Below are 57,671 nucleotides of genomic sequence, written 5' to 3' on the forward strand. Positions count from 1 at the left end.
GTAAAAATTGATTAATTGCCGGATTAAGAATTTCATCAACAATTCCTGAAGGCCATTTAACTACGACTTTATCAACTTGAGTGCTGACTCCAATTCCGAAATGTTGTGTAAACGAATTTACCAAACCATAGCCTTCTCCAGAGCGAATATCTCTTATTTGTATGCCCCAAGTACCATGTAATTCCACTCGGGCACCAATACCGTTTATATTACTTACTGTTCCTTCACATTGAATATTAAGGAAGTTGTTTGCGTTTCCATCATTAAGCCAAATTCTATCTTTTGTTGTACTTGGTGAATTTAATCCGTTAGCATAACCAGCATAAATATCTAAGAAGCCATCATGATTGATATCTCCTACAGAAAAAGACTGAATTTGATCGGAGTTAAACGGATTTATGGCATTCTGAAAAGTACCATCTCCATTATTATATAAAATGAAGTGACTATCGGTTCCCGATACCATTAAATCTATAAATCCATCATTATTGAAATCTTTAAAGAATCCTTGAATCCCATAAAAATTTGCTGGATCTAAAGTTGGCAATAAGCCACTACCAGCAGTAATTTCAGTAAACGATCCGTCACCATTGTTACGCATTAAATTAGGTCCAGATCCGTGATTAATAATGATAGCATCTAAATCACCATCATTATCAATATCACCAAAATCAGATAACCAGGTTTGATTTCCATTTTTAAGATTTGCTTGCTCAGCAACTTCAGTAAAATTGTTATTGCCATCATTTTGCCATAACATGTTAATACGACGCGGATCAGTACTACTTGTGACACCACCTCTACATTTAGAAATATAAAGATCAAGATCACCATCATTATCATAATCCATCCACATGCTCGCATAATTTCCGGAATTATCACTCGTTGGTGTTGTAAACGTTCGTATTAAATCTAGATTGTAAGAGAGTGTTCCATCCTGATTATTTTGAAATGCTTTTGATTCTGCATCATCATGACAAGCAAAAATGTCAGCCCAACCATCGTTATTTATATCAGCAAAATTTGCGCCCTGTAAGAATAGGTTTGATTGTGGTTGCGTAGACTGCGAGTAGGAGTCAAGACCATTGTTATTCCTGATAATTTTCAAGTTATCATAAGCACCACCTGACATCACATCATTATATCCATTATGATCAAAGTCAGCAATTGCAGTTCCCCATTGGTTGTTGCCACTTACGCTACCATGATAGTGGCTAGTAAACGGTTGACCAGCTCCATTTTGATATTGAATACGAAGTTCTTTCGCATTATTAAACTGTACAATATCATCTTTTCCATCACCATTCATATCGATGACTCCCATTGGTAATCCACTAAAGTTATCTTGACCTAGAAGAGAAGTACCATCGGTGAAAGACACTGTGTTTCCACCAGGATTACTATTGTTCACTGCAATTATTGTACTTGTTTGGTCAGATTGTAAACCATCACTGACTATTAAAGTTACTGTAAATTCAGCCGAACTTGTAAATACATGACTAATTGTTTGCCCTGTACCTGTATTGCCATCTCCAAAATCCCATGAATAGGTTATTGGGTCATTATCATCATCAAAGGAAGCCGAAGCATCGAAATCAACACTTAAAGGTGCAGGTCCATTTACGGTAGAAGCTGCAAACAAGGCTACTGGTGGAGAAGACGTCGTTGGTGTAAGACTATTAATCCAGTCTTCAATTAATTGAACACCTGCTGCATCGACAACATCTTTTGCTATAGGTGGCATTTCAATACCAGTTTGTGTAGAATTCATTCTAAAATGTGCCATTGAATTTGAAACATCTTGGGGAATAATAACCTTCGGATTATTCAAACCTTCATCATAAACAACATCACCATAAACAATATTTTGATTGCCTAATGGCGTTGTATAACGTGCATCAAACATCGCTATATTATCTACTGTTGGGTTGTGACAACTTGAGCAGTTGACATCAATATAAGATCTAGCTCTATCTTCAAGTGAAGCGCTTAAATCGTCTTTTGCAGCTACGGCAGAATAACTACCAACATTGCCTGTGGTAATCGTTTCAGTTATAAGTCCGAGACCACTTAAATACACGAGTTGGTTCTCCGTTTGACCTGTACTAGGATATAGGATAGCCTTATTAAGGTTTCTTGTTTTTGGTCCTAGAACACTACCATTTTGAGGAAAGTGACAAGACACACACTCATTTCTACTTGGGTAATGCCACGACTGGGTAACGCCGTTCACAACGACATCTTCATCAACAGCAGCATTTAATAAGTCTGCATCTGTTTGAGCGCTATTCCACTTATATGTTAAATAGTAATACACATCATCGTCACCTTTAACTTCAAATCGTGTTTCAAGACGTTGTCCATCAATCTCAAAATGTTTAATTAGGACTGAGCCTCTTGGGAAGTCCCAAGCGTCATCATTTGAAAATGTAATTTGCTCGTCGGCAGTGTCATATGTGCCATCATTTGGTACGGCCATCCATCTTTTTTTGTCAGCGCCATCAGACCAAAACGGTTCAATCATATCATAAGGGATGAGTCCTGGGCTAGGCGTCAAGGTCAACAAATTAGCAAACGCTCCAGTTTGTGACAATAAGGCTGGAATCCCGTTATTTCCAACAGGTGTTGTTGTTGGCAAATTTCCATTTAGAAATTTTGTAATCGCGGCAGCGCTAGCAGCTGACTCGGCTAATAATTCTTCAACCTCGTAGGATGCTAAAGCTAGCAATTCATTATCTGCAACCTCTATATCTTCATATTCAGAATAACTTGAAGAATTAATTCGGGATTCAGTAACGAATAGAACTGAAAGTACTGCAATTGCAGCTACAATTAAAAAAGTAATAAGTTTCTTGTTAGCCATATTTTTGGTGGAATTAACAAAAACATACAAGCAAAAACATCATGTGCTATGGATACATAAACAGAAAAGAAGATGTATCGTTAAAACGAAAGCATTAATGAAGTATCCAGCGTGTAGTTTTGGTCATATTGTATTGATTTTAGTTGTATTGTATAGGCTTGAATTCATTTCAAACCTAACCTATCTTACAAGATGACTAATAATTTAGCCAAATGGTAATATTTTCGTTTATCGTATTGGTTTATAGGTTGTAGAACTTTTTAGCAGTTCTTAAAGCAATGATAGAAAAAGTATTAATTCTTGCTTTATGACATGAATTCTAGGTTCGCGAGCAGCTATTTTTTTAGAATAGAGTGTGCGAGAAACCAATATTGTTGGTTCATGACTTCCAAAATTTAAAATTAAAGATTAGGAGTAAAACACTCATTTTACGAAATCGAGGCACGACGATTCATGAATTCTTATTTAATGAAATAGGAGATAATGAATAAACGACGATAGGAGAGAAGTGGTATGTGTGTGGAATTACTTAGAAAGTAAAAGATTTGATATTTAATGAAATATAACTAGGTAGTTATTTACATATTTTTTAATTTACAAGATTCTAAATAAGGAATAAATAAATTTGGAACTAACCATCATAGAAAAGTCTACTCAATACAATAATATTATCAATGAATTTATTGATAATTATGCTGTATCTGGCGAACCAATAGAAGTTAGTTTTCGAAAATTAGTAACTGAAGTTAAAACAGATAGAGCTACACATCTTATTCATAGTTATCCTGCAAAATTACTAATGAATATTCCATATTTTTTTCTAAATAATACTGTTTTATCAAATATAGGAGATAATGTTTTAGATCCATTTTGTGGAACAGGAACGGTTTTGCTTGAGTCTGTTTTGGCTAAACGAAATGCATATGGAGCTGATGCTAATCCTTTAGCTAGATTGATAACTAATGTTAAAACTACTAACTATAGTATAAAAAAATTAGAATTTTATTTTGAGTTTATAAAAGAAAAAATTGTTAAGGAAGAAATTGGTAGTTATCCTGATGTTATAAATATCGATTATTGGTTTTTACCGAATGTCAAAGAGCAATTAAATCAGATACTCTACTCAATTAAATTGATAGATAACCCAAAGTGTTTAGATTTTTTTATGATTTGCTTTTCAAATTGTGTTAAGAAAGTAAGTCTAGCTGACAATAGAGTTTCTGTTCCTGTCAGACTTCGTTATGACCAATATCCAATTGGGCATCCTCTGAGAGAAAAAAATAAAGAAAAACTTAAAAGCTTAAAAACTATAGATGTACTAGCTAAGTTCAATACAATAGTTAGAGATAATATAAATAGATTTAAAAAAGAAGAAACAAACTTTAGCTCAAAATACAAAGCAAATATTATCTCTACTAATGCTAAAAGGTTGGTTAAGCCTAATAAAGATTTATTAAAAGGCATTAAATCTGAATCTATAGATTTAATCATAACATCGCCACCATATGCTGGAGCACAAAAATACATCAGGTCATCTAGTTTAAATTTAGGTTGGACTGAACTAGCTAAAAAAGATGAATTAAAACAGCTTGATAGTTTATCAATCGGAAGGGAAAATTATTTAAAAAAAGAGTATAATGAATTATTAAAAACTGGTGTTGAAGAAGCAGATTTACTACTTAATGAAATATATACTTCTAATGCATTAAGAGCACATATTGCTGCAAATTATTTAATTGAAATGCGAACTGCCTTGAATGAGTCTTTTAAAGCTCTAAAAAAAGGAGGATATTTTGTTCTAGTGATTGCAAATAATCAAGTTTGTAAAAGAGAGTTTCGAACCAAAGATTATTTAGTACAAATAGCTGTAGAATTGGGCTTAAAAATAAAATTTCAATTGATTGATGATATTAAATCTTATGGATTAATGACTAAAAGGAATAAGACTGCAAATATTATAACACGTGAATGGGTAATACTTTTTGAAAAATAATGAAAGAATTTGAAGATGATCTTAGGCGCAAATTAAAAATACTAAGTGATATTATTTGGGATGGCAAAGGAAGGAAATCTACTTTAGATCAGTGGTTAGATAATTTTACTGAAGATGATTTTAAAGTTAATATATTATATCTACTTACACATTTCATTTACTTTAATAAAATACAAGTCACTGAAATGTTAAAAAGCCTTTATAGAGATTTGTATCGTTATCCTATATTGAGTAAAATTCGTATTGAGAATGGGAATTCATTTGATTCAAAAATAATAGAACCATTATTTAATGTTGAATTAAGTAAAACTAGATTTGTTGGACTTGGAGGAGCAGGAGAAAGTGCTACTCATCTATTGTATCCATTTGGTCACATAAATGATATTCATCCAGATTATTTAATAAACTATAAGGAAATAAAGGATATACTAAAAGAAGATAAAAAGGTAGATAATTTTATTTTTATAGATGATTTAGCTGGTTCAGGAACTCAAGCAAAAAAATATCTGAAAGATTTATTAACTGAACTTAAGATTGAGTATCCAAATATTAGTTTCACATATATGGTTTTAATATGTACTACTAAAGCATTGAATACTTTAGAAGAATTAGGTATTTTTAAAGAAGTTAAAGCCGTATATTTATTGGATGATTCATTTAAAGCTTTTGATGATAAATCAAGATTCTATGCAAATGAAAATAATCCAAGTTTCATCGATTTAGAAGCTACAAAGAAATATTCTGGAGAATACGGTAAACCTTTGTATAATTTTATTTGGGAAGTAAAGGAAGGATTGGACACTGTAAAAGCAAATTCAATGGCAGATAGAGATAAATTAGGCTTTAAAAGAGGAGAACTTTTACTTGGCTTTCATCATAATACTCCAAGTAATACTCTTCCAATAATTTGGTTTAATGAAAAAGAATTACCTTGGATTCCAATTTTCCCAAGATTTAACAAAGTTTATAAAAAACCTGCAGTATGAACGAGAATCCCTTTGATATAACTAAAGCAGTACATTATACAAACCAGCAACTTTTAGATTATTGGGTTAATTTACCTGGAGATAGTGGGTTTGAAGAAATGATTAATCCTAAATCTCAGATGCCGATGATGATTGTAGGTGGAAAGGGAAGTGGAAAGACTCATGTTTTAAAATACTATTCTTTTAGTCTTCAAAAATTAAGATACCTTGAAAATAACACTCAATCTGTAAGTAATCAAATATCTGAAAAAGGATATTTAGGATTATATATGAGAGCTGGCAATTTAAATGCAAAAAAATTTAAAGGTAAAATTCATACAGAAGAAGCTTGGCAAGCGATATTTGAGTATCATCTAGACTTGTTTATCAGTCAGATATCGTTGAAAGTTTTTGTTGACTTAATTAAAGGGGAACCTCATTTATTAAAAGATCAATCTTCAATTTGTGAAAAAATTATTTCCCTATTTGACAAATGGCCAGAAGACAAAATACCAAAAACATTAGAGGAATTATTAAATTGTTTTATCTCATTTCAAAAACAAATTGATTACAAAGTAAACAATTCGTCTTTATTAGGTTTGCCAATTGAAGGTTTAGATATATTAGTAACAGGAGCTAAATTGATTCTTGGTATTCCAAAAATATTAAAGGAGGAGTTTGTTTTTTTAAAAAATGTTCAATTTACTTATCTGATTGATGAATTTGAAAATTTCACTGAAACACAGCAAAAATTCATTAACACTCTGATTAGAGAAATAGAAGCTCCAGTTTCAATAAAAATTGGTACACGTCCTTACGGAATAAAGACTTTAGAGACTTTTAGTGGTGGTGAATCTATCAGAAAGGGTGCAGAATATGAAGAAGTTGATATAGATGGAATCTTTAGAAATAGACCTTCAGATTATTCTAATTTTATTAAACAAATTTGTTTAAAGAGGGTTTCAGAATCGGGATTTTTGATCAAAAGCAATGAAGCCCTAAGAAATTCACTAGAAATTTTTGATTATGATAATTTGCAAAAAAAATTATTGACTTTAAAGCGAATAGGTCACCGTTCTGAATTAGAAAGAAAACTGCCAATTGAAGAATTGAAAGAAATCCAAATTATTTTTGACAATTTAAATTATAATTCGAATTTTTTATATGAAAAAGCTAGTTACTTAATTTTTTATAGAAGCTGGAAAAAAGCTAAATCAGAATTTGAATTCAAAAAAGAGTCAGAATTAATTTCTAAAAGTTTGCATAATTTTATTCAAGGAAGAGAACTTAAAAAAAATAAGCATCGCAAAATTTTAGAAAAGTTTAAATATGATTTTATTGATCAATTATCGGTTGAGAATAATTTACCGCCTGTTTATTGGGGATTGGATAATTTTATTAGAATGTCGGCAGGAATTCCAAGGTTAGTGCTACAAATAATGAAATATACATTTAGTTGGGCTAATTACAATGAGGAAAGACCTTTCGCAATGACTTCTAAAATTTCAATTAATAGTCAAAGAGAAGGTTTGTTACAAGCAAGTGATTGGTTTATTAAAGATGCACAAATACCAGGTAAATTTGGAGTTACTGTTAATCAGTCAATACACAGAATTGGTCAATATTTGCAGACTTTAAGATACTCTAATACTCCACCGGAATGTTCAATTTCTTCTTTTCGAATTGATAAAACGATTCTTTCTCCTCAGAATCAAAAAACTTTGAAGTTTTTAACAGAATATTCATACCTGATAAAAACAAGTGATAGACAAGATAAAAATTTAGAGAGAAATGACAATACTTATCAAATAATTGGAATTTTAGCTTCTATTTGGGGACTATCTTTAAGTCAAAGAGGCGTTCCAAATTTAAATATTGATTTAGCAAAACTTATTTTTGATGATGATGACGAGACTGGTAAACAATTTAAGTTGTTTATTAATGAAATTGATTCTAAGTATAATGCACCATTTTTAAAAAAGAAAAGCAAACCAAATAAAGGTAAAACTACCGAGACTCCTTCTAATCAAACAAAACTTTTGTAAATAATATGAATTACGAATATTATTTAAAAAGAAGCTTTTCTTCAGTTGCGGATATAGATTATACTGAAGATTATGACTTTTTTCTATCATCATATAATGAAAGTGATCGGGTTATCGGTTTATTTAATGGTATTTTTAGTAAAGAAAAAATTTGGATAATTCTGAGTGAATATAATTACACTAAGAATGAATATCCAAAAAACAAAAATCTATTCATACCTGAAATTAATACGAATGAGGGTGAAATTATAAGACAATTATTCAATGATTATAATATAACAAGCAATCATAGATTATGTATTGACATAACTGGTTTTTTAAGGCCACATATCGCTTTTCTGGTTAGATACCTCAAAGCCTTAAACTTTAAGAAAGTAGATTTTGTTTATACTGATCCAGTTAGATATAGGAAAAAAGAAAAAACTCCGTTCTCAAGTATTTTGTCTAGTGTTGAACAAGTAGAAGGTTATAAAGGAACTTCTGTAACTGATACATCAAATGATTTACTAATTATATGTACTGGTTATGATAGTAAGAGAACAAGAGCTGTAGCAGATTATAAAAAGAAAGCTTCGAAAACTCTATTATTTGGATTACCAGCTTTACAAGCAGATATGTTTCAAGAAAATATATTGATGGCTTATGATGCAGAAGATGATACAGGAAAAGGTAATCTTCAATATCTAGACTCATCATTTAGTTTGTTTGCACCTGCAAATGACCCATTTATTACCGCTCAAGTTATTAGTGAGTTTGTTACTAACAAAAATAATCTTAAACCCATTACCAACTTATATTTGAGTCCTGTATCCACAAAGGCTCAAACTTTAGGTATGTGTTTGTATTATGTGAATGAATGCATTGATAAACCTGTTAGCTTGATTTTTCCTTACTGTGAAACTTACGAAAGAATTACAACTGAAGGATTATCTAAAATATGGATTTATACTTTAGAATTTTAGATTTTAAGCCGACCTCATAAAATTTTGGCTAAAACAATAGGCTATACAAGATCAAATTATCCAGTGGATGATTTGTCTTGGATACAACTTCAAAATTGTATTTAGCTAATTAAACTTATTTAGCAAGTTGACGAGACATGCGAAACATTCTTAAGGACAAACAGTAAAATAAATATATCCTGAAAAATCGCGTAGAAAAAAAATTTGATGCACAAATACCCAAATACGCTAAAATTTCAATAACAATCAAAAGCTAGCTTTTTAAATGCGGCTGATTTTTATTGTTTTTATAAAGAGCTCATGAATGCTAATCGCTGACAATCGCTTAAAAATTTATTTCTAGAGGATTGTTTGAGTTATGAGAATTATATATAGATAAATAAATCGCTTTTACATAATTGATTACGATATAAGTCTATAGACGTTATATCTATAATTATGTAAAGTATAACGTAAAAACGTTTTACACCTGATTTATGCAGGTTTTGGTTAAAATGCCTATTATATATAAATGTACTATAATTTATATTATGTAAAATAGAATTACATTGTTTCAAATGACCACAGCACTCCATTTGCGTATCCTCAATAAATCATCCACAGGATAATTCATTTTCGTATAGTATGTAAAATAGAAATGTACTGTTTCAAATGACCACAGTACTCCATTTCAGTATCCTCAATAAATCATCCACAGGATAATTCATTTTCGTATAGTATGTAAAATAGATAGACTATTCAACTACCAAATAATTCTCCTCTTTGTGTATATCAAAACTAAAATGTCGTTTGGATGATTTATGTCAAACAAAAAAAGCAATCATCCCTTAGACGATTGCTTTTTATATTTTGTTTCAGATAAAACTGAAATCTAATGCTTCGGTTTAATATTCTGATTGACCCTAAATAAGTTTTCAGAATCATACCTTGCTTTAATACGAGCCAATCTATCATAATTATGTTTGTAGCTTGTTTTGATGCGTTCTTGACCTTCGTCCATCATAAAATTAGAATATGCACCACCAGCAGAATATGGATGTAATGCTTCTTGGTAGGCTTTACACCATTCGGTAATTTTATCTACATTTTTGGCATCTGGGTCTACACCTATAAATACACCTGCATATTTGGCATCACGATATGCCCAAGGTGTATCTTCTAAACCAACTCTGCTCGCTGCTCCTGTTATTGGATATAAATGCATTTGTGATAATACAGTTGGAATTGTTGATCCATATTTTAAATGTTCTGCTCGTATTTCTGAAGTCAAGTCGTTAAAGAAATCTGCTCGCCAATACCACTGAAGTCCTGGTGGTAAGAGTCCGTCAAATAAGGTTTGTAACGCTGGAAAAGGCATTTCACCAACATGTGCAAACACAGGATTTAAATCTAATACGTCTTTAAAAAGTGCATCAAATTTATCTGGATCTCCTACATAACACCATACAATACCGCAGAACTTTTTATTGTGCAACTCTTCTGGAAATGGCGATTCCGGAATGACCATTGTGGCTATAAATCCGTTTAAATCTTCGGTAGTTTGTTGTATAAATGTATCATACCACGCCATGATTTCTTCTACCCGTTCTATTGGCCATAATGTTGGTCCACCCATCACCATTTTAACAGGATGTGCTTGAAATTTAAAAGAGGTTACGACTCCAAAATTTCCGCCACCACCACGAATTGCCCAGAATAAATCTGTGTTTTCATTCGCATTTACGGTAACAAAAGAACCATCTGCTAAAACCATCTCTGCTTCCAATAGATTATCAATCGTAAGTCCGTATTTTCGAGTTAAATACCCAACGCCTCCACCAAGTGTTAAACCACCTACTCCAGTTGTAGAAATCATTCCCGAAGGAATTGCCAAGCCATAAGGATGTAATGCAGCATCAACTTCGTTCCAAATGTTTCCACCTCCAACGTTTACCGTATTATTTGAGGTATCAACATCGACATGTTTAATTCCAGATAAATCAATAACTAAACCGTCATTACATAAGCCTAAACCTGCACCATTATGACCACCACCTCTAATGGCCACTAACAGATTGTTATCTCTTCCAAAATTTACGGAAGCTATAACATCGTCGACAGTTTCACACATGGCAAAAACGCCTGGATGTTTGTCAATCATGCCATTATAGACTTTTCGCGTGTCGTTATATGCGGAATCTGACGGCAAGATGAGCTTGCCTTTTAATTGGGATTCAAAAGCAGTTATACTGTTTTGAGCTATGTGTTTTACTGATATTTTCATCTTTTATATGTTTGGTTGATTAGTTTGAAATTACTTGATTCGATTACGCTGCTACTCTATTAACTTTTTACTTTGGCTAAAGGCGAATGATGCTCGTGAACCATTTTCCAACCGTCTTCAGTATTAACGAATAACAAAGTGATTTGATCATTAACAACAACTAAGTCTTCTCCAAATTTTAGATGAAAATCGGAATGAAAAGTTAGGTTTGCGACTTCACCATAGACAGCAATGTGCACATCTTTTGCATCGAATTTTACGACTTCGGTTACCGAACCAAAAACACCGCGTTCATGAGCTTCATTAGCTTCACTCCCATTTCTTGGTTCTCCATTTTTGAATTCTGTAAACTTTGGACCATATGCATGAAATGAAATGAGTTGATCTAAATCGCCATCTTTAATACTTTGTGCAATTGCTCCAAAGGTTTCCATAACCTCTTGTTTTGCTTCTGGAAACTCAGTATGGATCAAGTCCGTTTTAACGGCTTTTACGTTTTGTTTCTGAGGTCTAAATCCAGTGATCATAATTGTTATACATAGAACCACTGCTAATGTCAATTTTGTCTTCATAATGTTTTGTTTAATTGGTTTTCATCAAAAGTAGAATGGAAAACAATTCTATAATTCTACATTTAGACCAAATAAATACATTTTTAGACCAGAAGAAAAATTAATCGTAAGATGCTGTAAAACAGTATTTTATTTATTAGTTATGAAATTTGAAGGCAGAATTCCATATTTTTTATGGAAACATTTTGAAAAATAAGCAGGACTACTAAATCCTGTTTGATAAGCAACTTCTGAAATATTACAGTTTTTCTTTTCTAATACGTCTAAGGCTTTTTCTAAGCGATAATCTCTTAGAAACATATTGGGAGATTTACCGATTAAATTCATCATTGTTCTATATAATTTTGATTTACTGTAGCCTAAATTTTCTTCAAAATCACTAACGTTGATTGTTGTTTTTGACCAAATACGCTCTGTATAAGACATGAGTTGAATCATAAACGCTTCGTCTGAAGCGTTTAAAACACTAATAGACTCATGAGTTAAGGGCTTATTTTGATTTTCACCTTCGTAAAGATCTTTTATAACTGAAGTAATAGAAAAACCACCTTTAGCGATATCACTTAAATAATCAGCGGTTTTTATAGTATCTTCAAAAATGCCATCTTTCTCTGTAACAGGAATACCAGCACTAATGCCAATATTAAATACTAAGTCTGGTGTAATAACCTTATGATAGGTGTCTTGGATTTTTATGCCGCAATGCACAGCATCAGTCACAGATGCAAAGGACATCAAAAAGCTATTTGCATCTTGCTTTACAATGCGACCATTATAATGAGACGTAAAGCTTTTTATGGATGATGTATAGCCTCTAACTGCTGCTTTTAAGGTGTTTATGTCTTTAGTTCTTAAGGTTTCGGTTTTTAGTTTCACAACCATTAAGGTTCTAAAAGCAGGATCGTTAATAATATTTAATGTAACATTTTTTGATTTTTCAGGATCTTCAATTCGTCCTAAAAACGATTCGACTATGGTATCATTAACTTCAATAATACGAGTTGGAATGGCACCATGAGCATTTTCATGTAAGTCGATAAGTGCTTGTTTATTTGGTGCATCAATTAAACAAAAGGCAGTTTTTCTTTTTTCATCACACCAATAGGTAAGTCCACGACAATTGTATTTGTGTTCAATATCTAAATCGGCTTGATGCATTTCTGCAACATGAGCAGCTGTAATGCCTTCAGGAAGGTCATGTAAGTCTAAAAATAAAGGCATAAGGTTGGTTTTGAATGTAATTTACAGTTTTTTTTTCTATTCTATTTATAGAAAACAGTAGCATTATTGTCTTATTCCCTTATTTAATAAGGTTCTATTTAAGCATGACTGCACTATTTAGCATAAAAAAGCCCATCACATGGTGATGGGCTTTCGAATTTCGGTTAAGCGTATATTTAAATAACTTTTACGTTTATTGCGTTTAATCCTTTTTTGCCTTCTGTCAAATCAAATTCAACGTGATCGCCTTCGCGAATCTCATCTACTAATCCTGAAATGTGTACAAAATGGTCTTCGTTTGAACCTTCTTCAGTGATAAAACCAAAACCTTTGGCGTCGTTGAAGAATTTTACTGTTCCTTTACTCATAATATAATATAATTTTTAATATTACTTTATACTAGTCAAAGATGATGCCAAATAATAGTTGTGCCTTTAACCATTCACAAAATACATTTTCATAGTGCCTCTATTTTTAACAGCCAATTCACCACGATACTCACAATCAAATTCTTCTTTAACTAATTGAAAGGTGTTTTCTGAAATGTTGATGCGTCCAGGTTCTGAATTACTTTCCATTCGAGAAGCCACATTTACAGCATCTCCCCAAATATCATAAGCAAACTTTTTTGTTCCTACTACTCCAGCTACTACTGAGCCTGTATTAATACCAATTCTAATATCAAATGTAGCCGTCGTGGCATCGTCATGTTTGGTTTGATTTACAAAATCGTTCATTTCTTTTGCAGCTAATACCATGTCTTTAGCTTGGTCATTATTATCAAAACTTAAACCTCCAACTGCCATATAAGCATCTCCAATGGTTTTAATTTTTTCTAAACCATGTTTTTCCATTATTAAGTCGAACTTAGAAAAGTAATGATCTATGGTTTCTACTAGTTTCTCTGGTGAAAGATTTTCTGCATAGCTTGTAAATCCTTTAAAATCTGAAAACAATACTGTTACAGAAGGATATTTTTTTGCTACTACTCGCCCATTATCCTTGAGTTCTTGAGCAGTGTCTTCCGGTAAAATATTTAGTAGTAAGGTATCTGAACGTTCTTTTTCTATAGCTATTACCTTGTTGGCTTTCTTAACAAATTTGATTTGCTTAAATAAACTATAGGCGAATAAGAGAATAAGTGCTAAAACGCCAATTGTGGACCAAAGTACAATGCGTTGACTTTTTTGTTTTTCTTTAAAAATGATTTCCTGAGATTCCTTTTGAGCAATTTCATAACTGTTCATTTTTTCAAAACGTTCTAAATTTATAATACTGTCTCTATAAATAATATGTGCTTTATAGCGATCAAATGCTTTTTCCACATTTCCTGTACGCTCAAAAAGTTGAGACAATTGCATATTTGCGCTACTAATTTGATCTTTAAGGTTGTAGCGTGTGGCTAAACCTAGACTTCGCTCTGCATACTCTAAAGCAAGGTCGTAGTTGTTTTGCTCGACATACAACTCAGACATGTATTGTAAAAACACAGATATTGGATAGTAATCTTCATTCTCTTCAAGTAAGGCAATGGCTTCATTCATGTTTGTTTTAGCCAGGTCATGCTTCCCTTGTTTGGCATAAACCATTCCAATATTTCCTACATTATACGCTTTACCAACGAGATAATCTTCTTGCTCAAATAGTTTACCAGATTCTTCAAAATTAGATAATGCTTTATCGTATTGCTCGGTATTATAGTATTCGTCACCTGCATTTAATAATGCAGTTGCTAACATTATGGGATTATTAAGTTGCCTGAGTAGAGTAATTGACTTATCGTAGTAGAGTTCGGCACTTTCAGAATTCCCCATCATTGAATACGTATCAGCAATAGATACAAGTAAACCAGCTAATAATTCTTCATCCTCATCTTTTTTGGCCCATTTTGTACTTTCAATATACGCTTCTAAAGCTTCATGAAAATCGCCTAAGAGTAGTAAAGCATTGCCTCTGTCTAAATAACCAGCTGAAAGATAATAAGATGTAGAATCACTTTCACTTTCTTTAGTGGCCTTAATCAGAATATCTGAAAAATGTAGTTTCTCACTAGGATCGGTTTCATTGCTAACAATTTCAAAAAGTATCCTTAAGTTATTAGAAATGTCAGGATCGTCATTGTAGACTTGTTTTAAACTATCTACTGAAAACTGATTTAGTTCTTGTGCGTTTAAATTTGATGCTAAAACGCCCATAAAAAGGCATAGCACTTTTATTAAATAATGCTTTATATCATTAAAAAATGGTACATCATTCATAAAGAATAATTCTACTAATAGGTAAAATTAAATGTTAGGTTTCTTTTTTATAAGAAGTTTTGGATCAATCGTCATTGAGTCTTTAAATAAGTCCCCTTTTGTGATATGAAAGCGTAAGATATATCTTTCGTGATCTCCATCTTTTACACTATCGTCAGTTAAAACATGACCAACGATTTGATTTTTACCGTTTACATCAATTTTAAGACCTTCCTTAAAAAAGCCTTTACTCTCCTCTGGATTTACCTCTTGAACCATTGATTCAAGAAACGATAAATAGTTACCTACGCCATCTATATCTTTCTCATCAGGCTTCAATGTTGTTATCGACCAAGTCATTTCACTACCTTCATAAATGACCGTTTCTTGATCTTTATTGGGAGCACCAAAGGGACTGCCTGTTCCATTTGGATCAATCAATTCTACATATTTATTAATCAATTCTTCCTGATTTTCTTGTGTAATTTCTTTTTCGAAAAGTTGAGCAGCATCTACTACAATTTGAAGTTCACTCTTTTTTTCAGTTTCAGTTTTCATGTTGGTTGGTTTTTAAATTTTAGTAATAGCTATAGGATTAATTACAATCAGATAACATTTAAGCTAAATCTGATAGGATCTTTTAAAATTGAATTTGGGAAAGCAAAAGTTGTGTAGGCTGAAACACGAGATAGTTGAGATAAATTAAAAATACTATATTTTACGTTAGAATCCTAATTAGAACAGATATAACACTTATTCTGAAACTACGGCTTCCAATGCTGTTTTAGCCATTTCTAAATCGTCAAGAAAATCACCTATTAAACTTCCATAACCACTAACGTATAAAAAACGTAAAGATGCAATTCGTGCTTTGTGACCTTCATCTTTAAGTAGGTAATTAATGCATTCATTCCTGCATGTAAAATCGGTAATCAATTCTAAATACCAAGTTTGTGTTTTTTCAATTTCAGCTAAATTGTTTTTCATTTTTTCAAAAATGATAGACTCAATATCATCGCACTTTTTCAAATGTAATTTGTAGGTGCTATTCAAATCAATCAATTGTTGCGAGGCTTCACTATCATCTAGTTCTGCATTATCTATTAAATTATTTAAATGTTTGTCTAATGATAAGGTATTCACTTCAAATAACACAGTACTTAACATGCTTTCATCTTTCACCTTATCGCTGTCATAATCACGTCCTAAAACTTTTAAATACGTTTGATGTAAGCTGTCTATGACTTTTTGAAAATTTCCAACGGCATTAATGTCTTTGTCTAGTTGAATGAGCACCTTTTTTTGAAGGTCTTTATTCGCGTTTTCTAACTGTTTTTCTTGATTCCAATTGCTGATGCCTAATGCAATTAGAATGCCGATGATGACTAAGATAATTTCACCAAGAGCATAGGTCAAGTACTTTTGAAATGGTCTTCCTTTTAAAAGTTGAAATCGTTGTTTGTTAAATATTTTCATACACTATTACTTCTTATCTAAACGTTCGCTCAATTTGCTAATTGATATCTTATTAAAATCTTGAAGCGCTTTTAATTGCGGTTCTAAATTTCCATATATTAAGGTATTATGAACGGCTAATCGCGCTCTGTAATTTTGACTTAAATAATAGGGTAACATATCAGGATGACTTAAGTCTCCTAAAAGTAAATTGGCAATCCATGGCTGATTTTCTTTTAAATAGCTCATATTATTATCAATATCTTCTCCAATACGATTTAGTGATTCAAGTAATAAATTTTCAAAAATTCTATGATTGGCTAAAATACCTGAAATTAATGTGTCTTGTTCAATTTCAGTATCGTTGACGTAATTCTCTAATAGCCCAATTCCTTTTTGCTGAAGTTTAAAAGGCGAATATGATAATGTTAGTCCGTAACCTTGAGGATCTTCTTCATAAGTTTTAGCTGTTACAGTTGGACTTAAAAAGCGTTGAAAATGCTTTTTTCTATCGTCTACGTATTTCAAAACTTGACCAACAACCAATGTGTCTATTTCCAAATCTTGTTTATACACTTTCAAGTAGGTTTTTAAACGATTTTCTGAAGCTTTTTTTTCATTGAAATTGTTAATGTTTACGGCGATTAAAATCCCAATAACGACAAGAATGACCTCTCCTATGCCATACAATAGGTATTTTGAAATACTTTTTTTGGAAATCAATGTTTTTCTGTTTTTATTAAAAATACTCATTTGTTTTCAAGGTCATTGTAGATGTTATAAATATAACTTAATGCTATGACAATAAAAAACACCTTAATGAATTACTCAAAAAGGTGTTTCAACACTTAAAATTAGTGATTGGTTAGTTTATTTTGGATCTAAAATATTCTCTATACGTTTTACACAATCTCTATAATGGTATTTAGTCACAGTGTTTACTTGTCTTGCTGCTGCAGAAGCTATTTGACGTTTTAAGGTGTTTAATTCACCACGAACTAAAGCACGAACATCCGATTGAGACACATCATAAAATTGATTAGTACGCGCTCTGTCAAGCTTTTCAGTCATTAAATATCCCATTCTATCAAGATAAGCTCGTTGTAAATTACGACGATAAACATCAACATTTTTTGTCACAGCAGCTTCACTCCAAATGCCTTTTCTCAAATCTTGAAGCATTGCTAATGCGCTGTAATTTATAGGATTTATGGCTTCATGATCTATTAAACGTCCTAAGCGCTCAAAGCTCAATAAACTACTCAAATATCTACTTTGATAACGTCTTAAACTTTCGGTATAGCCAGCATAATTTATATTCTGAAGCATGGTTTTATCGACCAACCAATTTTGAGTTTCAAATGCGTTTTTATGAACCCATTGCATTGATTGTTGCTGTAATAATTTCGGAACAGCTTCATAACCAATTCCGCCTTGACTAGGAGTAATTAGGTTTTCTTTTACACCTCCAACATTACTTAACACATGTCCAATATAACGGTTATAACAACTTAATAATTCACCATGTAATTCGGCTAAATCATCATAATTGTTGGTCTGACTGCTTGTCCAAGCAGGTAAATTTTGAGCGACATACTTTAAGTTTTTCAAGGCATAATTTGAAGCTTTAATGGCATCATTTCCAATATCTTCTGTTTGAGAGGTTGGATCAAAACGACTTCTCTGTCTTCCAAATACAAATTTAGGATCGCCAGCTTTAGCTATAATCCAAGCATCTAAAGTGCTTTTCTCAGCCTCTGGCGTTGTTGCTTTTGGAATCATTCTGTAACCCCAATTTATAGCATAATCGTCATAAGGTCCCATTTTGCGAACAAATCGAATGTTTTGATCTCCAGGTTGTGCAATGTAATTATAGCGCGCATAATCCATAATTGTCGATGCAATTCCATATTCTTGTGTAAACGCTCCATTTCTGTAACTCTCTACATCATAGGCTTTACTAGCACTCATATTATGAGGCAATCCTAAGGCATGACCAACTTCGTGAGCAATTACCATTTTCATCATCTCTCCTATTTCTTCAGCTGGTGTGTCTAAGGTTCTTGCTGAAGGGTTTGCTGCTCCAGTTTCTAATAAATAGCGATTTCTATAGGAGCGTAAATGATTGTGATACCAAATGATATCACTCTCTATAATTTCACCACTTCTAGGGTCTGAAACACTTGGACCAACGGCATTTCGAGTTTCACTAGCAACATATCTCACTACGGAATATCGAATGTCTTCTGGACTAAAATCAGGATCTTCTTCTTTTGTTGGTGGATATTTAGCAATAATAGCATTTTTAAAACCTGCTTTTTCAAATGGACCTTGCCATAATTCGATACCTTCTTTGATATATTTTCGTAAACTTTCAGGAGTTGCTGGATCTAAATAATAAATGATGGGCTTAATCGGTTCTACCAACTCGCCTCTTGCGTAAGCTTCAGGATCTTTTGGTTCTAATCGCCAACGTCTGATATATGTTTTTCGATCTGCTTTTAATTTTTCACTACCATAATCGACTTGACTATAGGTAAACCAACCAACACGATCATCTGCAAAACGAGATTGCATTGGTTCTTCAGGTAGTAAAATCATAGATTGATTCATTTGCAAACTTATAGTCTGTGCCGAACGCGTTGAAGGTGGTTGTGTCGCATTATAAGTCATATCTTGAACCACTTCAATATTTTGCGCAAAGCTTTTCATACCATTAATAAAACTTCGTGTAGCATCTAAATTACGTACCTTATAGGAGGTTCGTAATCGACTTGATAAGCCACTAATCGCTTTTACATCAGTGCTATAAAATTTAGTTACGTCAACAACTACTGCTGAAGAATCTTTTGAGAATGCAGCAATATCAAATGCAAATAAGGTTGGTGCATAATTGTTAGATTCTACCGAAATACTAATTGGTAATTCTTCATCGGCCACTGCACTATACGATTTCTCCTTAATGAGGATTTTTTTATCGAAACGTTCCCAAACAATTAAACGTTGACCAGTTTTTGTTCCTGCATTATAAAAGCCACCACCTAAATTTGAAGGTAACTTTGCAATTCGGCTAACCAAAAGCATATCTTTTCCTAAATGGTCGTTTGGGATTTCAAAAAAGTACTTCTCTCCTACTTTATGCACTTTAAACAAACCATCGTCTGTAATAGCATTTTTAGTGATTACTTGGTCGTAGGCTTTTATACCATTGGTTGGCTTTTTAGGCTTTTGGGCTGGAACTTCGGTTTTTTGATTTTTCTTATTTTTTCTTTTGGATTGTGCTTCAATTGACCATGGAACCGAACACAATAATAGTGTTAAAGTAAATAATACTACTTTTTTCATAAGTGGAGAGATTTATTTATAAGGTTTAAAATTAATTAAATGCCTTCAGAATACATGGCTTTTCACAAAAAATTAAGGAGTTTAGTTATTAGTCTGTAATAAAAACTTTTTAATAAAATATATCTGAATAAAAAGTCCATAATTGATTTACTTCCGTAGATATGTATATAAACTAAAACTCTAAAAGAAACATTATGAAAAGAATTTCAGTAATTGTATTATCAACTTTATTTTTAACTGCCTGTGTATCAAAGAAAAAGTATGCTGCTTTAGAGCAAGATAACGGAGAGCTTAAAAGCGAACTCACAAAAACTAAAGTTGCAAAAGATGAACTTGAAGGTAAATTTGAAGCCATTCAAGCTCGTGTAGATAGTTATAATTCTAAAATTAATTCACTTACCGAGGACAACAATGCAAAACTTGTAAATGTTGATGGTGTTGTAATTTCTGAAAACCAGAAAGTAGCATTAAGAGAATCACTTAAAAAAGTACCTCCAGCGTATTTAGCGACTGCAAAAACACTAAAAGATTCTATGAATCTTGCTGTGCAATTCAACTTAAAAGAATCCATGGATAATATTGAAGAAGATGACGATATTTCTATCAAAATAGAAGAAACAGTTGTAATGATTTCTATTTCAGATAAAATGTTATTTGATTCTGGTAGTTATAGAATTAGTAACAAAGCGAATGAGATTTTACAAAAAATCGCTAATGTGGTTAACTCTGAAGAAAGCTTAGATATTATGGTTGAAGGTCACACAGATGATAAAGCTTTAAAAAGTACATCATCAGTAAAAGACAACTGGGATTTAAGTGTGTTGCGTGCAACTTCTGTAGTTAAAAAATTACAAAAAGATCACGGTGTAGCTCCTGAAAAACTAATTGCAGCTGGACGTAGTTTTTATCAGCCTTTAGTAGCAAATGATACAAAAGAAAATAGAGCAACAAATAGAAGAACACGTATTGTAATTTTACCAAATATTGACAAATTCTTTGCCTTGATGTCTTCAAATGAATAAAACTTAACCATATATATGTTTAGTTAATCCAAAAAAGACTACTGTTTTTCAGTAGTCTTTTTTTTATAATAGCAATCTAATCATCAACTTATATGATCAGTTGGTCGAAATTTGACAAGCATTCCATTGTCAATTCGAAATCTTTTATACTTTTATATTATAAATGTTAACCTACTGATCTTTATGAAAAAAATTACACTATTACTTTTCGTTTGCTTTTCTATTAGTTTTTCATCGAATGCTCAGCAATCTATTGCTCGTGAGTGGAATGACGTTTTATTAGATGCAGTGCGTTCCGACTTTGCTAGACCTACCGTTCACGCTAGAAACTTATTTCACAGTTCCGTGTTAATGTATGATGCTTGGGCAATTTTTGATTCACAAGCTAAAACGGTGTTTTTAGGACAAAATTTCCAAGGCTATGATTGTGTTTTTAACGGAATTACATTTCCTACAGATCCTGACGCTGCGACTCATGAAATTATTAGTTATGCTATGTACAGACTTCTTAATTATAGATTTCAAAATTCTCCTGGATTAACCGAAATTACACAAGAAATTGAAGATTTGTTCGTGGGTTATGGTTATGATATTAATTTTGCATCTACAGATTATAGTACAGGTTCTTATGCAGCATTAGGTAATTATATAGCAAGAGAAATGATTTCTTTTGGTTTGGATGATTTTTCTTATGAGCAATTTGATTATCCAAATGTGTTTTATACACCTGATAATCCAGCATTAATTTTAGAGCTCTATCAAGACAATACAGGTATTGACCCGAATAAATGGCAACCTTTAGCGTTTTCAACTTTTGAAGATCAAAGTGGTAATATTTTTCCAGATGAAACGCCAGCTTTTTTAAGTCCGGAATGGGGAAATGTGAAACCATTTTGTTTAATTCCTGACGATTTGGATATTTTGAATGATGGATTTGATTGTTATGTGTATAACGATCCAGGACCTCCAGTATATATTCAAAATTCTAATGAAGATGGAATTGATGATCCTTATAAATGGCATTTTGCTTTGGTAGCATCTTGGTCATCGCATTTGGATCCAAATGATCCAACCATGATTGACATCTCTCCTGGTTCTATTGGAAATTTTGACTTAGCAAATTATCCAGAAACCTTTGAAGAATATAAAACATTTTACGATTTTACTAATGGTGGTGATGCTAGTACTGGTCATACATTAAATCCTTCAACAGGATTAGCTTATGCACCCAATATGGTAAAACGTTCAGATTATGCAAGAGTACTTGCTGAATTTTGGGCTGATGGTCCAGATTCTGAAACACCTCCAGGACATTGGTTCACGTTAATGAATTATGTGAGTGACCATCCTGATGTGGTTAAAAAAATTGGTGGTGTTGGTCCAACAGTAAGTGACTTAGAATGGGATGTGAAATCCTATTTGGCTCTTGGTGGAGCCATGCATGATGCCGCAATTAATACTTGGGGAATAAAAGGTTATTACGATTATATTAGGCCAATTTCGGCAATACGATATATGGCTGGAAAAGGACAAAGTAGCGACGCAACCTTACCTAATTATGATCCGCATGGTATGCCATTAATACCTGGTTTAATTGAACAAGTTCAATCTGGCGAAGAATTGGCAGGAGCTGGAGATGAAAATGTAGGTAAAATAAAAATATATGCTTGGAGAGGTCCAGACTTTATTAATAATCCAGAAACCGATGTTGCTGGTGTAGATTGGATTTTAGGCGATCATTGGTGGCCTTACCAACGAGGTACATTTGTAACTCCTCCTTTTGCTGGATATTTATCTGGTCATTCGACCTTTTCAAGAGCAGCAGCTGAAGTTTTAACAAGATTAACAGGTGATCCGTTTTTTCCAGGTGGCATGGGAACCTTTGATTTAGTACAAAATGATTTTCTTGTCTTTGAAGTTGGTCCAACAGAAAACATGACGTTGCAATGGGCAACCTATCGTGATGCCTCAGACCAAACTAGTTTGTCAAGAATTTGGGGAGGAATTCATCCTCCTATTGATGATATTAGAGGACGAATTATTGGTGACAAAGTAGGAAATGAAGCCTTTAATTTGGCATTAACGTATTTTGAAGGCACACTAAGTGATTCAACTGCAGCAGTAGAAGAATCGATAAGCCTCTATCCTATTCCATTCACAAATGAGCTAACAATTTCAAATCCAAATGGTGATAAACTGCGCGTTGAATTATATAGTCTAGATGGAAAACGAGTATACCAATCTGATATATTTGGAAACAGTACTCAGCTGCAATTATCGTCGTTGGGCACAGGCTTATATTTTGCAAAATTCTTCGATACAAATAACGCAACTGTATTCGTTAAAAAAGTTGTAAAAAACTAGATAAAATCAGACATATAAGGTACTTTTGTCCTTAAATTATGTCCTTATGTTTTCGTTATTTAATAGCTTTAAAATCATAGCTTTATTAGAAGGTGTTTCTTATATTTTATTGCTTTTCGTGGCTGTACCTATAAAGTATCTGGCAGATGATCCGCAGTATGTGAAACTTTTAGGAATGCCTCATGGTCTTTTATTCATGGCTTATATTGTTTTAGCAATTATGCTTGGTTCTCAACTTAAATGGAATGGGAAAACTTTACTGATTATACTTGCTGCATCAATAATTCCTTTTGGGACATTTTATGTGGATAGAACCTACTTAAAAAAAGCAAAATAAATGAATCGCATTCGTCATTATTTTTATGATTACTTCATAGCTTTTGATTTTACTGAAACATCAGCCAAGTATCTCAATATGATGTGTTTATTCGTTATATTGGCTATTCTACTTTTTGTTGCTGATCGTATTACAAGAAAGTTAATTATTAGTTTCTCTAATCGTTTTTCAGAGCAAACCAAAACAAACTTTGATGACTTATTAGTCAGCAATCGTGCACCAAGACGAGTTGCGCATTTAGTACCGTTAATTCTAACCATCCAATTATTTCCAGTTGTATTTCATGATTTCCCTCAGTTTGAAACGTATATCGTTATGCTAATTAAGGTCTATGGAATTGTACTTACGATCTGGATTATTAGAAGTATTCTTAAAACTTTTGAGTCCTATTTTAAAACCTTACCACGATTAAAAGACAAGCCAATTGATAGTTATATACAAGTTGCCATGTTATTTATTTGGATAATTGGTATTGCCTCTATGCTAGCAATTATAATTGACCTGTCGTTCATTAAATTCTTTACAACACTAGGAGCAGCTTCTGCGGTTTTATTATTGATATTTAAGGATACGATTCTTGGTTTTGTAGCGAGTATTCAAGTGGCTATAAACGATAGTGTTCGAATTGGTGATTGGATTACTATGGAAAAGTATGGCGCTGATGGTGAAGTTATAGAAATTAATTTATCTACCGTTCAGGTTCAGAATTTTGATATGACGATTACCAATATTCCAACCTATGCTTTAATTTCAGATTCTTATAAGAATTGGAGAGGTATGCAGTCTTCAGGTGGTAGACGTATAAAGCGTTCAATTATTCTGAAGGCAAAAAGTATTGCCTATTTAACTGATGATGAAATTAATAAACTAAAAGCCATAGAATTAATTTCTAATTACCTAAAAACTCGTCAAAAAGATATTTCCAATTTCAATTTAGAAAAAGGTGTTGATAAATCAGTTCTTATTAACGGTCGTAATATGACTAATCTGGGTGTCTTTAGAAAATACATGCAAACGTATATAGAAAATCATTCGGCTGTAAATAAGGATATGACCATTATGGTTAGACAATTAGAGCCAACTCCACATGGATTGCCTTTAGAAATATATTGTTTTAGTAGTGATAAACGTTGGGAAAACTACGAATATATTATTGCAGATATTTTTGATCATGCACTAGCAGCTGTTCCATATTTTAATTTAGAAGTGTTTGAATATCCAACTAAGTTTGTGGATACTAACTAGGTATTAATTAAACGTCATCATTTTCGTCTAATCTATTTTTTACATACTCTATTTCTGTTTTTCCATGAGGTTTTGGTTTACCATCTTCACCAAGGTTTACCATAATGATATTGTCAACCGTTAAAATGGTTTCTCTAGTCATTTTATTTCTGGCTTCACATTTTAATATGAGTGAAGATTTTCCAAATTTAACCACTTCGATACCAATTTCAACGATATCACCTTGTTTTGCCGAAGCCATAAAATTAATTTCAGAAATATATTTCGTTACAATTTTAGAGTTCTCTAATTGAATGATTGTATATAATGCTGCTTCTTCATCAATCCAAGCTAATAATTGTCCGCCAAATAAAGTTTGATTAGGATTTAAGTCTTCTGGTTTTACCCATTTTCGTGTATGGAATCTCATTTTTTATGTAAAGATTAGTAATTCTTGCTTAATCACATAATCTCAGGTTAATCTTTTTTTAAACTTTTCTTAAATAGTATATAATCAAAATATTCAATAGTATCTTTAATTCACTTAAATCAATTAGAATGAAATATTTAGCCACTGTTTTAGTTAGCTTAGTTTTAATAATGTCTTCTTGCGCACAATCTAATAATGCAAAAGTTGGTGGACCTTGTGAAGGTTGTGAAGCTGTAAATGAGTTTGGAACTAAAAACCTTAAATGGTCGGATACTATTTTTGGTTTTGAGACTGCCACGAATAAAATTAAGATTAGTGGTAAGGTATATATGAGTGATGGAAAAACACCAGCAAAAGATGTGTTACTTTATATTTATCATACAGATAATACAGGAAGATATCCAAAAAAATCAACATCAAATGGTTGGGAAAAAAGACATGGGTTTTTGCGAACATGGTTAAAAACAGATTCTAGAGGTAACTATGAATTTTTCACTTCACGACCTGCATCATATCCTAATTCGACGGTTCCGCAACATATTCATATTACAGTCAAAGAACCGCATTTAAATGAATATTATATTGAAGATTTTTATTTTGCGGACGATCCAAATTTGACACCAAATATTGTAAATAGGACTCACCCTAGAGGAGGTTCTGGAGTAATTACTTTAAAAAGGAGTGGAACGCTGAAAACGGCAACAAGAGACATCATTTTGGGATTGAATATTCCAAATTATTAGAATAGAAATCTATAATCTCCATGTATTATAATCTACATAATTAGAATTTGTTGATAACACCGTTAACAATATATAAGAAGTAGAACATTTTAGGTAATCTTAATCTCTATTTTTAATTAAAATTAAAGCCATGAATGATCGATCTACAAATTTGAAATCTATAAGACCTATTATTGCTTCTGCTCAAGTGAATGACACTATGACTGCTGATGAATGCTTTCAGAACGCAACCTTACGTCCAATTATAAAAATGCAAAGCCATCTACTTGTTGTGGTATTTCGAAATTATATCGCAAAGCGGAAAAATGTATTTTTCGATTTATCGCTTCCGAAACAATTGGCATATATAGAAAATGCAATTCATAAGGATATGAAGTTTAGAAATTCCGTAAAAGGAATGATTATTGGTCAATTTACTGTGGAAGAATATGAATTGTATATTCAAAATTCTTCAGCTTTAAACAAGCGAATGATGAACATTGTTAAAGATCGTTTGGTAAATCATATTCAGGTGTTTATTCAGCCTCTTGCAGAAGCTATATGAGTTCTATAAAATCGAAATTATTTGATATTTGCATAACGCATGTCAATAAGCGTATTTCTAGTTATAAAGATGAAATTGAAACCATTAAGGAATCTGTAGAAAGTAATGATAAAAGCACTGATGAAGATGATGATTCTGGTAACGGTAAACTACTTAACGATTTAGAAAAAAACGCTCAATATTTGAGTGATGCATCAAAAATGTTAGATGTTATTAAACTGATTAACCCAAAAACAATTCATCAAAATATTGTGTTAGGTAGCTTAATAAAAACAGACACTACGAACTTTTATATTGCGACTAGTATTGGTAAAGTAGATGTTGACAATGAAGCCTACTATATTATTTCTAAATCCTCTCCTATTGGTCAATTGCTATTAAATAAAACGGTTGGCGATTCTATTGCTTTTAATGAGAATCGATATAAAATTTTAGAGGTTAAATAAGGGACTCTCCATTCAGATTCGTTGTCAATACATCACTCATATAGTCAAAAAACGGACGAATAGCTTTAAATGATGAATCGACATTATCAATAAAGTCACTACTTAGAACCTCTTTATCAGAATATTTCTTAGTGAAGATATATTGCTTTTTTCGAATTAAATCTATGGCAGGATGTTCTTTATCAAAATCTCTAGGCGCAGTTTTTAATTCATCTCCAACGAAATCTCCCCAAACTGATTTAAAAGCTTTTTTATTAATAATCGTTCTTATGTCTTGATCGTCTTGCTCAAACTCACGTCTAATTCTTAACAAATCTTCTTTATTAGGTTCCCAAAATCCAGTTGCAATAAACGATTCATTATTAGGTTGAATATGAACATAATAACCACCTCTCAATTCTGGTTTTTTTCTACCAAATGAACCACCAAAATGGGTTTTGTAAGGCAATTTGTTTTTTGAAAAACGCACATCACGATAAATTCTGAACATCTTAAATGTATCGACCTGATCATGTTTGTTTAGCTTTTCAAATAATTGATTATAAACTTGTTTTACTTCAGTTTCAATCTCTTTAAACTCTTTTTTATGCTCAGTAAACCAATCCCTGTTATTATTCTTTTCTAAATTTTTAAAAAAAGTAAAAGTTTCTTTTGGTATCGTTTCGTTCATTTCAGATGTATTTAAGCATAAAATTACAAAAAAAAGTCTCGACATAATATCGAGACTTTTTAATTACATATGAAGCGTTTTAAAACTTTGTGTCTGTTTTAAATTCTTTATGAACTAAGAGGTCTAAGTCAGAATTATAATACTCAACTACAAAATTTCCTTTGGTGTTAAAATATCCCACTCCAGAATAAGTATCCATGTTTAGAATATAGTATTCATTATTAGATGATCGTGCAGCAAATCCAATATCAATGCTTTCAGGATTAGTTATTGTAAATCCTTTTTTATTGGAGGTGAATATATATTTTCCACGGTCATCTGTATAGTATATGATTTTATCTTCTGTATCATAAAAAGGATCATTATCGTTGTCGATACTTACCGTTTTTGTGACTTTTACTTTAGGAAAAATTCTTTCGTTATTAATAGTACTACTGCCTTTAGGAGTAGTCATTACGTCCTGTTTTTTTGTAGTAGTTACTTTAACTTTATTTTCTATGATTTTTCCGTTTTTTTCTACTTTTACTGTTTTTGTTTTAGTCTCCTCTACTTTGTCAACTGGTTTATTTTGAGCATAAGCTCCAGTTACCATTAGTAAAGAAAATATATATAATAAATATTTCATTTTGTTTGTTTTTAATGGTTCTACTTCAACTAATTTGATGGTCTAATTATTAGGCATCATCAACTGCATCTTCTACTTCATCACCAATATCTTCGGCTGCATCTTCGATAGCATCACCTGTATCTTCAACAGCTTCTTCTATTTTATCTCCTGTAGTTTTTTCTTCTCTGCAACTTGTAGTCATTATACTAAGAATAAATAGTGCGATAAATAAATATGTTAATTTTTTCATTTTAAATGGTTTTATAAGTTAATATTCGTTTTAAAAGTGTTCTTCCTATTTTTTTATCACTCCTTTTAATAGAGATAATACGAAGAGCACTATAAATATGTAAAAGCATATTTTAGCTATTCCAGCTGATGCTCCAGCAATTCCGCCAAATCCTAAGATTCCAGCAATTAGTGCGATAATAATAAATGTGATTGTCCAACGTAACATAATTTCAATTTTTTAAATGATTAGTATTGCGAGTGTCTGATTTTCAGAACTCTTAAAATAATATAAGTGTGTGTGTTCTCGATCAATGATAGAACTGAATAGCCCTATTGATAAGTTTAGTTATTTAAGAAAGCCTCTTGCAAATCTGGTGCATTGACATTGAGTTTGTTGTCAAACTGAAGTGTTCTAATAGGGAAAGGAATGTTAATGCCTTCAGTATCGTATGCTTTTTTAATAGCGATAATGGCTTTAGTTTTAGCTCTTAATTTTTCTAGCATGCTTTCAGCATCTATCCAAAAACGACATAAATAATTTATAGAACTATCTCCAAATTCTGTATAGTAAAACTCTACATTTTCTTGTTGTTCAATTTGATTGAATGTATTGGCGATTGTTTTTTTGGTTAACGCTTCTACGAATTCTAAATCAGAATCGTATCCCACTCCACACTCTATAGATACTCTCATATTGGTAGTAAGAGAATAGTTTTTAAGTGGGTTTTCCAAAATCATTTTATTTGGAATGACAACCATGTTGTTATCTGCCTCTTTTAGTGTAAAGTCTTTCAGATTAATATCTATAATTTCACCTGAATACCCATTAGTTTCAACCCAATTGCCAATTTGAATTTTCTTTCTAAATGAAATAACTATTCCAGCAATTGTATTTGATAATGTACCTTGTAAAGCCAGACCAATTACTAAACCAGCAACTCCTGCTCCAGTTAATAGCGAGGTGAGCGTTTTGCTCAAATCTAATATTCCAAGAGCTAAAAATAATCCTACAAGAACCACTGATACTGCACTAATTCTTGAAACAATACTACTTATAGATTCTTGCTGTACTTTTTTTGAAACTAGCTTGTAAGTTAGTCTGTTTACATGTTTTGCAATGAAATAAGCACTTACTAAAACAATAATTGCTAAGGCTAGATTAGGTAAATTTTGTATGATGGCATCTAACCAACCGAGTAATTTATCTATTAGGTTATTAAATGCTTGACTAATTTGATTTTTCATGATATTTAATTTTTAATGGTTAGTATTTCCTTTATAAATTAAATGTGCATCATGAATTTACAGTACTGTTTTTTAAGTTTTCATTTGTTTCTTTGGTCCAGGCATTTAACATCCAGCTTGATTTTTCCATTTGCCTAATATATGCTCCAATTAAATCAACAGTTCCTTCATCTGACGCGTTTTCAGCTTTATCAATTACAATACTCATTTGATTTAATAGTATTCTATGATCATTTAAAATTTCTAGTACCATATCTCTATCAGATTGTAGTGGAGATTTCTCTTGTATTTCTGAAATCTCTAAGTAATCACATAATTTGCTTAAGGGATGATGTTTTAAGGTAAGAACACGCTCTGCAATTTCATCAATTTTTATTCGAGCGTCGGTGTATAATTCTTCAAACTTATTGTGTAAATCGAAAAAGTTCTGTCCTAAGATATTCCAATGACAACTTCTTAATTTTTGGTAATACACATGATAATTTGCTAATAATGTATTTAATTCTACAACTACAGGAATTAACTGTTCATCTTTCATTTTCAAATAATTCATTTCGTTTATTTATTTAGTGTTAATAATTAATTACACTATATAAACTAAGGGATATTTGAGATTTATCAAGTCATTTAACAGCCTTTAACAATATTAAGATGTGTTTAACATAAATTATGTTAAAGCCATTTTTTTCTTCTAAAATAAATTAACATAAATATGAATAAAATAAACATTACACCCAGTAAAATGAAGTATCCGTTTTCAACTTGAAGCTCTGGGATGTTCGTGAAATTCATACCATAAATACCAGCGATAAAGGTTAAGGGAATAAAAATAGTAGCAATAATGGTAAGGACTTTCATGACTTCATTCATTTTATTGCTAATGATTGTCATATACATATCCATTAAACTCCAAACCATTTCACGATATAAATCAATAGATTCATTGACTTGTATAATATGATCATATAAATCTCTAATATAACTCAATGATTTTTCGTTGATAATTGTATTATCCAACTTTTCGAGTCTATTAATCACTTCTCGTAAAGGAAAGATCGAACGTCTTATTTTTAAAACTTCCTGTTTTAAATGTTGAATTTGGCTAGGTGTATTTTCATTATTGGATTGTGATTCAAAAATATGGGCTTCTAGATCTTCAATTTTATCACCTACCGCTTCAATCACTGTAAAATAATTATCTACAATAGCATCTAAAATAGCATACATTAGATAATCTGCTCCTTGTGAGCGAATTCGTCCTTTTGCGGCTTCAATTCGATCTCTGAGATCATTAAATACATCACCATCAGCTTCTTGAAAGGTCAATACATAATCTGGGCCAACAACCATACTTAAATGTTCATATTGCAGTTCATCATTGTCTTTAAAGTATAGCATTTTGAAAACTATAAAAATATAGTTTTGAAACTCTTCGAGTTTAGGCCTTTGATTTGTGTTTACAATATCTTCTAAGGTTAATGGATGCAATTTATAATGTGTTCCCAGTTTCTCAATATCTTCTAAGTTGTTGAGACCGTTTATGTTAATCCATGTAACCTGTTCATTTCCTTCAAAATTGAATCCATCTTCTACATTATTACAGTCAATTTTTGTGAAGGTTTGGTTTGAATAATTAATGATGTCAATTACGGTCTCTAAAGATGCTTTTTTTCCTTTATACGCCATAGTTCCAGGAGGCAAATTGGACGCCTTATAAGCTCTTTTTTTCTTTTTGACTTTCATAATAGGATTAAATAATTGACTTAGGATAAAAGTATAAAAACTTTTCGGTATAGCATTAGTCAATTTATTAATAACTATTAGTTATGAAAAAAGCTATTTATTCAATAGATATACATTTACTTTTGTTAAAAAGCAGTAAGGCTTGCATATTTATTTTATTTTCACTAATATGCAAATTCAATCCTTCATAAAATATTACACATGGGAAGACCTCCAACTAAGCCGATAAAATTCAGAGATGGATTTTATATCGAATTAAGAAACAAAGGAAAAAACACAGGTATTAAATTACATAGAGATACTAAAGAACAAATGATGAGAACCATCAAGGAGTACGAGCAAAGTAAAGACGTCCTTATTCTTGGTGAATCTAAAAACGGAAAATGGGTAAATAAAACACCTGTTTTGCATGTTGTAGAAGATTAAGTACCTATTTTTTTATAAGTTATTCCTTCTTAGGATTTACTAAAACGTAAATCCTAAGAAGGTTTTTTTATGTTTTATTTTAATTTTCATAAATTGTTGTCAATAACTAATCAAAATATATAATATTATGACCGATTTATCGAACACAAAACCACCTGTTTGGTTTTGGATTATTGCTGTAGTTGCCCTTATTTGGAATGGTTTGGGAGTTATGGCTTATCTAACGCATGCTTTAATAAGTGATGACATGATTGCAGCACTTCCGGAAGAACAACAAGCAGAATTTTTAGTAGAACATCCTACATGGTATACAGCTGCATTTGCTTTGGCTGTTTTTTGTGGTGCTTTAGGTTGCTTGGCCTTATTAATTAGAAAAAAATGGGCATTTATGTTGTTCTTGATTTCTTTTGTTACAGCAACAATTCAACAATTGTATATAATCTTTACAGTTGAAGGTGCTAGTCCAGTTATGCCCTTAATGGTTATTGTAGTATGTGCATTTTTGGTGTGGTTTTCAAAGAAATCTATAGCCAACGGTTGGATTAAATAGATTATAAATACAATAAAATAAAAAAAAGGTATTAGATGTAACTAATACCTTTTTTTATATAAAACTCGATCAGACTTATAACTGATTTATGTGATAAGACACTAAACCTTCAATTGGACGTCTTTCAAAATTCCCAACAGTAAAGCCCATTTCTTCAGCTACTTGTCGGATTTCATTTTCAGAAAAGAAAGCAATTGATCCAGCGAAATGTACTGGAACTGTTTTTAATTCTTCTTTATATTGAAAAATCATGTTTTTAGCGAAAACACGAATTCCTTTTTTAATCAATTCAATGATATATTCTGAATCCTTATTTAAAAACATAAACTCTGCAAAACTTGCTAAATAAGCGTTTGGATTGGGTTGTTTGTATAGATTGTATTTAATATAATCGGCTTCAAGGTTATATTTATGCTCAAAAGCTATTTTGATACCTTCAGGCATATTATTGAAGTAGTAATCTTTAATTAATTCTTTTCCATAATAGTTTCCTGAAGCATCATCCATTAAAATATAACCTAATGACAATACACGTTGATGTAATTTTACGCCATCAAAATAACTACAGTTTGAACCTGTACCCATAATACAGACTATAGCAGCTTCTGTGTTATGATTTATAGTTGCTCTAACCGCTGCCATTGTATCTTCTTGAACATCGACAATCGCATTAGTAAAGATAGATTCTAAGATTTCGGCAAGCATTAATCTGGGTTTCGTTGTGCCACAACCAGCACCATAGAAAAACACGTGTGTAACTTTATCTTTAAATTGCATTAACTCGTCACTATTTCTAATGATTTTATTAAGTTTTTTTTCCTTTAAGATGGCAGGATTTAATCCTTTGGTACGAATTTTTTCGTTTACTTGATTACCTTCTTTATCAATTACAATCCAATCGCACTTTGTAGAGCCGCTATCTGTTATTAAAATCATAGTGGTAAATTAAAAAAAATAAATCCGTAGTAGATGAAACCAATTAGACCATCAACTACGGATTTAAAATGAATACTATTTATAAATTATTAATCTTTTGAGCTAAGTCAACTAATTTATTCGAATAACCAAATTCGTTATCGTACCAAGATACAAGTTTAAAGAATTTAGAATTTAACTCGATGGCTGAATCTGCATCAAAAACACTCGTTCTTTCTTCACTAACAAAATCTTGAGATACAACAGCATCTTCAGTATATCCCATTACGCCAGCCATAGATCCGTTTGCCGCTTTTTTAACTGCAGCTTTGATTTCTTCTAACGATGTGTCTTTTGATGTCTTTACAGTTAAATCAACTACAGAAACATCTACAGTTGGAACTCTAAAGGCCATACCAGTTAGTTTACCTTCCAGTTCAGGAATTACTTTTCCTACTGCTTTAGCGGCACCAGTTGATGTTGGAATGATATTATTTATAGCACTACGACCTAAACGATAATTTTTACGTGAAGGAGAATCTACAGTATATTGAGTAGAGGTTGCTGCATGAATTGTAGTCATTAAGGCTTCTTCAATACCGAAGTTGTCTTCAATTATTTTTGCTAAAGGCGCTAAACAATTCGTAGTACATGAAGCATTTGATACTATTGTGTGATTAGCAGTTAATGTATTGTCATTTACACCCATTACAAACATTGGTGCATCCTTACTTGGAGCAGAAATAACTACTTTTTTAGCACCACCATCAATATGGTATTGCGCAGTTTCTAATGTTGTAAAAATACCTGTACATTCAGCTACAACTTCAACACCTGCTTCATCCCATTTTAAGTTTTTAGGATCTCTTTCAGCTGTTACTCTTATTGTCTTTCCGTCAACTACAAGGTTTCCATCTTTAACTTGTACGTCTCCATCGAATCTTCCATGAACAGAATCATACTTTAATAAGTACGCCAAATGTTCTACATCTAATAAATCGTTAATAGCTACAACATCTACGTCATTACGTTTAACAGTTGCTCTAAATACAATTCTTCCAATTCTTCCAAATCCGTTTATTCCTAATTTCATTTTTTTAGTTTTCTATTATTAATATTTGCATTATTTATATCGACATGATGTCTGATACACGTAATAATTCTAAATTTATTTTTGATTTTCCTTTTACAGCTTGATCTAAAGGTGTTAAGGTCATAACATCATTTTTTAGACCAACCATACAATTAGTCTTACCTGTGATTAAACTTTCAACAGCTTTCACTCCCATTCTACTTGCTAATACGCGATCGAAACATGAAGGAGATCCTCCACGTTGCATATGTCCAAGCACAGAAACACGAACCTCATATTCGGTCATATGTTCTTCGACATAGTCTTTGAGTTCGAATACACTTTTTCCTATTTTATCTCCTTCAGCAACTACAACAATACTAGACGATTTTCCAGATTGCTTACTACGTCTTAGAGATTCTAAAAGTCGATCTAACCCTAGATCTTCTTCCGGAATTAAAATTTCTTCAGCTCCTGCTCCAACACCAACATTTAAAGCGATATGACCAGCATCTCTACCCATAACTTCAATAAAAAATAATCGGTTATGTGAACTGGCTGTATCTCTAATTTTATCAATGACTTCTACAACTGTATTTAATGCAGTATCGTAGCCTAAGGTGTGTGTTGTACCAAATATATCATTATCAATAGTACCAGGAATACCCATGACTGGCATTCCAAATTCTTGACTAAAAATCATTGCACCAGTAAAGCTACCATCACCTCCAATAACAACAAAGGCATCTATTCCAGCTTTTACAAGTTGGTCATGCGCTTGTTTACGTCCTTCTACGGTTCTAAACTCTTTAGATCGTGCTGATTTTAATATTGTACCACCTTTATTAATAATACCTTTTACACTTCTAGCATTCATGGGTTTGAAATCGCCTTCAATCATACCTTCATATCCTCTATAGATTCCAATGCATTCAATATCGTGAAATGCGCATGCACGAACGACAGAACGAATACCTGCATTCATACCTGGAGAATCTCCTCCAGAAGTCATTACTCCTATTTTTTTTATGGTGTGTAACATGAAAATCACATTTATTTAAGTAAAATTAGTAAACAAAAACAAGAATATCTGTTGTATTTGTGACAATTTAACTACTTGGAAAAAATTCAAACGTTTTCGTTAATAACTAATTGAGAATTATGATAAAAAGTAGATCTCTATTTGCTTTTTTTATCTTTTTCAGACTTCATATTGATGAAATCTTTAAGCAATTTTTCTTCATCCTCCTTTGGTTTTTCTTCTTTAGGCTTGTCTTTCTTTTTGTTTTTTCCAGAGAAGATAATCTGAATCAATTCTTGAAAGGTATCAAACTCCACATTATATGATAAACCAACACCTTGAGTGTAACCAATTTCTTCACCAAAATTCCTTATATTATTTTCTCTATTAAAAAATTTGGCAGTTAGTGTTCCTTCTTCATTTAGAAGTACATCAATTTGAACGTCTCCAGCAATCACAGTTTCACTTACACCTCCTATAGGTACACCAACTTTTCCATTAATTAGGACTCTATCACTAATTTTTGTGCTTAATGTCAAGCCTATTTCATCATTAGTTTCATACTCTGTAGTTTGCTGTCCGACTTGGTAATTAACACCAATGTTTATTTTATCGGTCCCATCATTGCCTAAAATACTATTGAAAAGGGAGTTGACTCTATCTGAAATCGTTCCATAGGCACTTTGACCTAAATTAAACTCGCTTGCAAATGAACCAAAGGACAATACATTTAGTGCTTGAAACTCTCTTGATTCTTTGGTTTCTAATCGATATTCTAACTCAGATTTGATATTAGAATCTACACCAGGAAATGCAAAGCTAAAGTCTGGTTCTGGTTGTTCTAATTGACCTGTGAGGTTAATCATAACTTCAACGTCAATATTTCTACTAATTGGATTGTCTAATAAAACTGAAGGGTTTGCTTGTGCTTTGTAAACTGCAGATAAGCCAATTTCTGCTTTTAGAGGATCACCTTCCCAACGAATCGAACCACCACGTACAACGTCAAGTTTTTTCTGGACTAATCCACCGTAAGCAAAATTATATGTTCCTTCTTCAATTTGGAAATCACCAAACATCTGGAATTTTCCGTTGGTATTTATGTCAAATAATAAGTTACCATTTCCTTTACCTTGAATGGTGCTTCCAGAGTTTTTATCGATTACGATTTCGATATCAGCATAAGGATTTACAAATAAGTTAAACTCGAGCTGTAAGCCTTTGAATACATCTTCACGAAGTGTTTCGCCATTTTTTCTGGCATCTTTTTCTTCAGGTGTTAAAAATCGAATATAGGAGTTGTCACCATAGGTTTCTAAGTCGCTTAAAGGGATTTTGAACACAGTGCCTTGAGCAGTACTTCCATTGAAAACAATTTTAAGAGCATCTGTTGGACCAATAATATCTGCTTGACCATTAACAAAAGCTGTTCCGTAATAGAGTTCTTCTTCGTCATATTCGGTATCCAATACTAAAAGTCTTGAGGTATCTATATTGAGACCTAATTTCCAATCTGAAAAGTTTTTATGACCTATAAATCCGTTGAGCGTTGCTTTTGAAAAATATTCGGAATCTGTAATTTCTACATCTTGAAAAATAAACTTCTGAGATTCTAATTTTACACGAGAATCAAAATCAAAACTGTAATCTACATTTAAATATGGAATGGTTAAGCCTGCATTATCAAGAAGGAGGTCTCCATTAATTTGAGGTTCTTTTAAACTTCCAGTAACTTTTGCTTTTCCGGTCACCAAACCTCTTATATTAGTTATAACGCCTTCTCCAAATGGATTTAATGGGTTGAGCAAGAATTCGTCAAAGTCAACATCTAAATTTATATTAGATTTAGTATCACTGACATCAATGGTGCCTTTAGCGACCAAAGACTTTAAATTATCATTCTTTAAACTGAGATCTACAATATAATTGGTTAACGATTGATTACCAGAAACTATGGCTTTGAGTTCTCCTAGTTCGTAATCATTGGCTCTTAGATCACTAATAACAACGCTTGAATTTGGTAAATAAACACCATCTTTTTGAAGCACTTTTAATCCACCATTGACTTTGCCTGCTAAGGTTAAACTATCTATACGTGGTGTGATTTTGGTTAAATCTACATCAGTGAAATTTAGATTGATATCTTTAGTTTCTGCATTTTCTATTTTTCCAAAAAGTTCAATTTTCTCACCAAAATGAGTCATTATTATGTTATCAATATCAAATGCAATTAGTTGCCTATCAAAGGTTATTTTATTGGAATTATTCTTATCTTCATTAATGGTCCAATCATTTTCTTTAAATGTAATTTCAGATTTTCTAAACCCAACGACCGAGTTTTGGGCTTCATTAATAGTATAGTATAAATTAAGATCATAATTATCGGTGTTTTGTTTACCACCTTTAAATTCTGATTTAATAAATAAGGTATCTCTCTGCGTTACATTAATAAGACTAAAATCTGAAACTTCATAAAAATTAGTACTCAGTGAATCAATTTCAATATAGGTATTAAAGACAGGGTTGCTATTATCTACTAAAACAGACAAATCACTGGCAAAATAATCTTTAAGCTTGATGTGAGGTGAATTAAATGTAAGGTTAAAATTCTTTTCGTTTGTTTCAATCCTACCCTTAATGGTTGTGTTAGGACCTAACTCTAAATCATGATAAAAAGCTTCGACAATCTTATTATAAATTTTAAAATTAAATTCTACATATTGATCGGTTTCAATTTTATGAGGTGAATAATTGGTATAAATGCTACCTATTGAATTTTCTGTAAGTTTTGCAAGGTCTTCAAACTTAAAATTACCTTTCATTGTGCCTTCAATGATATCGGGAGAATTTATTTTTAAAGTACGTTGTTTACCATTAAATGTTGATGACACTATGAAATCTTCAAAAAAGTAATTATCATTTTCATTAATATAGGTCGTGTTTTTAAAATTCAATGTACCAAAAGCATCATCAAGAGATGACCCTTTCATTGACATTGAAACATTACCTTTAAATACTGAAACGCTATCCTTTTGAATGAAATTAAGTGCTATTAGATTAGCAAAATCTACATCTGCATTAAAGTCAAAACTCATAATATCCTTTGACAAATCTGCTAAACCATTAAATTTAAATTTAAAATTTTCATCTTTAGATTCCAGAAACCCGTTAAAGACTTGATTTCCTAATTTTCCAGAAACATCAATATCTTGATAGTTATAATCGTTGTAATCTATATGGAAAACTTTACCTTTAATTTGAGTACTTAGATTTTCGACAGTAAACCCTTTTCCATCGACATCTAAGTCCAAAGAGGTGGTTTTAAGATTTGGATCGTTAAGTAGTTCACCTAAATCAAACTCGTCAAAAACGACATTTCCAATATAATTGGCATTATCAATATCATCAACATGAGTCATTTTCATATCTGAAACAATAATCCCTAAATCAGTATTAATCTTAATATCAGCATCAATTGTTGTATCCGTAATATAAGAGGTTCCAGTTATTTTAAAATTACCAAGTTTTGAAAAAACACTTGGAATGGATTCTCCTAAAATGTTGGGTAACAGCGCTCTTAAATCGTAATAATTTGAACTTAAATCATCATAACGTCCAACCATAGAAAAATCGCCTTCAGCGCTGCTAAACAAGTTTTTGAAATTAAGGTCTCCAAATATTTTGGTTCGTCCACTTGCATTTAACTGAAGGTTATTGGCATTCAAATCATTTAATGTTCCTGTTAAATTAACATTGAGTTTGGCTTTTTGATCGACACCAAATTCATTGTAAAATGTATTAAGATCATTTAAAGACACTTCAGAATCTATGAAGTCTGCTGAAACTTGTACTTTATCTTCAAAATCTTTGAAATCTTCACGATTATAGTCAAAACGCAGTTTTCCTTTTAAAATGGACTTTTCGGTTTTGATGCTTAGGTTTTCAAAATTCATATAAGTTAAGGTGTATTCAAAATCTGTCATCAAATTCTGAATATGAGCACCTCTACTGTCTTTAAAAGCTAGTGTATTAATACGAGTTCTTACATCACTACCATCAATCACAAAGTTTGTTGCATTAATATTAAGATCATTAAATTCTAAAACTTTATGTGTTTCTCGATTTTCATCAATAAGTCGAAACGTACCATCATAAATTGAAACATCACTAGAAGATAATAAAAACTCGCTTTTTTTTGTACTAGGATTATCTTCATCAAATCTGGCAACAAAAACATCAAGGTTTGTATCTACTTCACCTTCATAAGTTTTGATATTGAGTATTAAATCATACATATCAATATCACCAAAATTAAGTTTTCCGTTAGAAAGGTTTCTATAGTTTAGAATAGACGTGTTTAATTCTTGAATGGCAATAAGGGTATCCTTTTTGTAATCTTGAATATAGATTTCCTTAAGTTCAACATCACCATTAAATTGAAGTCCGACTTTACCAATATTGATGTTTGTGCCAAATTCATCATTGATTTTATTGGTCGCGTATTTTCCTAATGCAGTTTGAACAGGTGGAATAGATAATATCAGCACCAAAATGATGAACAATAGCAAAATAATTGCTATTATTTTGGATAGTATTTTAAGGAATTTTTTGATACGCCTTTAAAGTTATAACTTTGACCTCAAAATTAACAATTATTGTGCCTAATTTATATTAATGAGCTCACAAAATATATATATTCTTGCTATTGAGTCGTCCTGTGATGATACTGCAGCTGCAGTTATGCATAACGGCAAAATTTTAAGTAACATTGTGGCTAGCCAAAAAATACATGAAGCGTATGGTGGAGTCGTTCCAGAATTGGCATCTAGAGCACATCAACAGAATATAGTTCCTGTTGTAGATCAGGCACTTAAAAAAGCTAATGTAGACAAAACTCAACTGAGTGCTATTGCCTTTACTCGAGGACCAGGATTAATGGGTTCTTTATTAGTTGGTACCTCGTTTGCTAAATCTTTAGCCTATGGATTAGATATTCCTTTAATTGATGTCAATCATATGCAAGCTCATATTTTGGCGCATTTTATAGAAGAAGAGAATTTTAAAAAACCGCCTTTCCCGTTTCTAGCGATGACGATTTCTGGTGGTCATACACAAATTGTAAAGGTGTCTTCTCATTTTGATATGGATGTCATTGGTGAAACAATTGATGACGCTGTTGGAGAAGCGTTTGATAAAAGTGGAAAAATACTGGGTTTAGGTTATCCAGCTGGACCAGAAATTGATAGGCGAGCAAAACTTGGAAATCCGAAAGCATTTCAGTTTACTAAACCTAAAGTTGCAGGTTTGAATTTTAGTTTTTCGGGATTAAAAACAGCTATTCTATATTTTATTCAGAGAGAAGTTAAGGCAAATTCTAAATTTATTGAAGCCAACCTAAATGATATTTGTGCCTCTATTCAATATACTATTATCGGGATTTTAATTGATAAACTGAAGTTAGCTACAAAAGAAACTGGTATTACTCATATTGCCATTGGTGGAGGTGTTTCTGCAAATTCAGGGATACGACAAGCCCTAAAAGATGGAGAGAAAAAATTTGGCTGGACGACTTACATTCCAAAATTTGAATACACAACAGATAATGCAGCTATGATTGCAATTGTTGGTCATCTTAAATATCTAGAAGGTGATTATGCAAAGCAAAATGTGATGGCTTCTGCAAGATTAAAACTATAAGTAATGGCATTCAACGAACAACTTGCAAATAGAATACGTGAACAATTAAAATTGTTTCCAGAAGATTTTACAGAAAAGAAAATGTTTGGAGGATTATCATTCTTATATCAAGGAAAAATGACAGTTGGTATTGTTAAAGAGGAATTGGCAGTACGGATTGTTTCTGATAAAATGGACATTGAATTAGAAAAAGATACTGTTAGACCAATGGATTTTACTAAACGTCCAATGAAAGAATTTGTATACGTATCCCAAGATGGCATTACAACTGAAACAGATCTATTACATTTTATAGAATTGGGATTAGAACATGCTAAAATCAAATTATAAATTTATTCAAATTCTACCGCATTTAATATCAATCCTGATGCAGGCGCAATAAAATCCATAACCTCTGTACTCTCCGTTTTCAAGGAATTTTCAATATAATTTAAGTCCACTTCTCCTCTACCCAATTTGATGAGGGTTCCCATCATTAACCTAATTTGATTACGTCCAAAGCCTTTGCCTTTCACGATGAGAGTATAGGTCTGCTTCGGAAAGAAATTTGCAGTAAACATGGTGTTTTCAACTAATTTGCAACTGTCAACTTCTCTGATGTATAAACCTTTATCTGTTGCTCTAAAGCAATACGGTTTGAAATTATGTTCGCCTTCAAATAATTTGGCACCTTGTTTCATTATGTTAATGTCTAAATCATCAAGGATGGTCGTCATTATGGGTGCACAAAACGGATGGCATTTTTCTCCGAATGTAAAGAGATACACATATTCTTTAATTTTTGAATGCTGAATGATGTTAAATTCGGCATCAACTTCTTCAATTGCTAAAGCTCTTAAGTCTTGAGGAAGATTATGATTAAACATGTTTAAAAAGGCAGTTTCATCTTCTATTTTTTCATATATAAATAATTCAAAAGCAGACTCATTTGCGGATACCATGGCATCAGTTCGGCCAGAGCCTAAGGTTTTAAATTCTTTGCCATCAAGAATAAAATTAAGCGTTCTATCAATCATTAAATGAATCGTTTTCAATTTTGGTTGTTTTTGCCAACCGTGAAATCGATACCCTAAGTACTGAATCTTTATTAAATAGTAATAGCGCTTTTTATTAAACATGCTGGCAAGAACGCCATTTTATGAGTTTTTACAAAATTTTAGAAGAGATTCTTATTGGAATTTAAAAGGCTTAATTCATAAAAAAACAGCCGCCAATTTTAGTCAACGACTGATGTAATAGATTTATTAAATGACTTATTTAATGATAAGCTTTTTAGTTATCGTGTTACTGCTATTAGACACCTGAATAATATAAACACCAGCACTTATTGAGGATACATCAACGGAATTAGTAACACTAGATTCTTCTAGATTTGAACTTAAAACTAATCGTCCTTGAATATCATACAAATCAACTTTTGAGGCTGAAGTTAATTTGCCTTTAATGATAATGTCCTTGTAATTTTCATTTATGTAAATAATTAAGTTATTAAGGTCATCATTCGTGTCTAAAGACAAGTGTTCTGCAGAATACCTCAAATAGAATCGTCCTGTTCCAACTAAATCATTTGATGGTATAAATGTATAATCAGATTCATTTAATAAGGTTAATGTATTTTTAAAAGTATCTTCTAAATAGACCTTAATATTTGCAGGTAAGGATGATTTATCATCTAATCCAATAGATAATAATGTACCTGATGGAGCTTTTATTCCTAATGGAATAGTAACATCGTTAAAGTCATTATAAGGTATAGATTGAATTGCAATATCTAAACCTTCATTGTCTTCAATTAAATTAGTAAATATTGATAATTCTCCAGATGCACGATGATAAGAAGCTGCATCATATCCTGGATCTAAACCTCTAGTAGTACCTTCAATAAAATAAATACTTGTATTAGTGGTTTTAGTTGAACTTGATAATTGCAACGTACTTAAAATTGAATTTGTATTATTTGCAGATCGACCAACAATAAAATCGTCACTTGTTCCAGTAGAACGCATTGCAGGCGTAAATTCTAAATCGTATAGAGGTGCGTTGGTTGCATCTGCACTCACAAAGAATCCTTGACCAGGTGTAATTACTGTGGAAGCCGTTGTATTTGCTAAATTATAAATCGTCCAATCATCTAAAGCATTTCCGTCATACCCGTAAATTGCTGCTGTTCCAGCATTCATTAAATTAAGATTGCTAACACCAGTGCTAACTTCATGATTCAGGAATGCTTGCACGTTTAAATAGGAAGGATACGGATTTCCAACAAGATTCCATTCTTGTTCTGCAGGTTCTGAAGGTCCTGAGTTTAAAATGTCAACGCTTACAAGTGTAGTATTAGCAGTACCAGTAAACGTAAATGAACCATTATCGCTAGATGCTGCTCTATAACCAACTCCTGGGTCTAAAGTTGTTGTGGCAGTTCCTGCATAAGTTAGATATGTTCCAGTAGTTTTATCAAAAGGACCGAATAGATATAATGTTCCATTGTTTAAAATGTTTGGATTAGCAGTAGCGAACGCATTAAATGCTTGACCAGTTACAGGTGCAGAAATTAAATCATTACTACCAGTTGTGCCAGAACCATTAATATTAACATGACGTTCATAGTTTATAGTACCAATTATGGAACCATCAAGTATTAAACTCGAGTAACTTGTTGAACTCGATTCTAAAGTTAAATCATTAGCAACTGTAAGCGTAGTTGCCGAATTAATAGTTAGTCCAGCTCCTGCATTTACTGTTAAACTATTACACGTTGTATTTGAGTTTATTGTTGCATTTCCTACAGCAATAACAATATCTTCACTAGCAGTAGCAACACCATTTGGATCACTTGGTGACCATCCGTTATTATAGGTATAGGTTGTAGGACCAGTTGCTGGCATAATGTAAATGGCATAATCTTCTGATTGTCCATATTCTAGAAATGAATAACAAGAAGAATTTATAAGATCAACGCCTGTATATCTATCGTCTAGATCTTCAATAATTCTAACTCTTACATAATCGTTATAAGGAATTGTTGTTGGATATGTTAATACAATCGGAACTATACTAAATGCAGCAATATCCTGAGAAAAATGTTGTTGTTCTGCATCATCATCAAAATCACCATCGTCATTCCAATCAATCCAAACACCAATTTGATTGAAATTATTTCCAACACCTACATTTAAGGTATTAGAAATTGACGCATCAATTTCAAAATAATTAGAGCAATTACCACTATTATCGATATTACCGCCATCAATACCAGTAGTTGAAGAACTAAAGGTTACACCATTTAATTCTACACTATAAATTCCTGCAAAATTATTAGCAGCAGGTGAATTTGTAGAACACACAGCAACTGGAGCAGCATAAGATGGATCAACTGGCTGTGACCCTTTAGAATTCACTAAAGAAGTCCCTTCCATTGCAGCTCTTACTCTTGTTTTTTGATCATTTGTCATTAAATCGGTACACCAATAATAACTCATGATATTGTTTATGGTATTATCATCTACCCAAGGGTTGCTTGTACACGCGTTATTTGCAGGACATGTACTTGTTTCTCTTTGATGTGGAACTGTATCAGCACAACCATCACTATTTACACCAACAGTGACATCTGCAGGACAAGCATCAGAGATACCATCATTGTTAGTATCATCGCCTTGAAATGTATGGTATAAATGAAAGTAGTGTCCAGCTTCGTGAACTACAGTACTGTTGTCTCTTGCAAAGTTTAATGGCCAAGAAGGGTTAGCATTGGTTGGATCATAACCAAAAACAGAATGCATCATTACTGAGCCTTCATAAGCGTTACCATTAAAAAAATTCGCATAGCCTTGAAAACCTCCACCACCATTATTTCCATCAATTTCTGTAACGATCCAAACATTAAAATAATCTGTTTCTGGCCAACGGCTTAAATCCTTTAAAACGGTTTCATCAGCTCCTGCACCTAAAAAGGATACACCATCTGATGAATAATTTGGAACCGCTGAAGCATCAATTCTATTAATTCCTGTTGTAGCATTACAATTAGGATCACGTTGTGCCAATGTGAATTCAATTTCAAAATCTAACGGACTTCCAGGTGTTATACCTCTATAGAAGTCGTTAAGATTATCTATACTACTTTGTATTTGGGCATCTGCTATATTTGTTCCAGAACCAACGGCTTCTCCTAAATGCAAAACATGAACTACGACTGGAATTGTCAATACGCCACCCATTCTATTTTGCATGTCTTCTGAAGCTATAAAATTCTGAATTTTTTCTTCAAATTGTTCCTGTTGTCTGAGAAAATCTGGATTTTGGCTAAGTCTGTTTTGTTCTTCGTCAAATCCACATTCCTGTGAATAAGAAAAAAAAGAAACAAAAATAAACGCTAGAAAAATTAAAACTGATTTAGAAGTCATGGTGGAGAATACTAGTTTGGTTATAGGTTAAATATAAAACAAATATCCAAATCACTCATAGAAATTTTTGTCCAAAACTAATAGTGTAAGATAATTCTTATTATTTCTGACGTTCTTGTAATACATTCACCACATCATTTAATTTGTAGCCTTTGGCTTGTAATAAAATGAGATAATGGAATAACAAATCGGCACTTTCATTTAGGAATAAGTCATCATTAGAATCTTTAGCTTCAATCACAACCTCAACAGCTTCTTCTCCAACTTTCTGAGCGATTTTATTAATGCCTTTTTCAAATAGAGAAGCCACATATGATGAATCTTTTGATGCTCTCCGCTTTCTACTTTCAATAATAGTTTCTAATTCTGAAATAAATCCGAAATTTGATTTGTTCTTGTCATTCCAACATGTATCAGATCCTTTATGACAAGTTGATCCATTTGGATTAACTTTTATCAAAAGTGTATCACTATCGCAATCTAGCTTTATGCTCACTAGATTAAGAACATTACCACTTTCTTCTCCTTTGGTCCATAAACGTTGTTTAGAACGACTAAAAAAAGTAACCAAATTAGTGTCTATTGTTTTCTTTACGGCATCTTCATTCATATAGCCTAACATTAATACATTGTGAGTTGATGCATCTTGAATGATAGCTGGAACGAGCCCATTATTTTTATTGAAGTCTATGTTCATAATCTCACTTCTATTCTATTGTCCTTTAATTCTTTTTTTAAATCTGAAATTTCTATTTCTCCAAAATGAAATACACTTGCAGCCAATGCAGCATCCGCTTTTCCTACTTTAAAGGTGTCTATGAAATGTTGAATTGTACCTGCTCCACCTGAAGCAATAATAGGTGTATTAACAGTTTGTGAAAGTTGAGCTAGTGCATCGTTGGCAAAACCTGCTTTGGTGCCATCATTATTCATGGACGTGAATAAAATTTCACCCGCTCCTCGCTGCTCAACTTCTTTTGCCCATTCAAACAGTCTCAAATCTGTTGGAATCGTTCCTCCTGCCAAATGAACAATCCATTCACCATCTATTAGTTTCGCATCAATGGCTACAACAACACATTGACTGCCAAACTTGTTTGACAATTCATTTATGAGTTCAGGCCGTTTAATTGCACTAGAATTTATAGACACTTTATCTGCTCCACAATGCAATAAATCATCGACGTCTTCAATAGAAGAAATGCCACCTCCAACGGTAAATGGAATATTGACGTGTTCAGCTACTTTTAACACCATGTCGTGCATCGTTTTACGGCCTTCTAATGTTGCTGAAATATCTAGAAACACAAGTTCATCTGCACCAAGCCTTGCATATTGTTTCGCAAGTTCTACAGGATTACCAGCATCACGAAGATCAACAAAATTAACACCTTTAACTGTTCTTCCGTTTTTTATATCTAAACAAGGAATAATTCGTTTTGTTAGCATACTTTACGAGTAGATTTCTAAATCTCTTAATCTAATATGGCCTTCATAAAGGGCTTTTCCTATTATTGCACCTTCACATCCTAAATCTTCTAATACATTTAAATCCTCCAAAGAAGTTACACCTCCAGACGCTATCAGTCTGATGTCTCTAGATTCGTTTAAAATGCGCTTATATAAATCAAATGATGGACCTTCTAACATTCCATCTTTTGCAATATCAGTACAAATCACATATTTGATACCTTTGTTTTCGTAGGATTGAATAAAAGGAATAACATTCATGCCACTTTCTTCTTGCCAACCATTTATCGCAATTTTTTCATTTATACAATCGGCACCAAGCATAATCTTTATGCCTCCGTATTTTGAAAGCCAACCTTGGAATACCTCAGGATCTTTAACAGCAATACTTCCACCTGTTATTTGTTTGGCTCCTGAATTGAATGCGATATGCAAATCTTCATCAGTTTTTAAACCACCTCCAAAATCAATTTTCAAAGTAGTTTTTGAAGTGATTTGCTCAAGCACTTTATAGTTCACAATATGATTTGCTTTTGCTCCATCCAAGTCCACTAAATGCAAGTATTGCATGCCAGCTGCTTCGAATTCTTTAGCTACCTCAATTGGATTTTCATTATATATCTTTTTTGTACTGTAATCACCTTTTGTAAGACGAACGCATTTTCCGTATAAGATATCTATTGCTGGAATTATTCTCATAAGTTTAAAAAGTTTTTTAATAGTTGTTCTCCCGTTGTACTGCTTTTTTCAGGATGAAATTGAACACCATAAAAGTTATTGTTTTCTATGGCTGAGGCATATTTTAGCCCATAATCTGAAATGGCTATTGCTTCTTTGCAATTCTCAGCATAATAACTATGCACAAGATACATGTAATCGCCTTCATTAATGCCTTTAAATAAGTCAGATTTTAAATTATTTACCGTATTCCATCCCATTTGAGGAACCTTAACATTTGTATTAAACCGTTTTACATTCACATCAAAAATGCCGAGTCCATTAGTATTTCCCTCTTCCGAATGATTACACATAAGTTGCATACCTAAACAAATCCCCAAAACCGGTTGTTTTAAATTAGGGATAAGTTTATCCAATTGACTTAAATTCAACATTTTCATAGCTGAACTTGCTTCTCCAACACCTGGGAAAATAATTCTATCAGCAGCTTGTATAACTTCAGGTTCTTTTGAAAACTGAGTTTCTATTCCTAATCGCTTAAACGCAAATTGTATGCTTTTAATATTTCCAGCTCCATAATCTATTATGACTATATCCATTATAACATGCCTTTTGTTGATGGTAAAATCATTTTTTCAATATCTCTTTTTACTGCCATTTTTATAGCCTTTGCGAAAGCCTTAAATATGGCTTCAATTTTATGATGCTCGTTAGTGCCTTCAGCTTTAATGTTTAAATTACATTTTGCACCATCTGTAAAGGATTTGAAAAAGTGATAAAACATTTCAGTTGGCATTTTTCCAATCATTTCGCGTTTAAACTCGGTTTCCCATACCAACCAGTTACGACCTCCAAAATCTATTGCTGCTTGGGCAAAGCAATCGTCCATAGGCAAAGCAAATCCGTAACGCTCTATTCCTAGTTTGTTACCTAAAGTGGATGCAAAAACTTCGCCCAACGCAATAGCTGTATCTTCTATTGTGTGATGCTCATCAACTTCTAAATCACCGATTACTTTAATATCCAAATCTAACTGACCGTGACGAGCAATTTGGTCTAACATGTGATCAAAAAAGGCAATACCTGTGTCAATATTACTTTGACCTGTTCCGTCGAGATTTAAATTGATTTTTATTTTAGTCTCGTTTGTATTTCTCTCAACACTGCCTGTTCTTACATCAGCCTTTAGAAACTTATAAATGGTTTCCCAATCGTTACTTTCTAAAGCAATAAAATTATTCAAAGCTTCTCTTTTTACTGTAATTTCATCAGTACCTAATTTGGTATTGTCGTTGATGAAAATCCCTTTAGAACCTAGATTCTTGGCAAGTTCCACATCTGTTAACCGATCACCTATCACAAAAGAATTGGCTAAATCATAATCGGAAGAAAAATACTTGGTTAACAATCCTGTATTAGGCTTTCTAGTTGGTGCATTCTCTTTAGCAAATGTTCTGTCTATGAATTGTTCCTCAAAACATATGCCTTCGGCCTCAAAAGTTTTAATAACAAAATTATGTACTGGCCAAAACGTAGTTTCCGGATAAATATCTGTTCCAAGTCCATCTTGATTGGTAATCATGACGATTTCATAATCTAACTCTTTAGTTATTTTGCTTAAGTATTGAAATACCTTTGGATAAAACTCTAATTTGTCAAACGAATCGATTTGTTCATCTGCAGGCTCTTGAATAAGAGTTCCGTCTCTATCTATAAATAATACACGTTTCATTTTAATTGTTTTAGTGCTGTAATTAGTTTTATGTTTTCTTGTTTTGTGCCCACTGTTAATCTCAAACAGTTCTCACATAATGGTTGATTAGTTCTATTTCTAACAACAATTCCCTTTACTATCAATTCATTATATCGCCTGGTTGCGTTATCTACTTTTACCAATAGGAAATTAGCATCAGAAGGAAATATCCTTTCTACAAATTGAATGGATTCTAGTTCAGATTTAAGCCATTTGCGCTGTTGTAAAATAGTGTTGATTTCGTTTTTAGTGTCTTCAAGATTAGAAAGCCTTAGCAATGCTTTTTGCTGAGTTAATTCATTGACATTGTAAGGCGGTTTGATACTATTCAAAATTGATATAATTTCTTTTGACGCATAACAAATACCTAATCTTATTCCAGCCATTCCATAAGCTTTTGATAGAGTTTGTGTGACTATTAAATTTGGAAACCGAAATAGATTTTTAATCCAACTATCCTCATTTGAAAAATCGATATAAGCTTCATCGATAACTACTATTCCATTAAATTTTGAAATTAATTTCTCAATCATTTCCGAATTAAAACTATTAGATGTTGGATTGTTTGGAGAACACAAAAACAAAAGTTTTGTGCGATTGTTTTGAGCTTCTAAAATCGAATCTACTTTCGGTTGAAAGTTAGAATTCAATTCAATTTTAATACTCTCAATTGCATTAAGATTTGCCAAAACTTCATACATGCCATACGTTGGTGGCAAGGTGATGATTTGGTCTATATTAGGTTCACAAAAGGCTCTGAAAATTAAATCTAATATCTCGTCACTTCCATTTCCTAAAAGGATCTGCTCTTCGGAAACCTCTTTTAAAACGCCTAATTTTGTTTTAAGTTCTTTCTGTTGTGGATCAGGATAGCGATTGACTCCATTTTCGTTAGGATTTTCATTAGCGTCAAGAAACACCATTTCACCTGAAATATCTTTGTATTCGTCACGAGCTGATGAATAAGGTTTTAGATTTAAAACATTAGTTCTTACGTAGGTATTAAGGTTAAAATTTTTCATAATTCTAAATCTATTAATCGTAATGAAACTGCATTTTTGTGTGCTTGTAAACCTTCAGCTTCTGCCATGATTTCTATAGTTTTTCCAATATTTATAATACCTTCTTTAGAAATTTTTTGAAACGTAATACTCTTGGTGAAACTGTCTAAGTTCACTCCAGAATAGGCCTTGCTAAATCCATTGGTTGGTAAAGTATGATTTGTTCCTGATGCATAATCTCCAGCACTTTCAGGTGTATAATTACCAATAAATACAGAGCCTGCATTTTCAATGTTATCAATGTAGAAATCCTCATTTTTTGAACAAATAATAAAGTGTTCAGGTGCATATTCATTGATCATCTCTAAAGCAATGTCATCAGTTTCTACATAAATAAGTTTAGAGTTTTCTATAGCCTTTTGAGCCATATCAAGTCTTGGCAATTCTTTAAGTTGTTGTTGAATTTCAATCTCAACACTAGCGATTAACTCTTTGGATGTGGACACCAAAATCACTTGACTATCTGCTCCATGTTCAGCTTGGCTCAATAAATCTGAAGCTACATAATTTGCTTTTGCAGAATCATCAGCAACAATTAATAATTCACTCGGACCTGCAGGCATATCAATCGCAACGCCATACTTAGTAGCCAATTGTTTTGCAACGGTTACAAATTGGTTTCCTGGTCCGAAAATTTTATAAACTTGAGGAATAGTTTCTGTTCCAAATGTCAAACCTGCAATAGCTTGTATACCTCCTACTTTTATGATTTTTGTGACTCCACATAACTGAGCTGCATATAAAATTTCGTTTGCAATACTTCCTTTGTTATTTGGAGGAGAACATAAAACAATATCTTTACAACCTGCAATCTGAGCTGGAACAGCAAGCATCAATACCGTAGAAAACAATGGTGCAGTTCCGCCAGGAATATATAATCCAACTTTTTGTATCGGACGTTTCTCTTGCCAGCATTCGATTCCTTTCGAAGTTTGAACTGATATACGATCTGTTTTTTGAACTGCATGAAAGCGTTCAATATTTGATTTGGCTGTTTGAATTGCATTTTTCAAATCATTAGAGATAAACTTAGACGCCTCTTCTAGTTCTTCCGAAGTAACTTCTGTAACATTTAAAGATACGCCATCAAACAACTCTGTGTACTTTGATATAGCTTTATCTCTTCTTCGTTGTACATCATTGAAGATTTCGTTTACAGTATCTTCAATATTTTCAACAGTTTGTGTAGGTCGTTTTAAAATATCTGACCACAATTTTCTATTTGGATTTAATATTTTTTTCATTACAATACCATGTTTTCAATTGGACAAACTAATATGCCTTCGGCTCCATTCTGTTTCAATTCATCAATGACCTCCCAAAACTCATTCTTATTAATTACAGAATGCAATGAGCTCCAACCCTTTTTAGCTAAGGGTAAAATGGTTGGACTGTTCATTCCTGGCAAAATATTTATAATGGCATCTAATTTTTCATTAGGAGTATTAAGTAATACATACTTATTACGCCTACCTCTTAAAACAGATTGCAGCCTAAATTGAAGTCTGTTCAAAATAGCTTTATTCTCAGCAATGATTAAAGGTGAAACCGCTAAAACCGCTTGAGATTTTAATAACACATCAACTTCTTTTAATCCGTTTTTAAATAACGTACTTCCGCTAGACACTATATCTACTATGGCATCAGCTAATCCAATATTTGGAGCGATTTCAACCGAACCGTTAATGATATGCAAATTGGCATTTACATTATTTTGTTTTAAAAATTGGTTAACGGTATTTGGATAAGATGTTGCAATCCGTTTTCCTTCTAAATCTTTGATAGATTGATATTCTAATGATTTAGGAATGGCTACAGATACTTTACATGAAGAGAATCCTAGTTTTTCTATCACTGATATTCCGTTTCCTTTTTCAATTAAAACGTTTTCTCCTATAATGGCAGCATCGACTACTCCATCTTTTAAATACTGAGGAATATCTCCATTTCTTAGATAGAACACTTCTAAAGGAAAGTTTTTGGCTGAAGCTTTTAGCTGATCTTTTCCATTATCAATAGATATACCAATATCTTTTAAAAGTTTCATGGAGTCATCGTGAAGTCTTCCAGATTTTTGAACAGCAATTTTTAATTTACTCATTTTTCTTTTTTTGTTTTCTTGATTGAGTAAATCTTTTTGGCAGAATGTAATAAAACAAAAAACCGTTTGATTTACTCAAACGGTTTTTAAAATATGTTGATTTTATTCAATACATTCTCACCTCGCTTGAGCGCTAGTATGAAAATGATGATGTAGTTGAATAAAAGTCATTTGTTGTTTTTGATAAACAAAGGTTGCAAATTATAATCTACAATTCCAAATCTTAAATAATTTTTATGATATTATTAGTATTTATACTCCAATTAAAGAATTAATCAGTTTCTGGGCAAGTTGTCCAAGGATGAGCACATTGATTTTTGAAACTTAACCAACCTTCAACAAATTTCTTATCTACTTTGAACCTGATTTTAACCCATAAACCTGATGTCTCAATTATTTTTGCTGTTTGATTAGAATCAACTTTATGGATTTTATTTGATTCTATTGTTGGTTGATCATAAAGATAAATGTTATGGCTCTCATCAAAATCATCTACTGTGATTAAAAAATTAGTTGTTTTTACCCAACGGTTTTCGTAACCATAGTTTATATACGCATTAGGTAATCTTTGAATATTCTTAATTTTAAACCAACCGTATTCACTGTCTGTTATTGCTATCTTATACCATGACTTTTTATCTTCAACGTTATACAGAGTATCTATAATCTTTCCATTGAAACTATCATAAATAAATAATGGAGTCTTACTACGTTTATCATAATAAGACTCCACTAAATCTTTGTAATGTATTTCTGTTTTGTCTTGAGCAGACATGCTAAAACAGCATAGAAAAAAAAGTACAGTGACTTTCACAATATACTACTGATTACCTAAAATTAGTGGTAATCCTGAATCTCCAGACCCAATAACAATAACCTTTGTATTAGGTGATTCCGATAGTTTTATTGTAGCGTCGATACCTTTATCTTGAAGTATTTTGTCAGTTAAGGATGCACTTAAAATTCTATTTGATTCCGCTTTACCTTGTGCTTCAATGATTACTTTTTCAGCTTCTTTAGCCGCTGTAACCAATCTAAATTCATATTCTAGTGATTCTTGCTCTTGTTTCAACTTACGCTCGATAGCATCTTTAATAGTATTAGGCAAAGTGACATCACGAACCAAAACCTCATTTAATTGCACAAATTGTTTACTCAAAATAACTTTAGTTTCTTCAAAAATTTCATCTTGAATAGCATCACGCTTACTAGAATACAATTGCTCTGGTGTATAACGACCAACTACACTACGTGCAGCACTGCGAATTGCTGGTTGAATTACTCGCTGTAAATAGTTTTCACCTAAAGATTGGTGTAGATTTCCAAGGTCTTTGTACACTGGTTCATACCAAGCAGAAGCATCAATTTGAATTTCTAATCCGTTAGATGATAAAACTTTCATCTTTTCAAATAATTCTTGTTGTCTCACTTCATAAACAATGACTTTGTTCCATGGCGCAATTATGTGAAACCCTTCGCCCAAAGGAGGTGCATCTGTAACGACACCATTATCAAATGTTTTATATAAAACGCCTGCTTCACCAGATCCTATTGTTACTGCAGATTTTGCTAACAATATTATTAATACGACAGCCACAAAAATAACTGGTAATGCAACTTTTGGTAATTTTTCCATGATTTTAGTTTTTTAAATTAGTCCGTTATATTTTCTAATGAACCACTCAGTTGCTAGACTTAAAACAATGAGTGCAAGAAGGTATTTCCAATCTATCAAAGGTACGACTTTTTTACTGCTTTTCTGGATAGTAGCGAATCTAGAATCGGATAATAAATCATTAATAATTGTACTCGTATTATCAATAAAATAGGACTTCCCATCACTATTAGTAGCTAAGCTTTCAAGTTTTGTTACATTGGCATTAAGAAATTGTTGCTCAACATTGTAATCTAAGATTTTAAATTCTCCAGATTTTGACACAGTTCCGTTTGAGGTTCTTACCGTAAAACTATAATCACCTGCATCTAATCCACTTAAATCGACTTGATAGTTTGTGTTTTTCAAAACAAAAGGTAAGGTTTTAGTGTCGTCTGTATCTTTGTTTTTTAGAATAATATTGATATTCTCATTAGCATCAAACTCATAATTTTTATTGAAGTATTGCGCTATAATTTTTACATTGTCATTTCCGTTATAAAAAGATTCATAATTGACGTTTAATCTGGAGCGTCTTTGTTTAGAACTTAAATACTGCACTAATTTTCCAATAAAATTATCAAACGTATTGAATGACTTTTCGTCTAAAAAACTTTGGGCTCTCCATCTCCAGATACCTTCTCCTAAAAGTAAAGCCTCTCTTTTCTCATTAATTTCGAAAGTAGCCAAAAGTGGTTCATCTATTTGTGTACCATTAATGGTTTTAAAAAGGATGGTTTCAAAAGGCACTGTAAATTGTGTTTCTCCAAATTCAGATTGAAGTGGAGGAAATTCATCAAAATTTAAATCATCTATAATAAACGTACTATAGTTTTGGTTTACAGAAGGCTGAAAGTTTTCAGTTTGATTAGTGAACTGTTGACTGTAATTATTTTGTAATTGATTTAAAAGTGACCAATTGGTTTTCGTACCAGCTATAACTATTTTATTCAGTTTTAATCTATCAATCTCATTGAACAATGACCTAAAGTTATTAGTTGGTTGATAGGCGATAACTAGTTGAAAATCTTCAGATTGTTTTAAAAAATCAGTAGTACTTAAGATGCTAGCTTTTCGCTGTTCGTTACTTTCGATCGATTTCTTAAGTGCGCCTAAATCAGGATGACTAATGTCGGATACAATGGCAACATTTGTTTTTTGATCAATAACTTCTACAGCAAAATTCTTAACGTTATTAATCCTGTTTTTTTCGTTATCCAGTGGAACGATTTCCGCTTTATAACTTCCAACACCTACTCTATTTGCTGGTAAGTTCACATTTACTATTTGTGAGGTTTGACTTTTACTAAATCTAATAGGTTGTGTAAATACGGTAGAATTGCCTGATGTAATTTTTAATTGGGAAGTTACAGCAGTGTTACCATTGTAAGTGGCAATAATTTCAACAGGAAACTTATTTTTTAAATAGGCATATCTATTGACGTTTAACTGTTGAATTTTTATATCAGTATATGTCGTGGTATCACCAAGAATAACTGGAAAAATGGCTTGTTTATAACGTTTGGTCATGAACTCATAATCATAACCATAGGTTTGATTTCCATCTGTAATAAGTACAGTTGGAGAGACAGAATTATTATAAACTTCAGACAAACGACCAAACACTTGAGCAATGTTTGATTGCTTTTCATTAAAACCTAAAGAATCACTTTGGTTTACAGACTTCCCAAAGGTGTAAAACTCTAAATTGAAATTAGCTTTAAGTTCTTGGTTTTGTTTTAGTGACTCAATTAAATCACTCGTGTTCTGTGATTGTTTGAGATAGTTAATAGATTCTGAATTATCTATAGCAACAATCAAGTTTGGCTTTTCATCATAAAACGAGAGTTTATCAAACTTTGGATTGATTAAAAGCAACAAAATGGAAAATATACTAACAAACCTTAAAAACGCAAGAAGCCAATAGATTTTGGTCGTTTTTTTAGATTTAAAAATATACTGAAAAAGCGCTAGTACTAGCGCTAATATTCCAGATATAATAATGTATGTTATCGTGTCTGTTTGCATTTAAAGACCTTTCGACTGCGCTTAAGGTGACATTCTAATTATATGTTTTCTATGTTAGCATTCCGCCATCTACATTGAGCGTTTGTCCAGTGACATAAGCACTCATATCACTAGCTAAAAATACACAAGCGTTAGCAATATCCTCAGGAGTTCCTCCACGTTTTAGCGGAATAGCATTACGCCATCCTTTTACGGTTTCTTCATCAAGTTTGGCTGTCATCTCAGTTTCGATAAAACCAGGAGCAATCACGTTACTTCTTATATTTCTAGAACCCAATTCTAAAGCCACTGACTTTGAAAAACCAATAATTCCTGCTTTTGAAGCTGCATAATTCGTCTGACCAGCATTTCCTTTTACACCAACAACAGAACTCATATTAATGATTGAACCTTTACGTTGTTTTAACATTGTACGTTGAACAGCTTTAGTCATATTAAAAACCGACTTCAAGTTGACTTCAATCACTTTATCGAAGTCCTCTTCACCCATTCGCATTAACAAATTATCTTTAGTGATGCCTGCATTATTTACCAAAACATCAATGCTTCCAAATTCAGCCAATACATCTTCAGCTAGTTTTTGAGATTCATCAAAATCTGCAGCATTACTTTGATAGCCTTTTGCTTTAATTCCTAATGCATTTAATTCGTTTTCTAATTCGTTTGCTGCTTCTACAGAAGAGCTATATGTGAAAGCTATGTTTGCACCATGTTGCGCAAAAACTTCAGCTATACCTTTACCAATCCCTCGGCTTGCGCCAGTGATAATTGCTGTTTTTCCTTCTAATAATTTCATGAATGATTGTGTTAAAATAGTTGGTTTTCAAATATAGCAAATAGAAGTTGCTCCCAATAAAAAAACCTCAAAATTTATAATTTAATTATGAGGTTTTAATAGCGTCTTATTTTAATGAGAATTAAATGATTTCACCATTAGGTTTAAATTCTACATCCTTGTTTTTGCCATCTCTTTTGAACTCAACATCGTAGAATAAACCTTTTGAATGGTGTTCTACTTTTTCAATTTCTGTGATATCTTCATCACTAAATTTTGCCTTTATGACATCTTTAATAGCTTGTGGTAATTCATTTTTATCGATACTACTTTCGGTTTCTATCCATTTTCCATTGGGAGCAAAATCTGCACGATACTTAATACCATCAATTTTAAAATTTGCTTCATAATTACCATTAGAATCTTTGTGCCAATCTGGATCATTTTCGCCAGGATATTTTGCCTGAAATGTTTGCTTGACTTCTTCAGGTGCTTGAGCATTTGCAGCATTTTGACAGTTGAAGTTTAAAAATACAA

General features: G+C 32.1%; 52 protein-coding genes (2 of these 52 cut by a window edge). 15 read left to right on the forward strand and 37 right to left on the reverse strand.

Annotated elements, in window-relative coordinates:
- Positions 1–2,863, reverse strand: partial view of an FG-GAP-like repeat-containing protein gene (locus tag VOI25_RS09845; RefSeq protein WP_323788897.1) — the 5' portion only. 2,111 nt of this gene lie to the left of the window's left edge; the window shows 2,863 of its 4,974 coding nt (coding positions 1–2,863); its start codon is at positions 2,861–2,863; its stop codon lies off the left edge, out of view.
- A 625-nt stretch (positions 2,864–3,488) separates the two neighbouring features.
- Here VOI25_RS09845 and VOI25_RS09850 point away from each other — a divergent pair.
- The 4 genes from VOI25_RS09850 to VOI25_RS09865 are packed head-to-tail and all read left to right on the forward strand — an operon-like array spanning position 3,489 to position 8,828.
- Positions 3,489–4,856, forward strand: a complete 1,368-nt coding sequence (locus VOI25_RS09850; protein WP_323788898.1) for a DNA methyltransferase — start codon at positions 3,489–3,491, stop codon at positions 4,854–4,856.
- Positions 4,856–5,842 carry a hypothetical protein gene (locus VOI25_RS09855; protein WP_323788899.1) on the forward strand — a complete coding sequence of 329 codons (987 nt, stop codon included), beginning with the start codon at positions 4,856–4,858 and terminating at the stop codon, positions 5,840–5,842. The genes VOI25_RS09850 and VOI25_RS09855 overlap by 1 nt, the downstream gene beginning before the upstream one ends.
- Positions 5,839–7,866: a hypothetical protein gene (locus tag VOI25_RS09860; RefSeq protein WP_323788900.1), complete on the forward strand. Its 2,028-nt coding sequence runs from the start codon at positions 5,839–5,841 to the stop codon at positions 7,864–7,866. The genes VOI25_RS09855 and VOI25_RS09860 overlap by 4 nt, the downstream gene beginning before the upstream one ends.
- Positions 7,867–7,871: 5 nt before the next feature.
- The gene (locus VOI25_RS09865) at positions 7,872–8,828 is read left to right on the forward strand and encodes a hypothetical protein (protein WP_323788901.1); all 957 of its coding nucleotides are present in this window, start codon (positions 7,872–7,874) and stop codon (positions 8,826–8,828) included.
- An 871-nt stretch (positions 8,829–9,699) separates the two neighbouring features.
- Here the strand turns inward: VOI25_RS09865 and VOI25_RS09870 are convergent.
- The 9 genes from VOI25_RS09870 to VOI25_RS09910 all read right to left on the reverse strand — a co-directional run bounded on the left by VOI25_RS09870 (position 9,700) and on the right by VOI25_RS09910 (position 19,921).
- Complete coding sequence (locus VOI25_RS09870; RefSeq protein WP_323788902.1) at positions 9,700–11,091, reverse strand: FAD-binding oxidoreductase; 1,392 nt, start codon at positions 11,089–11,091, stop codon at positions 9,700–9,702.
- Positions 11,092–11,150: 59 nt separating this feature from the next.
- Positions 11,151–11,663: a YybH family protein gene (locus VOI25_RS09875; RefSeq protein WP_323788903.1), complete on the reverse strand. Its 513-nt coding sequence runs from the start codon at positions 11,661–11,663 to the stop codon at positions 11,151–11,153.
- Between the two features lie 129 nt (positions 11,664–11,792).
- Positions 11,793–12,884: a nickel-binding protein gene (locus tag VOI25_RS09880; protein WP_323788904.1), complete on the reverse strand. Its 1,092-nt coding sequence runs from the start codon at positions 12,882–12,884 to the stop codon at positions 11,793–11,795.
- A gap of 176 nt (positions 12,885–13,060) precedes the next feature.
- Positions 13,061–13,252, reverse strand: coding sequence for a cold shock domain-containing protein (locus tag VOI25_RS09885; protein WP_323788905.1), 192 nt, complete (start codon positions 13,250–13,252; stop codon positions 13,061–13,063).
- A 66-nt stretch (positions 13,253–13,318) separates the two neighbouring features.
- Positions 13,319–15,142, reverse strand: a complete 1,824-nt coding sequence (locus VOI25_RS09890; protein ID WP_323788906.1) for an adenylate/guanylate cyclase domain-containing protein — start codon at positions 15,140–15,142, stop codon at positions 13,319–13,321.
- A 27-nt stretch (positions 15,143–15,169) separates the two neighbouring features.
- A complete protein-coding gene (locus tag VOI25_RS09895; RefSeq protein ID WP_323788907.1) occupies positions 15,170–15,679 on the reverse strand; it encodes a hypothetical protein in 510 nt (169 codons plus the stop codon).
- A 195-nt stretch (positions 15,680–15,874) separates the two neighbouring features.
- Positions 15,875–16,597 (reverse strand): hypothetical protein, encoded by a 723-nt coding sequence (locus VOI25_RS09900; RefSeq protein ID WP_323788908.1) that lies wholly within the window; start codon positions 16,595–16,597, stop codon positions 15,875–15,877.
- Positions 16,598–16,603: 6 nt separating this feature from the next.
- Positions 16,604–17,299, reverse strand: a complete 696-nt coding sequence (locus VOI25_RS09905; RefSeq protein ID WP_323788909.1) for a DUF6090 family protein — start codon at positions 17,297–17,299, stop codon at positions 16,604–16,606.
- A 147-nt stretch (positions 17,300–17,446) separates the two neighbouring features.
- Entirely contained in the window at positions 17,447–19,921 is a 2,475-nt protein-coding gene (locus VOI25_RS09910; protein WP_323788910.1) for a zinc-dependent metalloprotease, read from the reverse strand.
- 194 nt (positions 19,922–20,115) lie between these two features.
- Here VOI25_RS09910 and VOI25_RS09915 point away from each other — a divergent pair, with 194 nt between their 5' ends.
- The 4 genes from VOI25_RS09915 (at position 20,116) to VOI25_RS09930 (ending at position 24,889) form a co-directional block, all read left to right on the forward strand.
- Positions 20,116–20,943, forward strand: coding sequence for an OmpA/MotB family protein (locus VOI25_RS09915; protein WP_323788911.1), 828 nt, complete (start codon positions 20,116–20,118; stop codon positions 20,941–20,943).
- Between the two features lie 183 nt (positions 20,944–21,126).
- On the forward strand, positions 21,127–23,307 hold the full coding sequence (locus tag VOI25_RS09920; RefSeq protein WP_323788912.1) for a T9SS type A sorting domain-containing protein: 2,181 nt from the start codon (positions 21,127–21,129) through the stop codon (positions 23,305–23,307).
- A 46-nt stretch (positions 23,308–23,353) separates the two neighbouring features.
- Complete coding sequence (locus VOI25_RS09925; protein ID WP_323788913.1) at positions 23,354–23,644, forward strand: DUF3817 domain-containing protein; 291 nt, start codon at positions 23,354–23,356, stop codon at positions 23,642–23,644.
- Complete coding sequence (locus VOI25_RS09930) at positions 23,645–24,889, forward strand: mechanosensitive ion channel family protein (RefSeq protein WP_323788914.1); 1,245 nt, start codon at positions 23,645–23,647, stop codon at positions 24,887–24,889. It abuts the gene before it with no gap.
- Between the two features lie 7 nt (positions 24,890–24,896).
- Here VOI25_RS09930 and VOI25_RS09935 read toward each other — a convergent pair whose 3' ends face one another.
- Positions 24,897–25,298, reverse strand: a complete 402-nt coding sequence (locus VOI25_RS09935; RefSeq protein ID WP_323788915.1) for an acyl-CoA thioesterase — start codon at positions 25,296–25,298, stop codon at positions 24,897–24,899.
- A gap of 128 nt (positions 25,299–25,426) precedes the next feature.
- On the opposite strand from VOI25_RS09935, the gene VOI25_RS09940 reads away from it, so the two are divergent.
- From VOI25_RS09940 to VOI25_RS09950, 3 genes are all read left to right on the forward strand, one after another.
- Positions 25,427–26,041: an intradiol ring-cleavage dioxygenase gene (locus tag VOI25_RS09940; protein ID WP_323788916.1), complete on the forward strand. Its 615-nt coding sequence runs from the start codon at positions 25,427–25,429 to the stop codon at positions 26,039–26,041.
- Positions 26,042–26,171: 130 nt separating this feature from the next.
- A complete protein-coding gene (locus VOI25_RS09945) occupies positions 26,172–26,585 on the forward strand; it encodes a glyoxalase (protein ID WP_323788917.1) in 414 nt (137 codons plus the stop codon).
- Positions 26,582–27,031 (forward strand): hypothetical protein, encoded by a 450-nt coding sequence (locus VOI25_RS09950; RefSeq protein WP_323788918.1) that lies wholly within the window; start codon positions 26,582–26,584, stop codon positions 27,029–27,031. The genes VOI25_RS09945 and VOI25_RS09950 overlap by 4 nt, the downstream gene beginning before the upstream one ends.
- Here VOI25_RS09950 and VOI25_RS09955 read toward each other — a convergent pair.
- The 7 genes from VOI25_RS09955 to corA form a co-directional block, all read right to left on the reverse strand.
- The gene (locus tag VOI25_RS09955; protein WP_323789094.1) at positions 27,024–27,701 is read right to left on the reverse strand and encodes a DUF2461 domain-containing protein; all 678 of its coding nucleotides are present in this window, start codon (positions 27,699–27,701) and stop codon (positions 27,024–27,026) included. The genes VOI25_RS09950 and VOI25_RS09955 overlap by 8 nt on opposite strands.
- A gap of 79 nt (positions 27,702–27,780) precedes the next feature.
- On the reverse strand, positions 27,781–28,326 hold the full coding sequence (locus VOI25_RS09960) for a hypothetical protein (protein ID WP_323788919.1): 546 nt from the start codon (positions 28,324–28,326) through the stop codon (positions 27,781–27,783).
- A 49-nt stretch (positions 28,327–28,375) separates the two neighbouring features.
- Positions 28,376–28,558, reverse strand: a complete 183-nt coding sequence (locus VOI25_RS09965) for a hypothetical protein (protein ID WP_323788920.1) — start codon at positions 28,556–28,558, stop codon at positions 28,376–28,378.
- Between the two features lie 45 nt (positions 28,559–28,603).
- A complete protein-coding gene (locus VOI25_RS09970; RefSeq protein WP_323788921.1) occupies positions 28,604–28,765 on the reverse strand; it encodes a DUF1328 domain-containing protein in 162 nt (53 codons plus the stop codon).
- Between the two features lie 116 nt (positions 28,766–28,881).
- Entirely contained in the window at positions 28,882–29,784 is a 903-nt protein-coding gene (locus VOI25_RS09975) for a mechanosensitive ion channel family protein (protein WP_323788922.1), read from the reverse strand.
- 49 nt (positions 29,785–29,833) lie between these two features.
- On the reverse strand, positions 29,834–30,337 hold the full coding sequence (locus VOI25_RS09980; protein ID WP_323788923.1) for a DNA starvation/stationary phase protection protein: 504 nt from the start codon (positions 30,335–30,337) through the stop codon (positions 29,834–29,836).
- A 119-nt stretch (positions 30,338–30,456) separates the two neighbouring features.
- Entirely contained in the window at positions 30,457–31,527 is a 1,071-nt protein-coding gene (gene corA, locus VOI25_RS09985) for a magnesium/cobalt transporter CorA (protein ID WP_323788924.1), read from the reverse strand.
- Between the two features lie 201 nt (positions 31,528–31,728).
- Between corA and VOI25_RS09990 the strand changes: the two genes are divergently transcribed.
- Both VOI25_RS09990 and VOI25_RS09995 read left to right on the forward strand, forming a co-directional pair.
- Entirely contained in the window at positions 31,729–31,953 is a 225-nt protein-coding gene (locus VOI25_RS09990; RefSeq protein ID WP_323788925.1) for a hypothetical protein, read from the forward strand.
- 127 nt (positions 31,954–32,080) lie between these two features.
- On the forward strand, positions 32,081–32,503 hold the full coding sequence (locus VOI25_RS09995) for a hypothetical protein (protein ID WP_323788926.1): 423 nt from the start codon (positions 32,081–32,083) through the stop codon (positions 32,501–32,503).
- A gap of 75 nt (positions 32,504–32,578) precedes the next feature.
- Here VOI25_RS09995 and VOI25_RS10000 read toward each other — a convergent pair whose 3' ends face one another.
- The 4 genes from VOI25_RS10000 to VOI25_RS10015 all read right to left on the reverse strand — a co-directional run bounded on the left by VOI25_RS10000 (position 32,579) and on the right by VOI25_RS10015 (position 40,058).
- The gene (locus VOI25_RS10000) at positions 32,579–33,439 is read right to left on the reverse strand and encodes an N-acetylglucosamine kinase (protein ID WP_323788927.1); all 861 of its coding nucleotides are present in this window, start codon (positions 33,437–33,439) and stop codon (positions 32,579–32,581) included.
- A 79-nt stretch (positions 33,440–33,518) separates the two neighbouring features.
- Entirely contained in the window at positions 33,519–34,511 is a 993-nt protein-coding gene (gene gap / locus VOI25_RS10005) for a type I glyceraldehyde-3-phosphate dehydrogenase (RefSeq protein ID WP_323788928.1), read from the reverse strand.
- Positions 34,512–34,545: 34 nt separating this feature from the next.
- On the reverse strand, positions 34,546–35,532 hold the full coding sequence (gene pfkA, locus VOI25_RS10010; protein WP_323788929.1) for a 6-phosphofructokinase: 987 nt from the start codon (positions 35,530–35,532) through the stop codon (positions 34,546–34,548).
- A gap of 137 nt (positions 35,533–35,669) precedes the next feature.
- Entirely contained in the window at positions 35,670–40,058 is a 4,389-nt protein-coding gene (locus tag VOI25_RS10015) for a translocation/assembly module TamB domain-containing protein (RefSeq protein WP_323788930.1), read from the reverse strand.
- A gap of 127 nt (positions 40,059–40,185) precedes the next feature.
- On the opposite strand from VOI25_RS10015, the gene tsaD reads away from it, so the two are divergent.
- Together tsaD and VOI25_RS10025 are read left to right on the forward strand one after the other, a co-directional pair.
- Positions 40,186–41,208, forward strand: a complete 1,023-nt coding sequence (tsaD, locus tag VOI25_RS10020; protein ID WP_323788931.1) for a tRNA (adenosine(37)-N6)-threonylcarbamoyltransferase complex transferase subunit TsaD — start codon at positions 40,186–40,188, stop codon at positions 41,206–41,208.
- A gap of 3 nt (positions 41,209–41,211) precedes the next feature.
- Positions 41,212–41,538 (forward strand): TfoX/Sxy family protein, encoded by a 327-nt coding sequence (locus VOI25_RS10025; protein WP_323788932.1) that lies wholly within the window; start codon positions 41,212–41,214, stop codon positions 41,536–41,538.
- Between the two features lie 2 nt (positions 41,539–41,540).
- Here VOI25_RS10025 and VOI25_RS10030 read toward each other — a convergent pair whose 3' ends face one another.
- The 15 genes from VOI25_RS10030 to VOI25_RS10100 form a co-directional block, all read right to left on the reverse strand.
- Positions 41,541–42,326: a tRNA pseudouridine synthase A gene (locus VOI25_RS10030; RefSeq protein ID WP_323788933.1), complete on the reverse strand. Its 786-nt coding sequence runs from the start codon at positions 42,324–42,326 to the stop codon at positions 41,541–41,543.
- Positions 42,327–42,461: 135 nt separating this feature from the next.
- Positions 42,462–45,614 (reverse strand): zinc-dependent metalloprotease, encoded by a 3,153-nt coding sequence (locus VOI25_RS10035; protein ID WP_323788934.1) that lies wholly within the window; start codon positions 45,612–45,614, stop codon positions 42,462–42,464.
- Between the two features lie 100 nt (positions 45,615–45,714).
- Positions 45,715–46,311: a bifunctional phosphoribosyl-AMP cyclohydrolase/phosphoribosyl-ATP diphosphatase HisIE gene (gene hisIE, locus VOI25_RS10040; RefSeq protein WP_323788935.1), complete on the reverse strand. Its 597-nt coding sequence runs from the start codon at positions 46,309–46,311 to the stop codon at positions 45,715–45,717.
- The gene (gene hisF / locus VOI25_RS10045; protein ID WP_323788936.1) at positions 46,308–47,063 is read right to left on the reverse strand and encodes an imidazole glycerol phosphate synthase subunit HisF; all 756 of its coding nucleotides are present in this window, start codon (positions 47,061–47,063) and stop codon (positions 46,308–46,310) included. The genes hisIE and hisF overlap by 4 nt, the downstream gene beginning before the upstream one ends.
- A 3-nt stretch (positions 47,064–47,066) precedes the next feature.
- Positions 47,067–47,783: a 1-(5-phosphoribosyl)-5-[(5-phosphoribosylamino)methylideneamino]imidazole-4-carboxamide isomerase gene (gene hisA, locus VOI25_RS10050; RefSeq protein WP_323788937.1), complete on the reverse strand. Its 717-nt coding sequence runs from the start codon at positions 47,781–47,783 to the stop codon at positions 47,067–47,069.
- Positions 47,780–48,361, reverse strand: coding sequence for an imidazole glycerol phosphate synthase subunit HisH (gene hisH, locus VOI25_RS10055; RefSeq protein ID WP_323788938.1), 582 nt, complete (start codon positions 48,359–48,361; stop codon positions 47,780–47,782). Before hisH ends, hisA begins: the two co-directional genes overlap by 4 nt.
- Complete coding sequence (gene hisB / locus VOI25_RS10060) at positions 48,361–49,494, reverse strand: bifunctional histidinol-phosphatase/imidazoleglycerol-phosphate dehydratase HisB (protein ID WP_323788939.1); 1,134 nt, start codon at positions 49,492–49,494, stop codon at positions 48,361–48,363. Before hisB ends, hisH begins: the two co-directional genes overlap by 1 nt.
- Positions 49,491–50,537, reverse strand: a complete 1,047-nt coding sequence (hisC, locus tag VOI25_RS10065) for a histidinol-phosphate transaminase (protein ID WP_323788940.1) — start codon at positions 50,535–50,537, stop codon at positions 49,491–49,493. The genes hisB and hisC overlap by 4 nt, the downstream gene beginning before the upstream one ends.
- Positions 50,534–51,820, reverse strand: coding sequence for a histidinol dehydrogenase (gene hisD / locus VOI25_RS10070; protein ID WP_323788941.1), 1,287 nt, complete (start codon positions 51,818–51,820; stop codon positions 50,534–50,536). The genes hisC and hisD overlap by 4 nt, the downstream gene beginning before the upstream one ends.
- Complete coding sequence (gene hisG, locus VOI25_RS10075; RefSeq protein WP_323788942.1) at positions 51,820–52,677, reverse strand: ATP phosphoribosyltransferase; 858 nt, start codon at positions 52,675–52,677, stop codon at positions 51,820–51,822. Before hisG ends, hisD begins: the two co-directional genes overlap by 1 nt.
- A 271-nt stretch (positions 52,678–52,948) precedes the next feature.
- Positions 52,949–53,452, reverse strand: coding sequence for an SH3 domain-containing protein (locus VOI25_RS10080; RefSeq protein WP_323788943.1), 504 nt, complete (start codon positions 53,450–53,452; stop codon positions 52,949–52,951).
- A 45-nt stretch (positions 53,453–53,497) separates the two neighbouring features.
- Positions 53,498–54,313 (reverse strand): prohibitin family protein, encoded by an 816-nt coding sequence (locus VOI25_RS10085; protein ID WP_323788944.1) that lies wholly within the window; start codon positions 54,311–54,313, stop codon positions 53,498–53,500.
- 12 nt (positions 54,314–54,325) lie between these two features.
- Entirely contained in the window at positions 54,326–56,359 is a 2,034-nt protein-coding gene (locus VOI25_RS10090; RefSeq protein WP_323788945.1) for a VWA domain-containing protein, read from the reverse strand.
- A 49-nt stretch (positions 56,360–56,408) separates the two neighbouring features.
- Positions 56,409–57,155, reverse strand: coding sequence for a 3-oxoacyl-[acyl-carrier-protein] reductase (fabG, locus tag VOI25_RS10095; protein ID WP_323788946.1), 747 nt, complete (start codon positions 57,153–57,155; stop codon positions 56,409–56,411).
- 121 nt (positions 57,156–57,276) lie between these two features.
- On the reverse strand, positions 57,277–57,671 hold the 3' portion of the coding sequence (locus VOI25_RS10100; protein ID WP_323788947.1) for a PepSY-like domain-containing protein. Its footprint extends 28 nt past the window's final position; 395 of the gene's 423 nt are visible here — the last part of the coding sequence; its start codon lies beyond the right edge, outside the window; it ends in the stop codon at positions 57,277–57,279.

It is taken from the genome of Psychroserpens sp. (genome assembly GCF_034670085.1).
Lineage (GTDB): Bacteria > Bacteroidota > Bacteroidia > Flavobacteriales > Flavobacteriaceae > Psychroserpens.

What these genes read in the sequence shown, in the direction of transcription:
- VOI25_RS09855 (WP_323788899.1), top strand. Translation starts at nt 4,856, where the DNA reads ATGAAAGAATTTGAAGATGATCTTAGGCGCAAATTAAAAATACTAAGT.
- VOI25_RS09860 (WP_323788900.1), top strand. Translation starts at nt 5,839, where the DNA reads ATGAACGAGAATCCCTTTGATATAACTAAAGCAGTACATTATACAAAC.
- VOI25_RS09865 (WP_323788901.1), top strand. Translation starts at nt 7,872, where the DNA reads ATGAATTACGAATATTATTTAAAAAGAAGCTTTTCTTCAGTTGCGGAT.
- VOI25_RS09870 (WP_323788902.1), bottom strand. Translation starts at nt 11,091, where the DNA reads ATGAAAATATCAGTAAAACACATAGCTCAAAACAGTATAACTGCTTTT.
- VOI25_RS09875 (WP_323788903.1), bottom strand. Translation starts at nt 11,663, where the DNA reads ATGAAGACAAAATTGACATTAGCAGTGGTTCTATGTATAACAATTATG.
- VOI25_RS09880 (WP_323788904.1), bottom strand. Translation starts at nt 12,884, where the DNA reads ATGCCTTTATTTTTAGACTTACATGACCTTCCTGAAGGCATTACAGCT.
- VOI25_RS09885 (WP_323788905.1), bottom strand. Translation starts at nt 13,252, where the DNA reads ATGAGTAAAGGAACAGTAAAATTCTTCAACGACGCCAAAGGTTTTGGT.
- VOI25_RS09890 (WP_323788906.1), bottom strand. Translation starts at nt 15,142, where the DNA reads ATGAATGATGTACCATTTTTTAATGATATAAAGCATTATTTAATAAAA.
- VOI25_RS09895 (WP_323788907.1), bottom strand. Translation starts at nt 15,679, where the DNA reads ATGAAAACTGAAACTGAAAAAAAGAGTGAACTTCAAATTGTAGTAGAT.
- VOI25_RS09900 (WP_323788908.1), bottom strand. Translation starts at nt 16,597, where the DNA reads ATGAAAATATTTAACAAACAACGATTTCAACTTTTAAAAGGAAGACCA.
- VOI25_RS09910 (WP_323788910.1), bottom strand. Translation starts at nt 19,921, where the DNA reads ATGAAAAAAGTAGTATTATTTACTTTAACACTATTATTGTGTTCGGTT.
- VOI25_RS09915 (WP_323788911.1), top strand. Translation starts at nt 20,116, where the DNA reads ATGAAAAGAATTTCAGTAATTGTATTATCAACTTTATTTTTAACTGCC.
- VOI25_RS09920 (WP_323788912.1), top strand. Translation starts at nt 21,127, where the DNA reads ATGAAAAAAATTACACTATTACTTTTCGTTTGCTTTTCTATTAGTTTT.
- VOI25_RS09925 (WP_323788913.1), top strand. Translation starts at nt 23,354, where the DNA reads ATGTTTTCGTTATTTAATAGCTTTAAAATCATAGCTTTATTAGAAGGT.
- VOI25_RS09930 (WP_323788914.1), top strand. Translation starts at nt 23,645, where the DNA reads ATGAATCGCATTCGTCATTATTTTTATGATTACTTCATAGCTTTTGAT.
- VOI25_RS09935 (WP_323788915.1), bottom strand. Translation starts at nt 25,298, where the DNA reads ATGAGATTCCATACACGAAAATGGGTAAAACCAGAAGACTTAAATCCT.
- VOI25_RS09940 (WP_323788916.1), top strand. Translation starts at nt 25,427, where the DNA reads ATGAAATATTTAGCCACTGTTTTAGTTAGCTTAGTTTTAATAATGTCT.
- VOI25_RS09945 (WP_323788917.1), top strand. Translation starts at nt 26,172, where the DNA reads ATGAATGATCGATCTACAAATTTGAAATCTATAAGACCTATTATTGCT.
- VOI25_RS09950 (WP_323788918.1), top strand. Translation starts at nt 26,582, where the DNA reads ATGAGTTCTATAAAATCGAAATTATTTGATATTTGCATAACGCATGTC.
- VOI25_RS09955 (WP_323789094.1), bottom strand. Translation starts at nt 27,701, where the DNA reads ATGAACGAAACGATACCAAAAGAAACTTTTACTTTTTTTAAAAATTTA.
- VOI25_RS09960 (WP_323788919.1), bottom strand. Translation starts at nt 28,326, where the DNA reads ATGAAATATTTATTATATATATTTTCTTTACTAATGGTAACTGGAGCT.
- VOI25_RS09965 (WP_323788920.1), bottom strand. Translation starts at nt 28,558, where the DNA reads ATGAAAAAATTAACATATTTATTTATCGCACTATTTATTCTTAGTATA.
- VOI25_RS09970 (WP_323788921.1), bottom strand. Translation starts at nt 28,765, where the DNA reads ATGTTACGTTGGACAATCACATTTATTATTATCGCACTAATTGCTGGA.
- VOI25_RS09975 (WP_323788922.1), bottom strand. Translation starts at nt 29,784, where the DNA reads ATGAAAAATCAAATTAGTCAAGCATTTAATAACCTAATAGATAAATTA.
- VOI25_RS09980 (WP_323788923.1), bottom strand. Translation starts at nt 30,337, where the DNA reads ATGAATTATTTGAAAATGAAAGATGAACAGTTAATTCCTGTAGTTGTA.
- corA (WP_323788924.1), bottom strand. Translation starts at nt 31,527, where the DNA reads ATGAAAGTCAAAAAGAAAAAAAGAGCTTATAAGGCGTCCAATTTGCCT.
- VOI25_RS09990 (WP_323788925.1), top strand. Translation starts at nt 31,729, where the DNA reads ATGGGAAGACCTCCAACTAAGCCGATAAAATTCAGAGATGGATTTTAT.
- VOI25_RS09995 (WP_323788926.1), top strand. Translation starts at nt 32,081, where the DNA reads ATGACCGATTTATCGAACACAAAACCACCTGTTTGGTTTTGGATTATT.
- VOI25_RS10000 (WP_323788927.1), bottom strand. Translation starts at nt 33,439, where the DNA reads ATGATTTTAATAACAGATAGCGGCTCTACAAAGTGCGATTGGATTGTA.
- gap (WP_323788928.1), bottom strand. Translation starts at nt 34,511, where the DNA reads ATGAAATTAGGAATAAACGGATTTGGAAGAATTGGAAGAATTGTATTT.
- pfkA (WP_323788929.1), bottom strand. Translation starts at nt 35,532, where the DNA reads ATGTTACACACCATAAAAAAAATAGGAGTAATGACTTCTGGAGGAGAT.
- tsaD (WP_323788931.1), top strand. Translation starts at nt 40,186, where the DNA reads ATGAGCTCACAAAATATATATATTCTTGCTATTGAGTCGTCCTGTGAT.
- VOI25_RS10025 (WP_323788932.1), top strand. Translation starts at nt 41,212, where the DNA reads ATGGCATTCAACGAACAACTTGCAAATAGAATACGTGAACAATTAAAA.
- VOI25_RS10030 (WP_323788933.1), bottom strand. Translation starts at nt 42,326, where the DNA reads ATGTTTAATAAAAAGCGCTATTACTATTTAATAAAGATTCAGTACTTA.
- VOI25_RS10035 (WP_323788934.1), bottom strand. Translation starts at nt 45,614, where the DNA reads ATGACTTCTAAATCAGTTTTAATTTTTCTAGCGTTTATTTTTGTTTCT.
- hisIE (WP_323788935.1), bottom strand. Translation starts at nt 46,311, where the DNA reads ATGAACATAGACTTCAATAAAAATAATGGGCTCGTTCCAGCTATCATT.
- hisF (WP_323788936.1), bottom strand. Translation starts at nt 47,063, where the DNA reads ATGCTAACAAAACGAATTATTCCTTGTTTAGATATAAAAAACGGAAGA.
- hisA (WP_323788937.1), bottom strand. Translation starts at nt 47,783, where the DNA reads ATGAGAATAATTCCAGCAATAGATATCTTATACGGAAAATGCGTTCGT.
- hisH (WP_323788938.1), bottom strand. Translation starts at nt 48,361, where the DNA reads ATGGATATAGTCATAATAGATTATGGAGCTGGAAATATTAAAAGCATA.
- hisB (WP_323788939.1), bottom strand. Translation starts at nt 49,494, where the DNA reads ATGAAACGTGTATTATTTATAGATAGAGACGGAACTCTTATTCAAGAG.
- hisC (WP_323788940.1), bottom strand. Translation starts at nt 50,537, where the DNA reads ATGAAAAATTTTAACCTTAATACCTACGTAAGAACTAATGTTTTAAAT.
- hisD (WP_323788941.1), bottom strand. Translation starts at nt 51,820, where the DNA reads ATGAAAAAAATATTAAATCCAAATAGAAAATTGTGGTCAGATATTTTA.
- hisG (WP_323788942.1), bottom strand. Translation starts at nt 52,677, where the DNA reads ATGAGTAAATTAAAAATTGCTGTTCAAAAATCTGGAAGACTTCACGAT.
- VOI25_RS10080 (WP_323788943.1), bottom strand. Translation starts at nt 53,452, where the DNA reads ATGTCTGCTCAAGACAAAACAGAAATACATTACAAAGATTTAGTGGAG.
- VOI25_RS10085 (WP_323788944.1), bottom strand. Translation starts at nt 54,313, where the DNA reads ATGGAAAAATTACCAAAAGTTGCATTACCAGTTATTTTTGTGGCTGTC.
- VOI25_RS10090 (WP_323788945.1), bottom strand. Translation starts at nt 56,359, where the DNA reads ATGCAAACAGACACGATAACATACATTATTATATCTGGAATATTAGCG.
- fabG (WP_323788946.1), bottom strand. Translation starts at nt 57,155, where the DNA reads ATGAAATTATTAGAAGGAAAAACAGCAATTATCACTGGCGCAAGCCGA.